Genomic DNA, 54,394 nt, shown 5'->3' with positions numbered 1-54,394 from the left:
CACCGCCTCCTGATCACCTTCCGCTGCCAGAACGGCCCCAGCGGCCAGACCGTCCGCCTGTTGGGCGGCTCCAACCACCCCGGCCTGATGTACATCGAGGACGTGGGCCCGTACCTCCCCGAAACGGGCCAGTACAACACCGGCGGCGGCACGGCGACCCTGCCGAAGAAGACCTACACCAAGACCTACGCGGCCACCTGGTCCGGCTCTTACACCAACCGCGGCGCGTACAACTCCTACTACGGCAACAAGTGCCTGCAGGGCTACTACAGCTCGACCAACGGCACGCAGGCGAGCCTGATCGGCTTCCCCTCCGCCCTCGCCACCGACCTCTCCGGCGCCACCATCCAGAAGGCCGAGGTCTACCTCTACTTCGACCACTGGTACTACAACAGCGGCGGCAAGGCGGTCATCAAGGCCCACAAGCACACCTCCCGCCCCTCGACATTCAGCTCCGACAGCGAGGCGCAGACGATCACCTGGGGCAAGAACGTCGGCAAGTGGGTCGACATCACCGCGGTGTTCGACTCGACGAGCTGGCGCGGGATCGCGCTCGACCCGAACAACTCGGACAAAACCTATTACGGACGCGCGCAAGGGGTTGGGCAAACGTACCCACCGAAGCTGCGCGTCACCTACACCAAATAGCAACCCCATGGTGACCCCTCGTGGTGATGCGGCATGCTCTGGTGGCGAGGGGAGGGCGTATGAGAGGTGGCCGGTGCGACGGCTGGGTCCGCACACTCCGGGACCAGTTGATCTGCTACACGGGCAAGGTCCTGATTGATGGGGAATGGACGACACGAGACAGGTGCGCGGAGCGCGCCGGACTTCGTGGCGCGGACTGGAAGAACGACTTCTCCAGGAAGATCACACTCGTCGTACACGGCGACCTCGCCAGCCAAGCCGTTACTGACCCACGTCGGCAGTACAGCAAGAAGCTCGTCCGGGCCGCATGGGAACGAGACCGCGGATATCACGTGTGCGTCGTCGACGCTGACGGCTTCTCTGACCTGCTCGCAGGACACCCAGCCCGATGCCGGGAGCTACGGTGCGTCGAAGGCAGCAGCGAAAAGGTACTGGTGCTGCCGCAGCCCGGAGATGGCGTTCTCGGCGGGCCGCTTCAGCGTCACGCGGTGGGCCAGCGCGATTCCACCCCCCTCACCCTCGATCTGAGTCGCCTCGATGAAGGCACAAAAGCCCACGAGGCAACGTTGACAGCTCTCATCCGCCACCTTGGCGCACGTGGTATCGAGGTCCGTGGCCATGCGCGCAACGCCCCTCGGTTCGATGCGGGCTGGGCCTGTGACGACGAAGTATTCATCGCAGAGGTCAAGAGTCTCAGCGAGACCAACGAGGACCAGCAGATCCGCCTGGGCATTGGACAGATCCTCGACTATGCCCATCAGCTTCAGCACTTGGACACATCACACAAGGTCCGTCCCGTACTGGTCCTCGAGCGCCAGCCAACAGAATCGCGATGGAAGGGAGTCGCGGACTCCAGCGGCATCTTGCTGACCTGGGGTCCAGTTTTCGAGGATTGCTGAGTCTTCCGCAAAGTGAACACTTCGGAGACTGGTGGAGTCTGCCACCCAAGTCGACGGATCTTGCTTCCCGGTACCAGTGCTCATGAATAGGATGGATGTGCAGGGCGACCCTCCGCCCTCGACTGACATCGCTCAGGCTCCGCAATCCGAGGGACCGCCAGTTGGCTCCTGGTGAGCAGCGCTCACGGAGGCGCGGGGGAGAAAGCGTCCCGACGTGGCCCAGCCACTGTCCGCAGACCAGTTCCTCGCCGTCCTGAAGAAATCCGGCGTCCGCGTCGTCGAGCACGGCAACTGGCGCACCCACAACCGCAACCACAAGGGCGTCTGGGGCCCTGTCCACGGCGTCATGATCCATCACACCGGCCCGTACTCCACCGAGGCCGCCATGGTGGAGCTCTGTCGGACCGGCTACACCTCCCTCCCCGGCCCGCTGTGCCACGGCGTCATCGATCGCTCCGGCACGGTCCATCTCGTTGGCTACGGCCGCGCCAACCACGCCGGCTCCGGTGACGACGGCGTCCTCAAGGCCGTCATCGCCGAGAAGCCCCTGCCGCCGGACAACGAGGCGAACACCGACGGCAACCCGCACTTCTACGGCTTCGAGTGCATCAACACCGGCGGCGGCCAGACCTGGCCGGAGGCCCAGCTCGACGCCATGCACAAGGTCAGCGCGGCCCTGTGCCAGGCCCACGGCTGGAGCGAGCGGTCGGTGATCGGCCACAAAGAATGGCAACCCGGCAAGCCGGACCCGGCCGGCATCTCGATGGACGGCTTCCGCGCTGCAGTCGCCAAGTACCTCGACGGAAAGCCTCCGAGCAGCAAGCCGCCGACGGAGAACAAACCGGAGTACGCCCCGTTCCCCGGCTCCGACTACTTCCGCACCGGCCGCCGCTCCGCCCTGATCACCGCGATGGGCAAGCGGCTCGTCGGCGAGGGCTGCGGCAGATACAGCAAGGGCCCAGGCCCGAGCTGGACCGAGGCCGACCGCCGCTCCTACGCCGCGTGGCAGCGCAAGCTCGGCTACTCCGGCGACGACGCCGACGGTATCCCGGGCCCGGCCAGCTGGGCCAAGCTCCGTGTCCCCAAGCCCTGACCCACGCCTCGAGAGGAACCGCCCCCATGGCCAGCATCACCAGCACCCCGAAGCTGCTCGCCGACATCGCCGAGCGCGCCGTCCTCACGTACGTCGAGGCGTTCCTCGCCCTCCTCCTCGCGTCCGGCACGACCAACGTCGTCAGCCTGTCCGCGCTCCAGTCGGCGGCCATCGCCGCGATCCCGGCCGGCCTCGCCGTCGTCAAGGGCGCCGTCGGCTCCCTGCTCGGTCGCGCCGGTACTGCGTCCTGGCTCCCGGCCAGCAGCGACCCGGCCTCCACCTCCATCAACTGACCTACGGAGCAGGTGCCATGCCCGACGGAGAGATCGCCTTGGAACTCGCCGAACTCCGCCGCGCCCTCGAGGTCGGGCTGGCGCGCATCGACGGCCAACTCGCGCTCCTGGTCCAGCGGTCCGACCAGATCGACAAGGCGATCGAGGAACTCGACGCCCGCGTCACCACCCTCGAACGGACCCGCTGGCCGCTTCCCACCATCAGCACACTCACCGGCCTCGCCGCCCTGGCCGTTGCCGTCTGGTCAGCGACCGGCCGCTGACGGCACCCGAGCACGAGCGGTCCAGAGACAGAGGTCAGCGACTAGGTCTCGGTGCCCGCTGTCACTGCCCGACCTGAGTGGCCAGGAACACCGCCGCCACCGAGGGGCGGACCGCGTACGTTGCGCCCGCGCTACTCTCAGGGGCCTCCCACCAGTAGAACGGGTAACGCCGCCCACTGTTGCCATGTGCCTTGGTCATGCCGGACAGCACACCTGCCACGCGGCGCGCCGGATCGACCTCGTTCGGCCCGTCCAGAGCCTTGTCCACCAGCTCCGTGCAGTGGATCGTCCGACCAGGGTTACGCAGCAAGTACTCGAACAGCCGCCGGGCCTGCGGCGCGAGTTCAGCCAGGAACACCGCGGCGCGCTCCAAGTCCTCCGGGCCCCATTCCGGAGCTCTGTAGTGCCCCTCTTCACCAGAGTGCTCGGCCCAGCGCGGATCAGTCTCAGTCAGATACACCGTCACATCCGCCTTAGCATCGCGTCCTTGAGCGCTTCATTCTGCCCGCTCCAAGCTCACCTGGGACCGCTGTGCCCCATTTCCGGCTGGACGCGACAGCGCCCCGGGCAGAGTGCGAGTCAGATCCCGGGGCGCCGTTCCGCAAAGGAAAGAGACCGCCAGCCTAGGGCGCCGGCCCACGGCGGACAAGCGACACCCCTCAGAGCTTCGCCCAGGCGTGACCGTTGTCCGTCGTCAGCCAGTCCGCGCAGCAACTATGCTTGACGCATCAAGTCAGTTTTATGCAGTCGAACGGTCCCGGGGAGCACTGTGGCGAAGAAGCGGTTCCCCTATCTCCTGGGGCACGCCGAGATCGCGTCCCTCTACGGCGTGGAGCGACAGACCTCGCAGCTGTGGAAGACCCGTGGCGTGCTGGGTGAGCCGGACGTTGTCATCTCCGGGAACCCGTACTGGCTGCTGCCGACCGTGCTCGGTCTCGCCGAGGACGGGACGCGTGACTACCTGCCGGAGCGACTGAAGGAGTACGAAGCCGGCATCGACGGTGGGTACGTGGTCGACGACGCGGCGGAACTGCCGGACATCGTCGGCCTGAAGGAAATTCCCTGGATCTTCGGCAAGAAGTACATGGACGTCTACCAGTGGCGGGTCCGCAGGAGCTTCGCGGCCGAGGACGCCATGATCTCCGGCTCGCCCCTGTGGCTGCTGGACACCGTGCTCGAGGATGCCGAGCAGCGTGGACGGGCCACCGTCCGGGAGGGCATCGACCGGATCCGGGCGGGCGAGCGCGAGCAGATCAAACCCCGCGGCCGGAAGCCCTCCGCGGAGCCGAGGCCGACTCCCCCGCCGATTCCGGAGGCACGCACCTTCACGCCAGGTGAGCACACCGTGGAGGACGTGGCCGCGTTCGCTGCCGAACTCCTGAAATCCGGGTTCTCCATGACCGTGCGGCCCAAGCGGTAGGACGGCCTGCTGCCGTGCCGCCCGGTCACGCCGCCTTGAAGTGACGTGGTCGACAGCGGGCGACCTTGTCGATCACTGGGTTCAGTCGAGGTCCCCGGTCTCCACGAGGTGCGCCACGAAGGCGGCCGTGATGCGCGGGCGGGTGGCGTCCGGGACAAGGGTGTCGGGTAGGTCGGCCTCCGCACCCCACTCCGTGTTGAACATGACGGCCATGCCCGCCGGCACGACGTTGTTCCTGAGCCAGAGGACGAACGTCGCCGCGGACTGGGCGGTGCAGTCCTTGACGGACACGCCTTCGGGGGACAGCAGGGCCATGCCTTCCAGCTGTTCCTCGTCCAGGGTGATCCCGAAGTGCATCGACGACCCGCCAATGGGCCCGTCGGTGCCGTCGTCGACACGGATGAACTCGTCGGGGTTCCGCTCACGCAGCACGGCTTCCAGGCCCTCGTAGGTCAGGCCCCAGCTCTGCCCGTCCGGCGGGGTGAAGATGTACATGGTGCGGAGTGCGGCGATCTCTTCCGGTTCCATCGTGGTGCGGTGCTTCCTCTGCGGCGGGTGGCGGTGTCAGGGGACGTAGCGGGCGGTGCCCTTGACGCCATAGGCGGCCATCATGATGCGCCAGTACTGGACTGACTCCTGGTTGTTGGTGACGGTCTCGACTCCCCGCATCTCCGTGTTCCGCGGATCATTGAGCGCGGCCGCGTACTTCTTGAGCTCGTCGCGGTCCGAGCGGTAGAGGAAGTCCTTCTTTCCTGACGCGTGGTTCTCGCGGAGTTCCTCGAGGGAGCGGTAGCAGCGCTGGTTCGGCTTGTTGACGTACTTCGCCTCGACGGCCATACCGTCGAGGTTCCGGAACCCGTCCACCATCAGCGTGTTGTTCACGCTGTGCCCCTTTGGGATGTGGACCTCGTACTCGGGGTAACCGGCCACGCGCAACTGGTAGGCGACCTCGGCCGGCTTGCCACCCGAGACGTCGCCTTGACGCAGGGAGTTCAGCCAGGTCTGGAACTCCTGCTGCTGTCCGGCGGTGAGCGGTGGAAAGCGCGGGTCGGGTGGCGTGGCGGGCGGAATGGGCTGAACGCGGGGGCCGTTGGCGGGACGGTAGGCGACCGGGACCAAGGTCGGGACACGGATCAGTGGAGCCAGGAACGGGGGTACGCCGGGCAGGAAACCGTCGTTGTCCGGCTGTGGCATGGGGACGCGTGACTTGGAGCTGTCCAGGGCGGCCGGGATCTTGCCCAGAGACGCGATCCGCATGTCTCCCGCGATGAGCTCGTGCAGACCGCCGTCGTGGCCGTCTCCTCCGAACCTGGGCTGCTCCCACGGCCAGAGGAACTCGCTGGTGGGGGATGTCTCCTCGATGGGCAGCCGCTGCTTGGCGGTCTCTATGTGATCGGCGTAGGCGTCACAGGCGTTGGCGATCATCTTGCAGGCCACGGGGAGGTTGGCCATGAGGGTCTCGTCCTCGCCGACCTCACCAGGCGGCGGGTTCTTACCGACGAACTTCTCGAAGAAGCCCTCGACCGCGTCCGCGGTCTCACCGACCTGGTCCAGGTTCGCGGTCTTCCAGGCGGTGTCGGAGTCCCAGTACGCGTCCTCGAGAATCTTAGACGCCGCACGCCAAGCCTTGGCCACGGTGCGGAGTTTCTGCGGCTGCCCGAGGAAGCGCTCGTTGAACAGGTACTGGTCGACGCCGCTGGTCTCACCGACAACCTCGGGGAGGTCCTCCGCGTTGTGGCTGGCCCGCGGGTTGCAGTCGGGGCCGGTCGGCTGCGCACCGATCCCCGGCCCCTGCGGGCTCTGCCCGAGGAGCACTGCCGCGATCTTACTCTCTCGCTTCAGGAATTCTTCCGACGCCTTGAGCAGGGCGCCGGCACCGTTGGCCATGACCTGGTGAGCGAAGCCGGCCTTGTCGAACACCGTCTTGACGGCTTCCTTGTACACCTTGGCGAAGGCCCGGCCCGCCTCACCGTCGCCGGCCATGCCACCGTTCTCGCTCAGTTCCGTGAACAGCAGGCTCAGCATCTCGTAGATCAGGTCACGCAGCCCCACCATCGACCAGGAGGCGTTGACGAAGTTCGCCGTCTGATGCCGAAGATCCAACATTCCCCCGCAGAGCCGTTACGGATGCCTTTGGCACCGTACAAGATTGCGAACGGTGCTGATACGGAGGGTGGTGACGTTGGCGCGCGGACCGCCGCGGGAGGACGGCGGCGCGGCAGCACTCGCGCGTCTCCGGCCAATCGTCTCGCAGGCAGCACACTTCGATGCCGTCACGTTTAAGGTAGTGGACCACATGTGTTGTGACAGACATTGACCTTCCGGGGAAGTGATGCGCGCGCACCACCAGGCGGAGCTACCGCTGGAGTTGACAGAACCAGACCACGCCCACCTTCACGACGAGCCCACCATCGACGAGCGCTTCGAGGACTTCCACGCCACACACCCCTGGGTACTCGAAGCTCTGGAAGACCTCACGGCACGCTGGATAGAGGCCGGCGGCGGACGCATCGGCGTCAAGGCACTCTTCGAGCAGCTCCGCTGGTCGCAACCAGAGATCTCACACGACAGGCCGTTCCGACTGAACAACGACTTCACCTCGCGCTACGCGCGCCTTCTCTGCGCACTCCACCCGGAGTGGGCGGGCGTGTTCCAGCTGCGCAGCCTGCGCACAACCGGCGAGAACTGATAGTTCAGACTTGACGCGCAGGACTCGGTGAAATAGATTTTGATTAACTTCAATTGGTCGCAACATGTGTTGTGACAGTTGGAGTTCAGGTAAGGGGACCACAATGCATGGAGGGGATGTGGCCGACACTCCGGTCACCTGGCTCGCGATCCGCGAGGACCAGAAGGCGTTCGAGGACCAGCAGTTACGCGCGCTGCGCGCTGCGTTCCCGGATCTGGCGGAGGCCAGTCCGGCGCAGCTGGGGATCTTCTTCCACTACTGCAAGGCGTCGGGGCTCGACCCGTTCGGCCGGCAGATCTACATGATCAAACGCAAGTCGCGCGGCGAGATCCGCTGGACGATCCAGACCGGCATCGACGGCTACCGGCTCATCGCGCGCCGGGCCGCCGACCGTGCCGGCCAGTCCATCGCGTACGAGGACTTCGTCTGGTACGACGCCGAGGGCGGCGAGCACACGGTGTGGCTGCGTGACGAACCGCCGGCCGCCTGCCGGGTCGTCGTCTGGCGTGGCGACTCCCGCTTCCCAGCCGTCGCGCACTGGCGGGAGTACGCGCCGAAGGTGTGGGACTACGAGGCCCAGGAGTACAAGCTGGGTGGCCTGTGGCCGCAGATGCCCGCCAGCCAGCTGAGCAAAGTCGCGGAGGCCCTCGCCCTGCGCCGGGCCTGTCCCGCGGACCTGTCCGGCCTGCATGTCGACGAGGAGATGCACGCTGCCGACGCGGCGGAGTCCCGCGAGCGCGTCCAGACGGCCGCCGCACGACTGAAGAACGACACGACAGAGCAGCCCGGCAAGTCCCAGCCGACCGGAAAGGCTCCCTCGCCCGGAGACGTGGTCGAAGCCGAAGTCCTCGAAACCGGAAACGGCGACGAGACGTCGAGCACCGTGTCGGCGCGGGAGAACGAGACACCGCCACCTACCGACCCGCACGCCGAACTGGACGAGGCCCGCCGGGAAGTTCAGCGACTGGCCGACCGGCTGGGCATGGTCTTCGACACCGTCAACGAGCGGTGCTTCGACGACTTCGGCGTCTCCTACCAGGACGCCAGTACCGAACAGCTTCGTGCCCTCCTCGGCACGCTGCAGCCGGACGGTGAAACCGGTGGCGACGCTTCCGCCGACGCCGATCCGTCGGCCGAGGCCCCGCCCACGCGCCGTCGCGCCCCGGCCAAGAAGGCGGCTCCCCGCAAGGCCGCGGCGAAGAAGACGGCGTCACGGAAGAACGCCGCGAAGAAAGCGTCACCCCGCGGCTCCTCCCCGAGCAAGGCCGACGCCACCACAGCTCAGTAGCCCTCTCCTGCCCGTCAGGCAGTGAAGCAGAACCTTCCGACAGAGTGCGAGAACACCATGACCAGCGACAGCGTCGTCGACAAGCTCGGCGTCCCCGTACCCGACCTGTGGAAGGGCGCGCACCGCGACGACCGCGCCAGACCCCGCTCCCGCCAGCGACTTCTCGGCCCGTCGTCGGTCGGCCTGTGCCGACGCCGAGCCGCCTACGAGGTCCATGGCACCTGGCCGACCGACCTCGCCGACAACATGCACGCCGCGATCCTCGGCACGTGGCTGCACGAGGGCATCCTGCGCGTCCTGCGGGAGCAGTACGGCGCCCACACCGAGCTGGAGCTCACCGACGGCGTGATCCTCGGCCACGCGGATGCCTACTGGGCTCCGGGCGACCTCCACCAGCGGGCCGCGCATCGCGGGTCGACGGCGGAGCCGGCCGGTGACGTGGGCGTCGTGGAGGACGTGAAGACCAAGAGCACCCGGGCTCTCGACGTCGTCGTGCGTCAGGGGCCCAGCCAGGCCGAGTGGTTCCAGGTCCACCTGTACGCGCACTTACTCCGCACCGGCGGCCTCAAGGAACACCCCAGCCTCCCGACCGGCGAACCGCTGCCCGTCGACGTCGTACGGCTGCGCTACGTCGGCCGTGAGTACGGGCAGGTCGTCGTCCACCAGCGCCCGTACGACGAGGACGTCACGAAGCAGGCCCTGGCATGGGCCGAGGACGTCCTGGCCAGTTCCGAACCGGAGGCCATGCCGCGTGACCTCGACGGCCCCGGACTGTCCATCATCTGTGATAACTGCCCGTTCAAGACGACCTGTTGGAAGCTTGACCAGCTCTCCGACGACCGCGCCCCGCAGACGATCCTCGCCGAGGACACCGCGGCCATCACCGAGGCCCTGCACGCCTACGCCGACGCCGCCGAGGTGGAGAGCGCCGCGAAGAAACGCAAGGCCAAGGCCCGCAAGATGCTGGACGCCGCCGACGCCGGCGTCTACGGCGCCTTCAAGCTGTCCTGGTCCGGCGGCAACCCGCGGCCGCCCGAGCCCGACCCCGCAGCGATGATGCGCGTCCTCGAGGGCCTCGGCATCGACATCCCCATGCGGCCCGGTGGGCGGACCTCGCGCACGATCGGTGTCACGCGACTGCCCGAGACCTCCTGATCGCTTCGGGTGATCGGCTCGTTCGGTCTACGAGCCGTGGCGGGGGAGGCCCGAAATTTCGCGACCCGTGCGGGTCGGCCCGCACTCACTGTTCAGTCAACACCCTTGGAGGGGACCACCTTGTCCACAGCCATGCCCTTCGAACACCTGGTGAGCGCCTCTGCGCCCGATAGGCGCGACGACGCGCAGTCCCGCATCGACGAGGCGCTGCACGCGCTCGCCACCTACGAGGGCGACGACGTCCTCGGCCTCATGCTCCACCTGACGACCGTCCTCAACGGGGCCGAACCGCACACCGGCATGGCCCAGCCACCTCGCCCTCTGCCCGACGACCGCATCCGGCAGCGGCTCGCCGACAGGCTCACGGCGGCCTGGCCCCGCATGGACTTCGCCGGCCACGCCCGGGACGTCGCCGACACCGTCCTGCAGGTGGTCCTGCCGGTCATCACCCAGCTGCGTGCGGAGGCCGCCGCCTGGCGGGGCAGGGCCGAGCGGGCGATTCCGCAACGCGACAGGGCCCGCGCACTCGCGGTCACCCTGGAGCAGACGACCGCCGAGGCGGCCCGGCTCCTGCGCACCGGTCAGCCCGGCCCCGCTCTCGCCGTGCTGGAAGGCGACGGCCAGCCGCTCGGCCTCGGCGACACCCCGCTCTCCCGTGAAGCGGCCCTGGAGGTGGGGCGCGAGTCCGCACCCGAGGACCCGTACGCCTCTCACCGCGGCCGCGGCCGCGACCTCGACGACGAGCGGTGAGCGGGTCGTGCCCACCACCCACACACCTCAGCCACACGCCACAGCGCCCGCGTTCCACATCAAAGGCATCGACCCCACCCGCGAGCCCACACGCCGCGTCTACGTCAGCACCACCGCCACAGGCGTCCCCGGGGTCGACTTCCTCGCGGTCGAGCGGGTCGTCAACGGAGATCTTCCGCTGCCCAGCCTCAACGAGGCCGAGCAGAGACTCGCCGCACGTCTCATGACCCGCGAGGGCCTGGGCGCGGAGGAGATCGCCGAATGCCTCGCTGTGGAGCCCCGCACCGTCTCGCGCTGGCGGGCTGCCTGGAAGAAGGAAGAGAGGGAGGGCAGTTGAGCATCGAGGCCATGGCGTGGGCCTTCCGGCAGGACATCCCGAAGCCGGGTGCGAAGCTGGTGCTGCTGGCCCTGTGCGACTTCGCCGACGAGTCGTGGTCCTGCTTCCCCGGCCAGGCCACCTTGGCGGAGAAGACGAGCCAGGGAGAGCGCACGGTCCGCCGGCACCTGGAGTGGCTGGAGGAGGAGGGGTTCATCGTCTCGCACGCCCGCTTCTCCGACGGGCGGCGCACCAGCAACCGCTACACGATCCACGCCCCGCGTCCGCAGGCGCCACCACCGTCGGGTTCGTCGGCGTTGGGTTCGTCGGCGTCCGGTTCGCAGGCTCCCGCCCAGAAGGCGACGAAGGACGGGCAGAAGCACGCCGGAAGACGGGCAAAGCAGGCGGCCAGAACGGCCACTGGCCAATCTGACCAGCGGCCAGATGCGGCAGGGGAACCGGCCAATCTGGCCGGGGAACCGTCAGAGAACCACCAGAGAAACCCCCTACCCCCGGCAGACGGTGACGGCAGCCTCGGGTCAGGCGGCTGTGCGGCGCATCCGAATTCCCCTGCCGTCAACTGCCGAGGCTGCGGCACGAGTCCGCGCGCCCGTCGCGCCGCCGCTGCGGCTCAGGAGAAGCGCGAGAAGGACGAGCGTGCACGCAGCCGGGACCGCCGCTGGTTCCAGGAAGACCGGGTGCGGCGCGCCCGCGCCGCGGAGCTCGAAGCCCAGGGCGCCCTGGACGGGCCACGTCGAGCGGCGCGCGAAGCGCTCAGACGGAATCGCTCCCGCGGCGACAGACCACCCACGTAAACAACACTTGACGGCAATTGATCATGATTGATAAAATATTATCAACGCCATCAATCAACACCCACAGACCCCGAAGGGCTTGACCGATGTTCCGACACCTCACCCCCGGCGAACAGCAGGCGCTCACCGCCAGGCTCACCGCTCGCGGCGTCACACCCGAGCAGTTCGAGCAGGCCAAGGAACAGGCGCGCGCGATCGGCGAAGCCCTGGCCCGCACCTACGGCGACACGATCGGCCGCCCGGTGACCCCGCTGCAGTTCGCCACCGACGTCCTCGGCGTCGAGGGCGCCGGCCGGCTCCTCGTCTGCGCCCTGCGCGAGACGACCGGCCGCCCGGACTTGTACCGCGACATCTGACGGAACGAGCGCTTTCACCCAGCTCCGACATGTGTGGTGACAGACAATTGCTGCCCTCCGTTCACCTATTAGGCCCTGACCAGAGTGCGAGGAAACCGATGAACATCCCCCTGTCCAACATCGCCGCGATAGTGGCCGCCGCCCACCTCCAGGGCCCACCCACCGTCCGTACCGACCTGGACGGCAGGCCCGTGCGCGTCCTGACTCTGCGCGGGCCCCGCCCCGGCGAGCTGTACGACTTCACGCTCGACGACGGCCACCGCCGATGGCGCCTGGAGTCCGTCAGCCATGAGAGCGGCATCGACATGCACGGCCGCACGCTCGGCAAGCGCCTGTCGGCCCGGCTGAACGTCCTGCACGGCACCGCGGCCGAGCACTTCGACCAGCGGCCCCCGGCCCTCCCGTAACGCCCACACCGGCCACGGGCCCCGGGAGCACCGGAGCCCGGCATCCACGAAGGAGAGAGCGAAGTGGACCAGTCCACCCGCGAGCAGTTACTGCACGCCGAAGCCGCCAAGTACGGCATCGCCCCCGACGTGATCGACCGCGCGGTCGGCGTCATCGCCGCCGTCCAGCGCCGCGACCGCGCCGACTTCCGCAGGAACTTCGGAGGGGAGCTGACTCCCGACCGGTGGCTCGCCACGCATGGCGTCTCCGGCTTCAAGGAACTGTGCGCGTACGCAGCCCGCCAGGCCGGCATCGTCGGCGGCGGCGAACTGATCATGCGCATCGTCTCCGCCGTCGCACCGCAGCCCGAGCAGTGTTCCGACGACCGCCCCCTGCAGTTCTGGGCCCGCCCCCTCACCGACCCCGCCGAGGCGGCGTTCCCCGCGTACCGCGTCACCTACGAAGGCCCGCGCGCCGACATCAGCCCCGGCTTCGACTGGTCCGGAGCCCTGCTGCGCCACACCCTGCGCGTAGCCATCGGACGCGGCAAGGGGGCGGCGAGCCTCGAGGAGGTCACCGGGGTCGTCGTCTTCACCGATGGCGACCTGCGTGGCGCCTACGTCGCACGACCCGCCCCCGGCCACACCCAGCCCGCCTGCGCACGCTGTGGCCAGTGGGACAGGGAGCACACGCTGCACGAACGCTTCGGCTCCTGCTCGGAGTTCACCGCTTCGGCCGCTCACATCGCTGCGGTTCCCGTGCCGTAGCGGCAGTTCCCGCCCGGGGTCGCGCGCCGGTGCGAGCGGCCTGCCCCCGGGCGGGCCCCTGAGTTCCCCCTCTCATGCAAAGGAGTCAGTCCAGTCATGTCCCGAACACCCTGGCGCGTGGGCGGCGCACAGCGGCAAGGCCGCCGCGAGGTTCAAGCGGACGCCTTCGCCGTCGGAGGCGACCAGGCCACCGGCCGTATCGCCGTCGCCGTCACCGACGGAATCGGCGACACCACGACCGCGGCCGGCGCGGCCGATCTGGCCGCGGAGGAGGCGGTGGGTGCGGCGCTCGTCGCCACCCCCGAGACCGGCTGTATCAGGGCACGCAGCCAGCTCGCCGCCAGCGGCATCGCCGCGGACGCGTCGATCGTCACCGCGCTGTTCGACCCCGCCCACAGCCATGTCCAGTTCGCCTGGGCGGGCCTGTGCCGCGCCTACGCCCTCACCACCGACGGGCAGCTGCGGCGCGCCACATACGACCACTCGCTCGGCGAGCGCATCCGCCGTCACACCACGCAGTCCGACGCGCTGCCGCTCTACGACCGCAAGGTGACACGCACCGTCGCACGCCACGAGTTCGTGACCACGTCCCTGCCCGCGCACAGCACCACCGCGGTTCTGCTGTGCACCGACGGCGTCAGCCAGGCCGTCGACGGGCGGACCATCACCGCCGCGCTCCTCCGCGACGACCCGAACGAGGCCGCCGAACTTCTCGTCGGCACGGCCGGCATCAACGGCCCGGACAACGCGACCGCCATCGTCCTGCGCCGCGCGCACTGACCATCCTGCCCAGCCATCAGGAGCCAACCGCCATGAAAGAACGGCAACTTCGCCCCACCCAGATCCCACTCAACGACCTCGCGGCCACCTACGTCCAGGCTGGCGAGACCCTCTTCCTCGCCCTTCACGACGACATCGCCGCCCGCGTCCGTCTGGCCCACCCCGACGCCGAGCACCTGGAGGTCAGCTTCGACGCCGACGGCGACGTCCGGCTGCACGGCATCTGGAGCGCCCAGGACTTCGCGATCGGCAGCTGCCGACTCCTCTACGACCCCCACGACGACCCGGAGCAGAGCTGGCGCGACGGACCGCTGGACATCGACGAACTCGTCAGCGACCTCTGCCGCGTTCTGAACGGCGCCTTCCTCTACCGCTGGGGCCTCGTCGAGCCGCACCCCGTCCACGAGCACCGCGACCGCCGCTGGATCACCCTCCCGCCTGCTGACCGGGCCGCCGCCGTCGCCGCGATCGTCCGCCGCCATGTCCCCGACGCCGAGTCGCTGATCTGCCGCTTCGAAGCGACCCACCGAGGCGTCGCCGTCGGCTTCGAGCAGATCACGCTCAGCGGCGGCGAGAGGGTCAACATCCCGTGCCCCCGTTGTTCTCCGGAGTCCGAGACAACCCGTGGCCGCACGACGTCTCCCACGAACTGGCCCACCTCCTCGCGCAGCTCTACGCCCTGCCCCACCTGCGCAGCCGCCACCTGACCCCGTGCATGGACGTCGCCTCCGAGCACGAAGGGCAGCTGTGGCAGCTGGTCTTCCCGTACCGCGAGCCCGCCCCCGCCGACGCCACCCACCACTGACCGCAGTCCCTCTGGAAGGACGCAGCTCTCATGACCGACACCGCAGCGAACCGGGTCGCCACGGCCCTGCGCCACCGCAGACTCGCCGTCGACGCCTTGAACGAGGCCCAGGCCCAGTACGAGATCGCGGTCCTCGACCACGTCACCGCGCGCATCGCCGAGGCGTACCCGGAGACGACCCACCTCACATTCGATCACTCCACGCACGACCGAACCGTCGAGCTCCACGGCCTGTGGACCACGCACCACGACGGGACTGAGGAACTGGTACTCGACGCCCGCGGGGACGTCTGCACCACCAAGCTGGACCTGGAGGAGCTCGCCGACGACCTGAGCGATGCGCTCGCCGGACTCCACTCGGCCGCCTGGAGCGCCGTACGCCCGGACCCGAGATCGGACCGGCGCTGGACGCTCGACCTCCCGCCGGCCGACCGGATCGTGCGGGTCGCCGAGCTCGTCCGCGCACACCATCACCACGCCCAACTGATCACGGTCGACTTCGCCGGTGACACGTGCCGCGTACTCGACGTCATCTGTGCGGACACCTCCGAGGCCGACAGCGGCGTCATCAAACCGATCCGCGCCGCCGACGAGCGCCCCCTGTGGCCGAAGGACACCGAGCGGCGAATCACGGCGCTCGCCCGACAGATCCACGTCCTTCCGCACCTGCGCGCACGACACCTGGCACGCGTCGGCGGCCCGGCCGAGCACACGGCGTTCCTCCTGCTCCCGCAGACCCACACCCACGGAAAGTGAGATGACATGCCCATGCCCTCCGGGCGCTCGTTGGCGCCGTCCGTTCCCGCCACCCACGCACAGACCATCGCGGCGAACGTGCTGAAGACCTGGCCGACCACCATCGGACTGACCGTCGAGTACGTCTCCCACCACGACCAGGGCCCACACGGCGCCGTCACCTTCGCCATCGTGCGCGCCCGTGAGCCCTGGCCGGGCCCCGTCCTGATCCGCTGCGACGGCTACGGCCACATCACCCGAGGCTGCGACCACCCTCGCCTCGACGGACAGCCCTGCTGGCACCCTTCGGCCTCCCACCTCTCGCTGCGCGGCCAAGGCCGATGCCCGGAGCACCTGCCGCCTCTCACGGAGCACGAGTGGGTCAAGCACCCCGAGCAACCCCTCTACGGCCGCGTCACCCGCGTCGACCCGGACGGAACCGTGCTCATCGACTTCGCGAGCGGCGAGCTCGCCCTCCACGACACGCAGGTGCCCCGCGTTCCCCCGCACATCGCCGAGGAACTCGACCGCGGCCCGATCAACGGCCCCATGCATGTGATCGACGAGTAGCCAGAACTCCGCCCGGTGCCGTGTGCGAGACGCCACCGAGCGGCCAACCACCCACACCCACAACGGAAAGAGATCCCTGAGCATGAGCAACCACGCCGTGGTCACCCTCAGCTTCACCAGACCGGTGTACGCGCACGAACTGCGCCCCGGCGACGTGTTCGCCTTCCCCGACGCGCCGCACACGCCCCTCACCGTGGCCGACGTCAAGAAGACCGTCATCTCCCCCGAGCTCACCCTGCTCACCCTGGCCCTCCACGGCCGCCGCACCGAACCGGTCCATCTCCCGGCCAGCACCCCCGTCCGCCCCCTGCGCATGGTCCGCACCGTCTCCCTGCCCTGCCTGCTGTGCCGCAAGTCCCAGGACGTCGAGCTCGACCTCCCGCATGACGGCGAGCCCCTCTCCCTCGTCTGCGGCGACCACGCCCCCGAGACGGACCAGACCGCGGAGGGCAAGTGATGGCCCTCCACTACCTCAGCGCCGTCCAGCTCCTCCGCCGCGTCGACGAGGACAAGGCCCGCGCCCTGTACGCGGACGTCATCGAAGCCCTCGAACAGCACTGCACGGACGTGGGCGTGGACTGGTGCGGCAACGAGCTGAACATCACCGTCCAGCTCACGAACGACGGCGAGCAGTACATCGTGGTCACGGGCCGCCAGTCGCTCCCCTGGCACGACGACCGCGCCGAGATCGGCGGCTGGAAGGCCGTTCACATCGACAACACCCACGGCACGGCCAAGGTCGTCTACGACACCACCACAGCCGAGGGAGCCCCGCCCGGCGACATGTCCCTCGACCCCCTCGCCGAAGAGGTCGGCGCGTACGTCAACGGCTGGCGCGCCGAACACGGCGGATAACCCAGCCCCCCCCCACCGCACCAGGGGGCCGAGCCCACGACATCGGCCGGCCCCCTACCCCACCCATGCCTGAATCACGAGAAAGAGCATCCCTGTGCTGACCTTCACCGTCGGCAACGGACCGGCCCTCGAGGTCACCGAGTTCGCCGACTTCGACACCGGCCAAGCCGTCTACCGCGTCGCCGGCATCGGCGCCTTCACCCTCGGCTGGGACCCCGACCACCACCCCGAAGCCGACCAGGACCCCATGAACGAGGTCCTCCAGGTCGCCTACGGCACCGGCCCGCTCGGCTTCCACATGGACGAGGTCCCCGTCCTCTTCGGCGTAACCCTCGCCGGCACCGAGTCCTTCACTCGCACCGCCATCGACGTCGGCAACCTGCGCCTCCGCCCATACCGCCTCATCATCAGCGCCCCCGTGCGCGTCCCCAAGGGCACCGCCCGCCGGGCCTCCGCCATCGTCTCCGTCCTGGCCCGGCACTGGCTAGCCCAGCCCTGGACACCGGAGCTGCGCCGCGCCCACGAACACCACTGCGCACCCCACTCCCTGAACCGCTACGGCGGCCTCATCGCCCAGCACGAGGAACGGATGCGCCGACTCAGCGAGGGCCGCGCCTACTACATCCATCGCGCCAAGCGGGCCACGGCGATCCTCCAGGCGGGCCCCGTGCCCGCCCCCGCGGGCGCTCCGCCGCACCCGTTCGGGTCGCCGGGCGCCACGACCGATCCGGTGGGGAAGTGAGCACCGTGCAGTTCGATCTGTTCGGCGAGGTGGAGCAGAAGCTCGAAGAGCGCGCCAAGCGGCGCGAGCAGGAAGCCTCCAAGCCCCCCAAGCCACGCTCCGCCCTCGCCTCGCGCCGTAAGCGCAACGCCTTCCCTGGCGACCCCAACCGGCTCGCCAGGGAGGTCGCGGAGAACGTCATCGCCGCCTGGTTCAGCCATTACGGCGGCAACCGCATGGACATCCCCCTGGGCACCATCGCCGCGTTGTCCTTCTTCCGGGAGCCGCTCGTCAGCGACTGGCTCATCACCCTCGAACCAGCCCAGCTCCCGCCGCTCCTGCGCGAGATCTGGGGGGTCCAGTGGATGGCCCGCCCCGACCTCATCGAGGTCGCGCGGCCCCTGCACGACTGGGTGGAGGAGGACCCCGACGAACACCAGCTGCGCGCCGTCCAGGCCGTCATCCATACCGCGATCCACAACGGGCTGTTCGACCTCACCGCCGACGACGACCCCTACGAGCGGTCGGAGGCCGACGTCCTCAGCCCTCTGCTCACGGGCCTGCGCCACAAGAGCGACAAGAAGTGGCGCGGCGAGTACCACACCCCGCCCTGCGTCACCGACCTGATGGCCGAGATCCTCGTCCACGACGACCACGGCCCCACCATCCGCGAACCGGCCCTCGGCAGCGGCGGCATGTTCCGCTCCGTCGCCCAGACGCTGCGCTTCCGCGGCCTCAACCCGCACGACTACGCCTGGCTCGGCAACGACATCGACCCGCTCGCCACCGCCTGCGCCGCCGTCAACGCGATCATCTGGGACCTCGGCCCCAGGACCGTCATCTGGTGCGCCAACACCCTCGCCACCGACGACGCCGGCCTCTCCAAAGCACTGGCCGAGCGCGAGGCGGTCATCAAGCACCGCAACGCGGTAGTGGAGCAGGCCCTGTTCGAGCACAGGGCCCGCCGGATGCTCCACGCCTTCAACCAGCTCCTCGACGGAGCGGCGGCGTGAACGTCGCCCCAGCCCACACCCGCTAACCAGGAAGGACACCTTGTGAGCCCGACGAAGCCCACAACAACCGACGATGCCGCGGAGAAGCAGCGTGTCTTCCCCGCGGACTTCGAAGAGTTCGTCACCACGACCGCGGCGGGGCTCGGCAACGGGTGGACCGTGGACACCGACAGCAAGCCACACCCCGGCCTGTCCGCGTACCTCATCCACCCCGACGGCCGCCGCATCGGCATCCGGCACATCTGGCGCGGCGCGGCCGTCCAGACCTGGGCGCTCGACGTCCCACCCCGCGAGTTCGACAACGACGCCGACGCCGAGACCTACGCCGACAGCCTCAAGCACCTCACCCCAGGCATCCGCTACAACGTCGGCGTCTGCTTCACGAACAACCCGCCCGCCGCGACCACCGCGCGGAACATCCGCACCCGGCTCCTGCCGGCCTTCGACGGCAAACGCCCACGGCTGCGCGCCTTCCCGAAGAAGCCGTCCCGCCGTACCGCAGCGGCGGAGAAGCCTTCGGCAGCCGCCGACGCGACGAAGAGCAGCGAGCCCACACAGGCCACGGACCCATCCAAGCCGGCGAAGGCCACCGCGAAGTCCACGGCCCCGGCGAGGAGCCCACGCCGTACAGCCAAGAAGGCGCAGCCCACCGCGAAGAAGACCGAGCCGAAGAAGCAACCGGCGGCGCCCCGCTCAAAGCGCACCACGGCGACGGCTACCAAGACGGCCGGGACGGACGAGACCAAGGCAAAGAAGAAGTCGCAGTCGGCCGAGACCAACACCAGTAACTGATCAACGCCCCCTTGGCGCGGGACGATCCGAGCATCGCCCCGCGCCCCATCACATCGACCGATCCGAGCATTGCCATGACACAACTCGATCTCTTCGGGGAGAAGCAGGCCGCCATGGACCGCAGGTCCGCCCGCAAGGCCGAACGCGACGCCCGGACCGCCCGCCACGCCGCCTACCGCGAGTCCCTGAAGATCGACTGCTGCACCGGCGAGCCGATCCCGCCCGACGAGCACGGCATCCCGCAGTACCGCTGCGGACGCTGCGGCACCCTCGCCTTCGCAGGTACCTTCCACTTCACCCACGACTGTGGCTGGGCCGGCTGCTACGCCGACACCGAACCCACTCGCGGCACCGGCCAGACAATCCGCCAGGCCGGCCTCTCTGCCCACCGCCACGACAACCAGCACCATCCCCGCTGCGCCCGGCCCGGCTGCGGTCACGCCCGCGGCGTCCGCCAGAGCGTCCCACCCACGGCTCCCGAGGACTCGCGCTGCTATGAGCACTGCGGCTGCCCCGGCTACGTCACCCCGGCCGCTCCCGACGCCCAGGCCCTCGGCCATCAGACTCCACCGACGAGACCGTGATCCGAGCTGGCTGGTAGCAGTCGCCCCGCAGCGCTACCGGGCGGCGCGCTGGAGCTGCTTCCCCCGGGTGAAGAGCATCCGCTCCACCACGTCTGGCGCAGTCCCCCACCGTTCGGCCCACGAGTGGGCCAGCTCGAGATAGCTCGCGTACTTCTTGGAATCCCAGCGCTCGTCTGCTTCCCACTCCTGATCCGACAGCTCATTGAGGGCCAACGCGACGTTGCTGTCGATGATCAGGGGCCAAAGCTCGCCGGCAGGACGATCAGCGGTGGCGAAGTACAGGAGCTTGCTGAAGAACGCCGGGCCGAAGTACTTCACCCGGGCATCCCGGTCGTTCAGCACCAGGTAGGCGGCGACAGGGTCTCCGCGATCAACCTCAGCTTTGGCCGCACAGATCCGCTCGTCCAGCCAGTCGAGATCGTTCTCGTGGAAGATCCGCACGCGGCGGGCGACCTCCCGAGCCTTGGTACCGCTGCCCCACACGAGGGCGGCGATGAGCAGATCTCGTCTGCCCTCCGGCGTGTCGGCCTGCTCGGCCACCTGGAACACCGTCCGCCGGTCCACGGTCGGCCAGCGCCCCACACGGGGGAGGCCAGCCAAGCGTTTGGGCCACCACTCACCGCTTGGCAGCCTGGTGATCCACTGATCGGGATTAAACGGAATGGCCTGCCCCAGGACGAACGAGTCACGATCCGGGAGCGGGTCACGGAAGAACTCATCAAGCTCGGCCACCTTGACTCCTCATCTGCTGCCATCACGCTGCGCGAATACTGCACCAGGGGTCCCACAGCGAGCGCCGCACCGGCGCTGTGCGTCCCCGGAAAATGACCGGATCAGTACCACAGACACTTTCCGACCTATCGGATAAAACGGATGCAGGATGTACGGACCTACTCGGCAGGCCGAGGACCAGCACTCCCGTAATACCGCGCCCGCGCTTCCTTGACCGCCTCGAGAGCTGCACCCTGCCCCGCACCGTCGACGTTCAACGGCGGACCCAACTGGGAGATCAACTCCCCCTCCACCGAGAGCGGATCGGAGTGCTCGACCCAGGTAAGCGCGAGGTGCTCGTGCATCCACCTGGTGAGCCGCTCCTCGTCCTCCGGCACGAGAACCACCCGGTCGGTCCACGTCGTCCGGTAGCCCTCGGTGGTCATCAGCAACCCCGCCAGTGTCCGCCGCAGGGTGGAACTCCCGGAGCGCCTCAGGTGGTTGGAGGTGATCCGGGTCCGGAGCCGGGTGGCCTTGCCGAGATACAGCAGCCGGCATCCGGGATCCGCGGAGTTCTCCGGCCCGGCGAACAACGGCAGAACGCTCGGAGGCGCCCACCAGGCATACAGCCCCGAGGTCTTCGGTAGCGCAGCCGCCGCCTCCGACAACGTACGCGGTGACGTGAACAGGGCTGCGGTGGTCCGTTGAACGGCCGTCTCCTCCGACATGGCCGCAGAATAGGGGCCCTGCTGAACACGTACCTCGAAGTCCCCGGGATTCGTTTCGCAGAGACGATGCACGCGCTCCCCGCGAAGGCCGAGCGGTGCTCACCACAACGCGCCTCGCGCCTCTACCTGGGGCTCGAACCAGCGTCCCCCCACTGTCGGCCCCGCCCACCTCCCGTGAGCCCGAGGTGAGTCCAGAGTGGGACCGGACGGCACTGTGTGGGACGAAAGTGGGACCGTAGTGCCTAGTACACCCTGGGAGGGACCGGGACTGTCTGGGACGCACCGGGATCCGATCCCCGCAGGTCAGAGACCATGCGACGCCCTCCATGCCTCCACAGCCACTGTCTCCACTGGTCAGGCCCACAAGCCGACGACCGCCCCATTACTGATCTTGTCTTGCTCCTAAAGCGGGTGTCGCAGGTTCGAATCCTGCCGGGGGCACCAGCTCAGAGGCCCGGGGCCCCCCCCCAATAGCGGGGGGGGGGGGGGCGGGAGAAACCCCCGCGACCAAACCACGCGGGGGGGCCCCCCCCCCCGCCCCCCCCCCCCCCCCCTTGGGGGGGCCCCCCCGGGCCTCTGACATCCACGGCTGACATCAACGAGGGCGGTCACTGTCGATCGGGGCGCCTCCTGAGCAGCCGGTCCATGTGGCTCATGGCTTCGCGCTGGGTGTCCTGCACGACGTGCGTGTACACGTCCATGGTGATGCTGATCTGGGAGTGGCCCAGGATTTCCATCACGACGCGGGGCGCGACTCCGGCCGCCGTGAGGAGGGTGGCTGTGCCGTGGCGGGCGTCGTGCAGTCGGATCACGCGGAGGCCGGCGGACTGGGCGACGCGGGTGAAGGAGCGGTAGATGTTGCGCGGCTCGACCGGGCGGCCGGTGCGGGTGGTGAAGACGTAGTCGGAGTCCTGCCGCTTCTCCCCCGCTTTGGCACGGGCAGCCGCCTGCCGCATCCGGTGCCAGCGCAGGGGTGCGATGCAGAGGGCGGGGATGGGGACGGCTGGACGACGGCGGCTCTTGGGGTCGTCGTAGAGGACGCCACGGCGGCGCTGCGTCTGCTGACGGACGTAGAGGACTCGGCCGTCGAGGTCGAGGTCCGACCAGCGGAGGCCGACGATCTCTCCCCGGCGGAGGCCCATGGCGAGGGCGAGGACAGGCGAGGACAAAGGCCGCGTAGAGCGGTCCTTGCGGGAGGCTGCGAGGAAGTCGAGCGTCTCGTCGAGGGTCCGGCTTCAGCTCGCGGGAGTCGGTGCGGGGCGGCTCGACGAGCTTGGCGACGTTGCGCGTGATCAGTTCTTCGCGGCAGGCGGAGGTCAGCGCCGAGCGCAGAACTCGGTGCGATTCCTTGGCGGTTGCGGCCGTGGTCTCCTTTTCCAGGCGGACGAGGAACCGGCGGACGTCAGCGACACCGAGGGATTCGAGTCGCTTGGCACCGAGGAGGGGCACCAGGTAGAGACGGACGTGCGCCTCGTACTTGTCGAACGTGCTGAGCTTTCGCCGGGGCTTGATGACGTTGTCCAGCCAGTACGGCAGCCACTCCGCGAGCTTGGCCGACTTGGTGGGCACGGCACGCCCTGGTCGACCTTGTCGAGCAGCTCACGGTCGAAGAGAGCGATCAGGACGACGATCCAGGTACGGACGCCGAGGTACTTGACCGCCGCCCAGGCGAAGAAGCTCAGGACGACGACAAGGGGGAGGTTGAGCGTCACGGGGTGCGGTGTCCTTTCCGCGGATGGGGCAGCGGTGGATGCGGGCGGCCAGTTCGGCGGCGGCGCGGCTGTCGTAGTCGGCGGGGAAGCCGCAGCGCGGGGCGGTGCAGGCAGCAGTGTGCTTCTCGCGGCCGCGGCCGTCGTATGAAGTGCCGACCTGGACGGGGCCGATGCGGGTGACGCTGTGGAAGCGGCGATTGGCTGGCACAGCCGGTTTCCTTTCCTTTGTTCGCTTGCCTGGGCCGCGCGGACGTGCGTAGATGAGCGGCATGTCACAAGGGGCGCGGCGGCTGGCCGCCTTCGGTTCGGCCGCGTTGGTACTTGGGGTCGCGTGTGCTGGGGGAAGGTGGTGGTTGGGCGAGTCCTGGGCCACCGTGATCACCACGTGCTGCCTCGAGGTACTGATCGTTTCGGCCGTTGTCGGAACGCGGCGAATGTTGCGGAAGCGGTAAAGCCTCCCGACAGGGCCCGCCTTCGAAGCTGGGCGGCGATGGCTTCGGCCAGGGGAGCCGGAACGCCGAGGCGGGCACGAAGGGTTGGCGTGTCGATCGATGTACCGGTGCGGGTGTGGTGCTCGGCAGCGACCTTGCGGGCATGGTCGACCAGCGCAGTTGGGACCGCGACGGCCGGACGTTCGGGCGCCTTCTCGACAGCGGGTTGGGCGGACGGCTCGGAGGTGGATTCCGGCGCTTCCTCCTGGCCCTTGACCACGTGCACGTCGTTGTCTAGTGCCGTCGTAGGGGCGGAGTGGGCGAGGAGGGTTCCGCCGAGGAAAGCCACAGCGGGCCAGCCCGCGACGAGGATGCGCAGCCAGGCCGGGACGTCGCCGAGGTCGAGAAGGCCGGCGGTGGCGACATTCGCGCCGAGCGACGCGGCGAGCGCGATGACGAACCAGCACCAGGCCGCCGCCTTTGCGGTACCGGAGCGCAGCCGACGCCAGGCGGCGACGAGCAGCAGGTCCACGGACACCGGGTAGGCCCAGGCTTTCCAGCCGTCCTGCGTGGACACCCCAGGCGTGCCGCAGCCGTTCGGCCGAGGCCGCGACGTCGGCGGGCTCCTGCCCCGGAGCGAGGCGAAGACGGAGCCGTAAGCCGGTCGCGGTGGGCCGGATGATGCCCCGCCGGGGCGGTACGGGCCGCACCTCCCGCCGGGTGGTGGCCTTGACCGCGAGGACCCGCAGCCGGGAGGGAGCCACGGTCAGGCCGCAGGCTTCCATGACCGATGCGTACGAGCTGAGCAGCCGGACCGTGGATATCGGACCGCCGACCGCAGACCAGTACAGGGCCGGGTGATTGGCCCGGGCGTAGGCGGCCCTGCCGCCGAGCGCGGCGACAGGACCACCCACCTCCAGAAGTGTCGCGAGGTCGGTCATCAGGCGGTGGCCCCCATGGCGGCCGGGAAGGCGGCCGGGGTGACAGCGGCGGCACGGTTCCGGCATGACCGCCGACTGACGAGCGAAGCTCGTGCCACAACCGTGCCAGATACAGGGGTCAGCCACGGTCAATACAGGTGGCTGGCGGACGCACCTGCGCCCGGTAACTCCACTAACGGAGGCGCTGGTCACCGGTCAGATGCCCCAGCCTCTCCGGCATGCTGGCCTGCGGGTTGTGCCCGATCTCCCACCCAGTAGGTGGCGCCGCTGCGGAGGGTGGCCAGAGCTATCACGGACGCCTCGTCATCCACTGACCGATCCGGCTAGAGCTACGGACCAGAAGGTTGCGGCCGTGGTGTACCCCCACGGCCGCACCACAAGCGCACCAGATCCGGCGGGGAACAGCGGGGAACCACGGTGAAGGCAACCGGGCCCGACGAAGCTGCATCACAGCCGTTCGTCCAGGTCAGCGCCCAACCGCCCGCAAATGATCGCAGCTTCCCAGGCTGAGAGCGTACGAAGCCTTTGCTCGTTGCCCATCCTGGGGACCTACGACCGCGGAAACTCACGTCACCCGACCACCGGGGGCGGCGGCGTGCCTGGACTGTCGCGCTCGGCGCGGCGCCGGAGCCGGTCTTCTTCCTGGGCCTCTGCGATGGCCTCCCACTCGTCCCGCTTGGCCTGCATAGACTCCCGCGCTTCCCGGAAAGCGTGGTTCGGTTCGGGCAGCGCCTCTTCCCGCTGCCACGCTCCTACACACTCCACAGCATGGGCAATCACCCCGCGCAGCACCCCAGCACGTGAGCGGCCGTGGAAGGCGTACACCAGCCCACCGTCCCACTCCTCCAGTAGGTTCATGGTCTCGTTGAGGCGGTGGCGTAGCTTCTTCTCCCGAATGACCCCGATGGCCAACCGGGCCGGCGCAATGGAGTCTTGGAGCTTCTCATCCCAGGCCTGCCGCGACGCCGTGACAACGGCAGTCCCCCCGGCGTCCATCCCCGGCTCCCATTCACCTGGGACCTCCCTGACATGCTTCTGGAGATCGCCAAAGGCCTCGGCCAATGTGGTCACGGCTTGGTCCTGCTTGGCCTGGAGGCGGGCCAGGCGGGCATCGGCCAGTGCCTTAGCCTGTGCCCGGTGTGTACCGAGATATGACAATCCCGCACCCACGAGGGCACCAACGAGTCCGGAGACGGGTGAGATCCAGTCCATAGCCGCCAGTCTGCTGGACGGTCTGTCGCTCTGGCCGTTTTCCCACAAAGGAGGAGCGGCAACAGGTGAGTGTCTAACTGCGTGACTACGCCCACGAACACCGGCGAACGAGCGCGAGCTGCGGACCATCAGGGCAGGTGAGAGACGAACCAGCCCAAGGCAAGGACGCCACCCAAGTTGCTTCGGGACGAAGCGGTCATCGCTCAAGGTCTCACCTCCGCGCTTCGGCCGACGCAGCTTGCTGTCGTCGACGTGACCGATAGCGTGGCTGAGGCCGGTAAGGGTGCAGCGAGGCAATACGCGTGCGTGATCGGTCGGCGCGCCCGCCGTCGTGGCTGACTGTCGTCGGCTGAGGTTCAGACGGGCCCCAGATCCGCCTGGAGTGATGATCGTGCGCAGCTTGAGAGGGCGCGTGCCGAACCTGTCAAGTCCGCGCCTGGCGGCTGACAACAGCGCCTGACACCAACAGCCCCGGACGGCAGCGGTCAACACCGAACCCCGGCGAACCCTCAACCGAGCACCACGGCCTGTTGACCAAGGTCGTCCATCCCCTGTGACCGACCTGGCGTGGCCCCGACCGTACGCGTGGCACGATCACCCGCCCGTCTGGATCACATCACCGGGTGAAGTCGGCCGCCTTGGTGTCCAGCGTCGTGTCGCCGTCCTCGGCGGTGGTCAGGACAGCCACGTGCCACAGACCCCGCGGGGACCCGTCGGCATCGGCGCGGGTGACGGTGACCTCATAGGTGCACCGCTCGGTGTCCCCACCCGAGGGCTTGCAGACGGCCGACTCGGCGGCGGCCATGTCCTTGGCAGTCAGCCCTTTCTTCGCGAAGGACGAGTTCGCCGGCCAGGCCAGCACCTTCACGCTCTTGACATCGGAGGACGCCGTGACGTCAGTGGTGAAGGTCAACGAACCGTCGCGGTCACCGTCGGGAGCGGTGTAGCGGGCCGTGCTGTGCGCCAGCGCCGGAGGCTGGTCCCCGGCGTAGGCGAGGGCGAAGGCACCGGCACCTCCGAGGACGACGACACCGGCAGCCACGGACAAAACGATACGACGCGACATGAGGAATTCCCCTGACAGGCTCAGCTGGATCACACCGGCGCTCTCGTCGGCGCCGTGCACCCATCCTGGCCGCGCAGCGGGCGCCGGTTATGAGCACGCGTACTCAACTCCAGCCTGAGTAAACGCCCTTCGGTCAGTGCGTTCACACGCTCGTCCACCGCACCGGGCTGCTCCTGGTGCGTACTCCGGAGGGCGCGAGCCACTCGGCAGGAGAGAGGCCGGCGTTCGTGGCACACCCCGCAGCCGCCCTGGGTACGGGCCGTACTCACCTAACGGCAGGAACGGTTCGATCAACCTCCACTGCTCGTCGGCAAGTTGCTCGCGCCTCACGATCGTCTTCCTACCGGATCCGCATTCCCGCCTGTCCGGATCAACACGGTCGACCACGACATCACACAGGACCTAGTACGACAACTGGCCCCGCCAGGTGGTGCCCTCGAAGGGCCGCGTCATGACCGGTACGGCCACCATCGGTCAGCGTCATCGAGTCGCCGGATCGGAAAGCTTCTGACATCCACGACTGACATCAACGACGGCGGACGAAGGTGTACATCAGCGCCTCTGCCCGACCGTCGAAGCAGGCGCCGACCCCATCTGGAGCAGACCCGGACCGAACTCCTAAAGCGGGTGTCGCAGGTTCGAATCCTGCCGGGGGCACAGCAAGAAAGGCCAGCTCAGGAGAGGTTTTCTCCCCGGCTGGCCCTTCACCGTTTTCGGGGACGTGCCACACGCGTGCCACTACACGGTGGAGCCCTGGTCCGGATGGGGGACGCCCTTCGGTACGAAGAGGCTCAGCCGAAACGTGGTCGATCGTGTCTGGCGCCCACAGAGCCTGTCCACCCGCACGGCCGTCCAGTCGATCTGGGTGCCCGAGGCCCGGAGGCGGCGGATATGAGCGTTCCAGTCCGACTCATCCTGGGTTTCGAAAAGCACCTCCCAGCGGCCCGCTTCAGGCGCGAAGCGAGCAGCAGCCCGCTGCACCTCGTCCTGCTGGTGACGCCTTCTCTTGCGTTGCCCTGGCATCTGCCCAGCATCGCCAGCTTCGACCATGGCAGCAAGGCCATTGCCCGTCCCCAAGACCGGAGGCCCCTCCCCCACCCTCTCGGAGGCCGGGCGCGGCGAACTGTTCCAGGTGCCGCCTGACGTCGCCGAGCAGCTCGGCGGGGAACGAGATGGCACGGACGCCAGCAGCGGACTTCGGGGCTTTGTCGAACAGGCGACCGTCCTGCAACTCGGCCTGAGACCGGCGGACGCTGACGGTCAGGCCCTCCAGGTCGACGTCTCGGCGACGGAGGGTGGCGAGTTCGCCGAACCGCAGAGTGGTGAACGCCGCCAGGAGGATGAGCAGCCGATAGCGCGAGGCAGTCATCGTGATGCTGATCTGGCTGTGACCCAGGATCTCCATGATGACCCGCGGCGTGACGCCTGCCGCCGTCAGCAGCGTGCGCACCCGTGCCGTGCGTCGTGCAGCCGGACCACCCGCAGTCCCGCATCGGCCGCGACCCGCGTGAAGGACCGGTAGACATTCCGCGGCTCGACCGGCCGGCCGTTCCGCCTGTACGCGAGTGCTGGCCGGTGGGGTGTGGCGGTGGGGAACTCCCATCCCGCCTGCCATCGCCCCAGGCAGAGCCGAGCAGACGGGGTGGGAGTCGGGGTGAGTGGTCGGCGGAGGCCGGCAGGTCGGTGACCTGTAGCAGCTCCGGTTCCTGCCCCTCCACTGAACTCGATCTGCACACCTCGGGCTACATTCACCAGGTGAGCACCGAGGAGCTAGTGAGCTGCGCGTTCTGTATGGGAACCACCGACGTCGGCCTCTCCGGTGATGGCGTCACGTTGGAGATCACTCGGGCCGGGGAACAGAGCGTGCAGTCCCTCTGGGCCCACTGGAGCTGCCTGGACGAACGACTTCACAAACAAATCACCCGAGGCCCATGGCTCGACGACTAGAAGCGTGCCCCTCCCGTGCCCGATCGAGCAGGGAACCTGGGGGAGCACCGGACGATCACGGTGCGCGGACACGGAAGCGGCCCCCGACTAAGTTGCCTGGTCAGGGGCCGTTCACCTGCGGTGGGTGTGGGATTTGAACCCACGGAGACATGGCTGCCTCGACGGTTTTCAAGATCGTCGGCGGATTGAATCGGTCATTGAGACTCCACCGACCTCAGCTGTCAGTGGCAGTCGAAGCGCCAATCCCACGGGAGGCCGGGGCACTGGCGGCAGTGGAAGAAGTAGACGCCACCGCAGTCGCCCAACTGTATGTCGCCGGTGATGGTCAGAAGGTGCTCCATGCGGTGTCCGCACTCGCAGTTCGGCCAGTCGGCAGGCTGCGTCCAGGCGGGCCAGCCGCCGACCTTCGTCCCGATGACGTTGGAATCGGGTGGCCACGTGGAGCCGCCCGTCGGCAACCGGAGACGAGGTTCCCAGGTCTCCCACATGTCCTTGGGCAGATCCAGCCACCTCGGAAAGTCCTCCGCGGTCATCGGAGACAACGTGGACGGTTCCGGCATGTTGTCCTCGTCGTACTCCCCCTCACTCACCCCGGGGATCTCGGACAAAAGCCCTCCAGCCACGACCTCCGCCTCGTTGCGCCAGTACAGCCGCGGCATCACCGGCCCGGGATCCTGCTCATGTATCAGCGCGCACCACACCAGCTGTAGCAGATCCTTCCCCTGCGGGAACTCCAACCCCGGCACATCCCGAGCGAACAGCTGGAGGATCGGCACCATCGGCACCGCGCCCGGGACAATCTCGGTGCGGTTGCGCCAGTCGGACCCGAACGTCCAGTGGTCTTCCTCCGCGCAGTACGGCCACGGCTCGTCCGCGGGCCACAGCAACTCGCCTCCCAGCGAGCTCTCCCGCACGCCAGGGTCGCCGGGCTCCGGGTTGAGGAGGGTGGTTTCCCGGGCAAGGCATGCATACTCCGGTATCAGGGTGTGCAAGTCCTTCGCGAGCAGCTCGGGTGTGTCTCCGGGCATCGTGGCTCCTCAAGGCGTACAAACATCGACGGAACGCTGCGGGCACGTTAGTACGTGCCACCGACAACCCCACCTGCAGAGCTCGTCGCTCTGTGCTCCGCCGGTTGCGGTACAGCAGCGAAGTACCGCAACCGCATTTCAGAAGGCTTCTGACATCCACGGCTGACATCAACGACGCTGGACGGGGGGGAACACCAACGTCTCTGCCCGGCCGTCGCACCAGTCGACGGACGCAGCCGGAGCGGGCTCGGATCGAACTTCTGAAGCGGGTGTCGCAGGTTCGAATCCTGCCGGGGGCACAGACTTAAGGGCCGGCTCAGGAGGGGCGCCCAAGCAGCTCCCGGCCGCAGTCGCTACGCCGACCTCAGTCGTTCGCGGACAGCTCTCGACGCATCATGTCTCGGTAGTCGTAGTGGCGCACCTGAAACTCCATGGCCTCGTCCATGGTCATGCCTTCCTTGGCCACATAGACCTCAGCAGCGACCGTCTGCGCCTCATGCGCCTGCTCCCTCAGGAACGCCACCAAATCACTCGCCGTGGCCTCCGGATGCAGCTCGAACCACGTCGCGGCCAACTGGTAGCAATACGTATGCATCATGGCCTGGTTGTGCGCCAGGAAATCCTGGGTGGCGTTACGGCGAGTCATGGGCCAAGGATGTCGGGTCAGAAGCAACCGCGGGGCTCTTTCGGCACCAAGCGCCCTCCGGGCTGTCTCGGGGCCGTCCAAAGGGCGCTCAACAGCGACCGACGCTGACAACCGTCGACGGCTAAGTCGCAGGTCACAGTGTTGATCGATGACACGGCCGCAGGTCAGAGACCCGGCCCGCCACCCGGCCCGTCACCTCTTCGGCTTCTGACCGTCTTGCAGTCCCTCAAACACAGCCAAAGAGCCGTCCCGCTCGAACCGCAGCACCCGGGGCCGGGGAGCTTCCTCGGCTGGTTCCGGCTCAGGGTGAAGCTCTCCGTAGCGCTGATGGTAAAGATCAACCGCTTCGCGGAGCGAGCATCCCTGTGCCTCACGAATCGTCTTCACTGCGAGGATGGTGCGCCCCTCCAGAATGTCGCGATCCACACTCTCCGGCAGTTCTGCCACAGGTCCTCCCCGGTTCGGCATCGCAGTAGAGCAACCGCGGCTCCTCCGGTCAACTGAGTTGAGCAGCCGACCACTGAAGCCCTCGGCCGTGCCCGCTGCGTGTCCGTCTGACGGGTGCGCCGCGGGGTCTCACGGGGAACACACAGCGGGCCGGAAACCCCGGAGGCTCTGGACGGGGCCGTACGTGGCCGGCAGGGGGCAGCGCACTGGTCTTCCAAACGCCGAGATCCAGGGATGCGGGATACGGCGACAGCTGCTCGTGTCAGCGGATGTCGTGGTCGGGATGGGTCTGGTCGTACGCATGCCGCGCTTCGGCGATGACGGCACGATGTGCGAGGGACCAGTCGGCGAGTGCCTTGACCAAGTGGGTCAGGCCGGCCCCGGTCTCGGTCAGGCGGTAGTCGACCTGGGCCGGGACGGTCGGGTACACGGTGCGTAGCACGAGGCCGTCACGTTCGAGCCTGCGCACGGTGAGGGTGAGCATGCGCTGGGAGATGCCGTCGATGGCGCGCTGAAGTTCACGGAAGCGGCGCGGCCCACCGGCGAGTTCGACGATCACGAGCACCGACCACTTGTCCCCGATGCGATCCAGGACATCGCGGATGCCGCAGTCGGGGTGGTCTTCACGTCCGCACGGGTCGAGTTCGGCGGGAGTAGTGGTTACCGCGGTGTGCGTGAGTGACATCAAACTGCCTTCTTGTGGCCGGAGAGTGTGCGGTCGAGGATCAAGCGTAGTTACTGATGAGAACCACTGCGGAAGACTGCGATTGATCATGATTTTGGTGACCGGAGCGAACGGGGCCCTTGGCTCGGCCACTCTTGCGGCGTTGCAAGCCCGTGGTGCCGTTGCGATGGGCGGCAGCCGCACGCCGGGCGAGGGGATGCGGCGTCTCGACTTCGACGACCACGTGAGCCTTGACCTCGCCGGCGTGTCGACTCTGGTGCTCATCTCGGCTGGCTATGCCGAGGACGACCAGGTCGTCGCCCGGCATACGGCGGTCCTGGACGCCGCCGTCCGTGACGGTATCGGCCACGTCGTCTACACGAGCCTGACCACTGCCGGCGATCATCTCGGTTTCGCTCTGGCTCACCGTGCGACCGAGCGCCTGGTGCGGGCGAGCGGGTTGCCGTGGACGATCCTGCGCAACGGCCTGTATGCCGAACTCTTCGGCGGTCTGCTGATGTGGGCCAGTAACGGTGTGGAGTCCGCGTTCGGGGATGGCGCCTTGGCCGCGGTCTCGCGAGAAGACCTGGCCGAGGTCGCGGCGGTGGTGGCGTCGGATCCCGCACCTCATGGCGGGCGCGTCTATGACCTCGTCGGCACGCCGATCACGGCGGGGCAGGTGGCCGACCGACTCGGCGTCGTGTATCGCGCCATCAGTCTGGGTGAGTACCGGCGCAGGCTCCTTGAGGAGATGCCGGGGCTGCTGCCGTTCCAGCCGCCGATGCTCGCCTCGATCGCCACGGGCATCCGGCACGGCTTCCTGGACGGTACCGCACCCCACCTCACCGACCTCCTTGGCCGCGCAGCCCACGATCCACTGGCTACGGCCGTTGCGGCCGCGTCCGCTGCCAGGCCGGATGCGAGCGTTTAGCGGCTGCAACAGCGACACCTGCTCAGCGACGAAGTGAGTCCTCCCGGCGATCGCGACGGGAGGACTCACTTCGTGTCACCAGGCTGCTCATCCCGCGGAACCGATCGACATCCGGCACCTCCTGACCGCCGCTGCGTGTCCCTGATGAGAAGGACCGTTTCATGCATCACCGCAACGCGCCCCCTTCCGTCGAGGGCGGCCGCCGCCTCGTGGAACGCTGTGAGAACCGGTCGATCGCGCATGCCGCCGCTGAGATGGGCATCTCCCGGGCGTGTGCGTCGAACGTGGGCTTGTTCTGCCACCGCTGTCAGCGTGCCGAGTAGGTGCGGCGCATGGCCACTTCGCCCGACCACGTCAGCAGCAGAGAGGACCTGGCGTCCTTCGTCCGTTCCCTGCATCACCGCCATGCCGACGAGGGCCACTCGTGGGAGAACCCAGAGCTCTCCAGGTTTCTGGAGGCCCTGGCCGCATGGATCGACGACGCGGACGGGTGGTACAGCAACGCCGACGGCGAGCTGCCCACCAATGGTGACTGGCGCTTCCTCGCACGAGCCTTGGACGCCGCAACCATGTACGAGTAGGCCGAGCCTCGCACGTGCTACGTGACCTTGGCCCGGACCCCGGTACCCGGAACCGACCCCGCTGCCTACCGCCGTCCCCAACCGAACCAGGCAGTGTCGCCTGACATCCACGGCTGACATCGACGACGATGCGCTCAGGCGTACTTGAGCGGGCATGAACGGCGCCTCAGCTGGAGGAGCAGGGCCCCACGGTGGCCCTGCGATCGAAAGCCCAAAAGCCGCTGCGCCGACCGCGATCGCAGGCACGGCATGCATGATGGCGCACCTGCGGAACGCGGTGTGGTGGGTCAGGACGGGGCGCCGGCGTCCTGCGTGGAGGGCGCGAACGCCTCGGGGCCCTGTTCCGCCGCCGCCGGGTCCATCCACATGACCTGCCAGCCGTGGCCGTCGAGGTCGAAGAAGCTGCGTGAGTACATGAAGCCGTAGTCCTCGGCGCCGTCCGCCTCGGAGCCGCCCGCCGCGAGCGCAGCGGCGCTGACCGTATCGACCTCGTCGCGGGATGACACGCTGAAGCAGTACAGCGCCAGCGTGTGCGTGGTGGGATCGGCCATCGGCAGTTTCGAGAACTCCGCGAACTTCTCACGGGTGAGCAGCATGACGAAGGCGTGCTCGCCGACCAGCATGCAGGCGGCGGTCTCGTCGGTGAACATCGGGTTGAAGCTGAATCCGAGCTTGGCGAAGAACGCCTTGCTGCGCTCGAGGTCTGCCACGGGGATGTTCACGAACAGCGTGCGGCCGGGGTGTGCGGGATGGGTCATGGTGGGTCTCCAGTCGGTGGCTCGATGGCGTACGTCCTGGTAGACCGGCCCAGTCGGCGGAACTCATCGGTGGATCTCGGTTGAGACGTCGTCTCATGTGGCGAGTCTGCGGTGGCGGATGAGGCTGCAGACGACGGCCGTGAAGGCCAGGAAGCGTTCGGCCTTGCGTTCGTAGCCGCGGTGTAGGCGGCGGGGCCGTGATCACTGCTTCTCGAGGCCCGCTTGTTCACCGAGTCGATCGCGCGGCGCGACCAGGCCAACTCGCCACGCGAACCCAGTTCGTCGAGGACGAGATGGTGCGGCTCGCCCAGAACCGGGCGGCGGACCACTCGGTGAAGGGGTGGGTGCGCGGTCGGCCCCGACGGGCCGAAGACGGGCGGCAGCTGCCGCCAGGTACAGCCCGTCGTGGCCATGAAGATGATCGCCGCGAGGTTTTCGCGGTCCCCGTCCGGCGCCGGCCCCACCCTGCGGCCGCATGGGAGCAGGCGGCACCACAGGTGAAACAGCTCCCCCCAAAGCCTCCGGCACCTACCTCTCGATCACGTCCGCTCCCGTGCTCGGAAAATGCCTGCTCACGACAACGGCACGGCAGCTACTGTCCTTTGGCATGCGACTGACCGTTCTCGGCGGCTGTGGAGCGTGGCCCACCGCAATCCAGGCATGCAGCGGCTACCTCGTCGAATACGCGGGCTTCCGCCTGCTCATCGACCCCGGGTACGCCACGCTGCCACGCCTGCTCGACCACATCACCGTCGACGCCGTTGACGCCGTGCTGATCAGCCACGGGCACCCCGACCACTGCGCTGACCTCAACCCTCTCCTGCGTGCCCGGGGCCTGAGTGACACGCCACCGCCGGCACTGCCTGTCTACGCGCCCCGCGGCGCCGCCGACGCCGTTCTCGCGCTCGACAAACCGACCATGCTCGCCGGGGCGTACCGCCTTCGCGAGTTCCAGCCGGGGGACCGGTTCGACATCGGCCCGTTCAGAACCGACACCTGGCTCCTTCCGCACTTCGTGCCCAACGCCGGCATCCGACTGACCACACCGGAAGCCGTGCTCGCCTACACCGGCGACACGGGTCCAAGCCCCGACATCCCGCGCCTCGCTCAAAGTGCTGACCTGCTGTTGTCAGAAGCCACGTACATCCACGAGGTACCGACCGCCGACGCACCGTATCTGCTGACCGCACGCATGGCCGGTCAGTACGCCGACGAGGCAGGCGTTGCCCACCTCATGCTCACCCACCTGTGGCCAGGGACAGATGCGAGAGCCGCACAGGAAACAGCCGCGGAAGGCTTCCGGCACCCCATATACGTCGCCCTTCCCGGGCTCGTCACCAACCTCGCCCCTGAAGGTGGTCATACGGTGCACAGCACCCAATGAAGCGGTTTCACGGCGACTGTGGAGCTCGCACTGGACGGCATCTACGGCGAGAACCTCCAGGTGACCAGCAAGAGCGCGAATGGCTGGGTCAGCAACGCGGGTTGGTGGAGCAGCGACTACGAGACCACTCCCACCGTCGCTTCTGACGTCTACCCCGAGAACGGCTCGGGCGGCGGCGCCGGTGTCCCGGGCACCTTCACGTTCACGCCGAAGGTGAAGGATGTCGTGAGCTACACGTACACCTTCAACAACGGTGACCCGGAGGTCACGGTCCCCGCGGACGCCGACCACACCGCGAGCATCGACTGGACCCCGGCCTCGGACGGCTGGTACGACCTCACGGTCTACGCGACGACCCGCTCCGGCATCCAACTGGCACCCTACGATTACTTCTTCACCGTGGACTGAAACCCTGAACCGACCGCGAATCGGCATGCCCAGGGCCCAATCGAAGCCGCCGGTGGGCCTGGCTTGCGGAGAGCCTGTACGTACGTCTGGCGGTGCGAGGAAGCCACACCGCACCGGCACGTCCGGCCGGGTGCCAGAGCACACGCCGAACCCGGTGTATCGCGCACCACGCTCGCCCCGGTAGCCGTTGCTGTACAGCAACGGGGTACAGCAACCCCAGCAACCGTCAGTGGCGGGCAGTGGCCATCGGGCCCTTTCGGCAGTCCGTATGACCTCTGATGACCGATCGCTCCAGAGCTACGGATCAGAAGGCTTCTGACCTCCGCAGCTGACGTCAACGACGCCGGAAGGGGGCGTGCGCCAGCGCCTCTGTCCGGTCGGCGCACCCGTCGGCGACGGCCTCCGCGGCGGACTCGGCGGGCAGTTCCACAGTGATGCGGATGCCGCCGGCGGCGCGCGGGGTGAGGGTGAGCGTTCCGTCGTGTGCGTGGGCGATGGTCTTGACGATGGCCAGGCCGAGGCCGACGCCTGCGTGGTCGGTGTGCACGCGTTCCGTGCCGCGCTGGAATGGTTCGGTGAGTGTCGAGGCCAGCTCCGGGGTGAGCTTTTCGCCGGTGTTTTCGACAGTGAGCACCGCAGACTTGGCGCGGACGCTGGTTCTGACCCATACGGTGCCCTGTTCAGGCAGGTTGTGGACGATCGCGTTGTGCACGAGGTTCGTGGTCAGCTGCAGCAGGAGAGCTTGCGATCCGATCGTGGGGGTGATCTCGCCGCAGGTCTCGATGGTGACGCCATGCTTTTCCGCGAGGGAAAGGAGTGTTTCGGTGGCTTCTTCCGCCATGAGGGACAGGTCGACGCGTTCTCGGGTGAAGGACCGCTGCTCAGCGCGGCTGACCAGGAGCAGTGCCTCGGTGAGGTCGATCGCTCGGGTGTTGACGGCATGGAGGCGGTCGATGAGTTCGCCGGTGTCGCGGTTCGGATCGGTGCGGGCCACGTCGAGAAGTGCCTTCGAGACCGCCAGCGGCGTGCGCAACTCGTGAGAGGCGTTGGCTGCGAATCTCTGCTGCTCGGCGACGTGTGCTTCGAGCCGTACGAGCATCGTGTCGAAGGCGTCGGCGAGTTCGCGGAACTCGTCCTTGCGGCCCGGTAGCCGGACTCGGTGGGAGAGCGATCCGTTCGCGGCGGTGCGTGTGGCGTCCGTGATGCGGGCCAGGGGGGCGAGCATGCGGCCGGCGAGGATCCATCCCCCCAGGAGACCGAAAACCAGCAGGAACGCCAGGACCGCGGCTGCCCTCGGAGCGAAAACGTCCAGGAGAGCGGACCGGACGGGGAAAACACCGTTCGTGGCGTTGTCGTCGTGGCTTATGAGCGTCGCGCGGTCGGGGACATAGCGCAGGAGAAACAGCCACACCGCCGCGAGCAGTAGGGCACCGGCAAGCATGAGGAATCCGGCATAGCTGAGGGTGAGTTTGAGGCGAACGCTCATCCCGGGCGCTCTATCCACGGTCTCCTCCCTCGGGTCCGGTCTCCGGTTGCGTGTCGATGCGATAGCCGACGCCTGGCACGGTGGTGATGATCCAGGGTTCGCCCAGACGCTTGCGCAGTGCCGAGACGGTGATGCGCACGGCGTTGGTGAACGGGTCGGCGTTCTCGTCCCACGCGCGTTCCAGGAGTTCTTCGGCGCTGACGACACCGCCCTCGGCCGCGACGAGGACTTCGAGCACGGCGAACTGCTTCCTGGTCAGCGCGACGTAGCGGCCGTGCCGGTAGACCTCTCTGCGGAACGGGTCGAGCCGCAGTCCCGCGATCTCGCGCACGGGAGGCCTGTTGTGGGCGCGTCTGCGGTCGAGCGCTCTGAGCCTGAGCGCGAGTTCTTGGAGCTCGAAGGGTTTCGTGAGGTAGTCGTCGGCGCCGAGGCCGAACCCGGAGGCTTTGTCGTCGAGACGGTCGGCCGCGGTGAGCATGAGGATCGGCATGCCGCTGCCGGAGGCGACGATGTGCCTGGCGATCTCGTCACCGGACGGCCCGGGGACGTCGCGGTCGAGGACGGCGATGTCGTAGGCGTTGATGCTCAGCAGTTCCAGAGCGGTGTCGCCGTCACCTGCGAGGTCGGCCGCGATCGCTTCCAGGCGCAGGCCGTCGCGGATGGCTTCTGCCAGATAGGGTTCGTCCTCGACAATCAGCACACGCATGCTCCGAGGCTACGAGTCGGCGCCTGTCGTCGGCGTATCGAAAACCGCGTACGTGCCGGCAACACCGCGCTGCCTTGACTGGCAGCATGACGCGAACCCCAGCATCGGCACGGACAACGAGCCGCGGGATGCGCCGGCTTCTTGCCGTCGACCTGACAGTCGTCACAGCCGCGATCACGCTCAAGGCCCGCCGCCAGGCTGCGACGGATGCCGCGGGCGACCGTGCCGAGTTCTCCGTCGACAGCGGCCGGCGTGCGCCTGCGTACCAAGACCGGCTTCTTCGCGAGGCGGTTTCCCCGTACGGGTCAGAGGACGAGGCCGCCCCATGGGTGGCCGTCGCGGCGACGTCTCCTCGTGTGTCGGGGGACGCGGTCGGCATCGGGCGCTCCGATGCGACGGCGTGGCTGTCCGAACAGGGTGCCGGGGACGGGCTGTGCCAGATCAACCGGAACGTCCCCCGGCCTGACGAACCGCGTCCCGAAGCAGTCGACGACGGTTGTCCGCGCGTGTGTGCCGACCCCACCCAGGACCCGAGGACGCAGCAGTGACCGGCAGTGAGCGAGGACAGACGATGACGCAGCTGGACACGGCGGAGACAGGACGGGGCAGCGCCGGACTCCGGGACACCGGCTCGGGAACCTGGCGCGCTCGCATCCGCCGGACGATCCGCGTCGGCTCCCGGCCGGGGCCCTGGAAGCGCGGCCCGGTGCTCGCGGCGCTGGCGCTGCTGCTCGGCCTGCTCATGCTGCTGCACAGGAAGATCACCGACTACGGGGGCCTCGGCAGCCTGGTGGAGACCTTCCTGCCGTGGTTCGGCCTGTTCGTCCCGGTGCTGCTGGCCGGAGCGCTCCGGCGCCGCTCCGCCTCCGCGGTGGTCGCGCTGCTGCTGCCGGTCACAGTGTGGCTGAGCCTCTTCGGCGGGCTGCTCAGGGACAAGTCCCGCCCGGGCGGTGACCTCGTCGTGGCCAGCCACAACGTCGGCGCCGACAACCCCGACCCGACCGGCACCGCCCGCGATCTGGCCGCCTCCGGTGCGGACGTGCTGGCCCTGGAGGAGATCACCCCGCAGGCGAAGCCGCTGTACGAGCAGGGTCTGGCGAAGACGTATCCGTACCACACGGTGCAGGGCACGGTCGGGCTGTGGAGCAAGGTGCCGCTGTCGGACAGCGGGCCGGTCGACATCAAGCAGGATGCCGGGCCGCTGGGGGACACCAAGCCGGACGCCGTCAAGATGACCTACAACCGGGCGCTGCGCACCACAGTGGCCACGGAACAGGGCTCGCTGGCGGTGTACGTGGCCCACCTGGGGTCCGTCCGCGTGCTCCCCGGGACCGGCTTTTGGACAGACAGCCGGGACCGCAACGCGAAGGCGCTCGCCGAGGCCGTCGCCGCCGAGCCGAACGAGCGCGTGGTGCTGCTCGGCGACCTGAACGGCACCATGGACGACCGCGCGTTCGACGACCTCACCTCTCAGCTGCACTCGGCCCAGGACGAGGCCGGGGACGGCTTCGGCTTCAGCTATCCGGCGAAGTTCCCCGTGGCACGGATCGACCAGATCCTGCTCCGCGGCGTGGAGCCGACGAGTTCGTGGGTGCTGCCGGCCACCGGCAGCGACCACCTGCCGGTGGCGGCCCGAATCAGCTGGTGAACACCGCGTGGAACCGCCGAGTCCGTCCCCGGATCCGCCGGAACGGCGGCCCACAGCCCGCGCGGGTGTCGCCGCCGTGGACCCGAGGCTCTCGCCGTGCTTCGGTCTCTCAGCGCCATCAGCGCAACTGTCGGCGCGTTCGGAGAGTCGTACCCGCCGTGACCGAAGCACGTACGCAGCACATCGTGAGGTTGTCGCCCGCCGTCTCCGCGGCAGCAGGCATCGGGGGTCTGGCACTCGCCGCCGTGGCGAGCTGGAGCAGCCTCCTGCTGGTCGTGCAGGGGCGGGTGGTCCCCGGCTGGGGGGTGAGCGCGACTCTCCTTGTCATGGCGCTCGTTCTCCGGTGGGCCCTCGATCGGGTGGGCCGCCGCGCGGATGCTTCGAGGCTTCCGCGGAAGCGAGCCACGTGGCGGCTGGGGGCCGGTCTGCTGATCGGCATGGCGGTGCTCGGCACCGGATGGGGAGCGGTGGACGACCTGGTCTCGGGCGCGGAGTACCACGTGCTGCGCCCCTCGGGGCCGGGGGGCTGCACGGCCGTGGTGCGGGAGACGTCCTTTCTCGTGATCGGCAATGGTGAGGCGTACGCGGTGGGGCACACCGGCCTGGCCCTGGGGGAGTCGGGATCCTGGACGGTCGACGACGGTTACCGTCCCGTCGGCGCAGGCATGTACGAGTTGGACTGGGGGCGGGACGGCGGTCTTCTGCGGATCAGCGGTACGAGCACCGATCCGATCACCGGCGGGGGTATAGCCGACATCGACTGCGGGTGGTGAGGCCGGCAAAGCGTGCGCGCCGTCGAACGCTGCGCGCCTCCCCCCGTCGCGCCCTACGGACAGCGCCTTGGCCTGCGCCCGGTGCGTGGCCAGATACGACAGCCCGGCACCCACCAGGGCGGAACCCCAGAGTCCTTTCCGCTCCGGCTGTCCATCACCGTTCTCCGACAACCGGACAGCGAGTTTCACAGCCGCCGCAGCAGGCGCGCGACGCGGGCCGCGGGCCGCGCACCGTCGGACGACCCGGTGTGCCGCGCCCGCCGGCTCGGCCGGCCGGCCGGCCGAGCGACAGGTCAGCGGGGGACCCACACACGTCGAACCGACTCGGCCCGTCGCTGTTCCGTTGTCAGCCCGTGCTCGTCCATGCGTCCGGGCGGGGCGTCAGCACCGCGGTGACCACCGCGTGGGACGAGGTCATGACATCGGCCACGAACCGCAGGCGCCCGACGCCGAGTCGGCGCAGGGCCGGGCCGTGGTCGGCGGCGACGACGAGGGACACCACGAGCAGAAGAAGTCGCCACAGGGCCATCACCGGGCGGCGCACGGCGCGGGGCAGCTCCGACAGGGAGGCGTGCAGCCGCTCGCAGTGGAACGGGACGTGGCGCTGCTCGTCGGACAGGATCCGCCCCGCCACCTCCGAAGTGAGCGAGTCGTCGGTGCCGTCGCGCAGGGCCCGGTAGTAACGCAGCGCCACCACTTCCGCGATCATCAGCACCAGCAGTTCCATGCGCAGGCCCATCAACCGCCGCAGCCGTACGAAGACACTGTCGCTCCAGTGGCCGGGCAACGTCGGTATGCCCCCCGCGGCCAGCAGCCGGGCCAGCAGACGGGCGTGGTTCTGTTCCTCGGCGACGAAGAGGCGGACCGCCTGCGCGTAGTCGGCGTCGCCGGCCTGGTCCGCCTTGCCGACGAGGTTGGCGCCGTCACCGTCCTCGCCGACCTGGAAGCGCTGGATGCCGGCCCACACCGCCGGATGCAGGGTCGCGCCCCGCCCCCAGTCCGGATCACCCTGGGCGCGCCTGCGCTCACGCTCGTCCTCGAACCGCCTTGTCCACTTGGCGAAGCCGTCCGTACGCACCCGGTCTCCCCTCTCCGCGACACGGCCATCGTGCCCCGGAGTGGGACGACGCGGGCGGACACCGAACCGTTCCACGGCAACGCCGCCCACCGGGTCAGGACGCAGGAGCACCTGCCGTACGCCGCCATCGCAGATAGCCCAGTGCGCTCGCCGTGACGACAAGCGGCCAGAGCAGGTACCAGCCCGTCATGACGAGGAGCAGGGTGACCGCGACGAGTGCGAGGAGTGCGCAGCGGTGGGGGAGGCCGCCACGTGGCAGGAGGCGTAGGGCGGCGGCGGTGCCCAGGGCGTACACGGTCACGAACGAGCCGGTGGTGAGCAGCACCAGCGGCTGTGGGCCGACGTCGGCGGCCGTGGTGGCGGCGAGGGCGAGGCCCGACAGCCCTGTCACGACGGCCAGGCTGCGTCGTGGCACCTCGCCGGCGTCGCTGCCCCGGGCGAGCCAGGCGGGCAGGGCACCGTCCCGGCCGAGCGCGGCGCCCAGTCTCGCCGCGCCGGCGAAGTAGGCGTTCATCGTGCCGAGGGTGAGCAGCAGTGCGGCGGCCGCGGCCAGCACCTGGACCGTTCCGCCGATGCCGAGGGCGAGCAGTTCGGCCAGTGGGGCGTCGGCGGTGCCCGCGGCCGGGCCGAGTACGAGCACGCCGGCGACGGCGACGGCGAGGTAGAGCAGGCCGACGACGGCGACCGCCAGGGCGGCGGCTCGGGGCAGGTCCCGCGCGGGGTGGCGGAAGTCGGCGGCCAGGTGGGTGATGGCTTCCCAGCCCGCGAAGCTCCACACCAGCAGTGCCGCGGCCGAGCCGATCGCGGTCCAGCCGTGCGGAGCGAACGGATGCAGGTTCCTCAGGTGGGCGTGGGGCAGCGCGGCGATCACAGCGGCCAGCAACAGCGTGACAAGGAGTACGGCGAGCACGAGTTGCAGTCGGCCGGAGACCGTCAGGCCGAACCAGTTGGCCACCGCGACGAGGATCAGCAGCGCCGCCGCCGTGAGGGCCACGGTGCGTCGGCCGCCGCCGAACGCGGTCGCGGCATACGCGCCGGCGAACATCCCCGCCGCCGGACTTCCCGCCGGTACGGCGAAGTAGAAGCACCAGCCGACCACCGCCGCCGCCCGTGCGCCGAAGGCGTGCCGGACGTAGGTGGAGACACCGCCACCGTCCGGGTACCGGGCGCCCAGCGCCGAGAACGTGACCGCCAGCGGCACCGACAACAGGACCAGCCCCAGCCAGGCCAGCAGCGACGCCGGCCCGGCGGCCCGGGCGGCCAGCGCGGGGAGGGCGATCACACCGGTGCCGAGGACCGCGCCCACATAGAGCGCGGCCCCCTGCCAGACCGTCAGCCGCCCCACCGACTGAGCCGAGACATCGTGTACGGCCGGCGCCTCGGTCACGCGGGCACCTGTCCGGTACGGCGGCGGAAGGCCGAGGCCGACGAGATCGCCGAGGCCGACGAGATCTCCGGCCCGGGGAAGCGGCACCGTAGCGGCGTGCCTTCGCGGGTGTCGTCGCCGTACCGCTCGCCGGCGGAGGAGGTCCTCATACGGGTGTGTCCTTTTCCGTGTCTCGTGCGAGATGCCGTGGCCCGTGCGATCCGCCGTGGCCCGTGGCTCGTGCGCTTGCGCTGGGCGTTGGCCCGGCCGGAAAGTTAGCCCGGCTTCCCTGACAACCTTTGTCAGTGGCTTGCGGCAGACTTCCGTCATGCGTGCGAGTCGGCTGCTGTCCGCCCTGTTGCTGCTGCAGACCCGCGGCCGGATGACCGCCCAGCAGTTGGCCGACGAGCTGGAGGTGTCCGTCCGTACCGTGTACCGGGACATGGAGTCGCTCGCCGCGGCCGGCGTCCCCCTCTACGGCGATCCCGGCCACGACGGCGGTTACCGGCTGGTCGACGGATACCGGACCCGGCTGACGGGGCTGACCCACGACGAGGCGGAGGCGCTCTTCCTGGCCGGACTGCCCGGCCCGGCCGCGGATCTCGGTCTGGGCTCCGTGCTGGCCACCGCACAGCTGAAGCTGACGGCCGCGCTCCCCGAGGAGCTGCGCGACCGGACCACCGCGATACGGCAGCGATTCCACCTGGACACCTCCGCCTGGTACGCCGAAACGGATCCCACCCCGCACCTGGCGGCCGTGACCGACGCGGTGTGGCGGCAGCGCCGCATCCGGATCCGCTACCGGCGGTGGAAGGCTCCCCAGGAGGTGACGCGGACGCTGGAGCCCTACGGGTTGGTGCTCAAGTCCGGCCGCTGGTACCTGGTGGCGGGCCGGCCGGACCCCGTCCGCACCTACCGCGTCTCTCAGATCCTCCGGATCCGGGTGCTGGAGGACCGCTTCGACCGGCCCCACGATTTCGACCTGGCCTCACACTGGCGGTCCTCTCTGGAAGAGTTCGACGCCCGCCGCCACCAGGGCGAAGCAGTGGTACGGCTGTCGCCGCGGATCCTGGAACAACTGCCGGACCTCGTCGAACCGGCGGTCGCGCGCGCCGCCCGGAACAGCGCCGGGCCACCCGGCTCTGACGGCCGGGTCGAGGTCGTCATCCCGATCGAGTCCGTCGGCCACGCCGCCGGCATGCTGCTGCGGCTCGGTGCGGAGGCCGAGGTGATGGCGCCCACCGAACTGCGGGCGCTGATGGCGGAGACGGTCGCCGCGCTGGCCGACACTTACCAGCGCCCCACCGCCGTATGACGGACGTGTCGGCGGAGTCGTATGGGGACTGCCGTATCGGCCCAGCCGCACGGGACCAGCCGTATCGGCCCAGCCGCATGAGCCCAGCTGTAACGGACCAGCCGTGTCGGCGGCCGAGTTCGCTGTCGGCGGGCTTGGGGGACCGTCCGTCTCCCCCGCAGGTCACCGTTTAGGGTCGTCCGGTGACGAGTAGCAGCGTGACGCGTTCCCCTGTCCTCGACGGCACCCGTCCGGCGACGGCATCCGGCGGCCGGCGGGACCGTCTGCGCCTGTTCGGATACGCCGGGAGCCCCGGGACCGACGTCCGCGAACGCCTGGTTCCGTCCTTCCCGGAGCCGGGTACCCGCGTGTGGGTGCTCATGGGCCTCGGCCCGGTCACGGCGTACCGCGTCGCGAAGGCGATGGGCTGGCTGGGGCCGGTGCTCGTTGCCGTCCTGGCGGGCGCGATCCGCTTCTGGCACCTCGGCCGGCCGCGAGCCGTCATCTTCGACGAGACCTACTACGCCAAGGACGCCTGGTCCCTGCTGCGGCTCGGCTACGAGGGCACCTGGCCGGACCCCAAGATCGCCAACCCGCAGATCCTGGCGGACCCTCAGGTGATCCCGCTCTCCGACACCGGCTCCTTCGTCGCGCACCCGCCGACGGGCAAGTGGGTGATCGCCCTCGGCGAGTGGATGTTCGGGCTGGACCCGTTCGGCTGGCGCTTCATGACGGCGGCCCTGGGCACGCTGTCGGTGCTGATGCTGTGCCGGACAGGACGCCGCCTGTTCCGGTCGACGGCGCTGGGGTGCCTGGCCGGGGCGCTGATGGCGGTGGACGGTCTGCACGTGGTGATGAGCCGCTCGGCTCTGCTGGACCTCGTCGTCATGTTCTTCGTCCTGGCGGCGTTCGGATGTCTGCTGATCGACCGGGACAGTGCGCGGGCCCGGCTCGCGGCGGCGTTACCGGTCGGCGAGGACGGCCGTGCCCGCCCGGACGGGCACACCGGGGACCGTGCCGGGACGGGAGTGCGTCCGTGGCGGCTCGCCGCCGGCGTCTTCCTGGGACTGGCGGCTTCGACCAAATGGAGCGGCCTGTACGTCCTCGTCTTCTTCATGGTCCTCACCGTGCTGTGGGACGTCGGCTCCCGCCGTGTGGCCGGGGCGCGCCGTCCGTACCGGGCGGTGCTGCGCAAGGACCTCGGCTGGTCGGTGCTGTCCCTCGCCCCTGTTGCCGTGGTGACCTATCTGGCGTCGTGGACCGGCTGGTTCCTGTCCGACGACGGCTACGGACGCCACTGGGCGGACGGCCGCGGCGGCACCTGGTCGTGGATTCCGGCTCCGCTCCGCAGCCTGTGGCACTACGAGTACGGGGTCTACCAGTTCAACGTGGGACTGCACACTCCCCACAAGTACGAGTCGAATCCGTGGAGTTGGCTGGTCCTCGGCCGCCCCGTGCTGTTCCACTACCAGTCGCCGAAACCCGGGCAGGACGGCTGCCGCACGGCGGCCGACTGCTCCCAGACGGTCCTCGCCCTGGGCACGCCGCTGCTGTGGTGGTCGGCGTGCTGCGCACTGGTGTATCTGCTCTACCGCTGGGCGCTGCGCCGCGACTGGCGCGCCGGCGCCGTCCTGTGCGGGGTGGGCGCCGGTTATCTGCCCTGGTTCCTGTACCAGGACCGCACGATCTTCTCCTTCTACGCGGTCGTCTTCGTGCCGTACCTGTGCCTGGCCGTGGCGATGACGCTGGGCGCGCTGCTGGGGCCGCCGGGGGCGCCCGAGAAACGCCGTGTCGGGGGTGCGGTGGCGGTGGGTGCGCTCGTCCTGCTCATCGCCTGGAACTTCATCTACTTCTTCCCGCTCTACACCGGGCAGACGATCCCGTACGCCGACTGGCGCGCCAGGATGTGGCTCGACACCTGGATCTGAGGCCGACCGACAGACCGTCATGTGCACAGCACCCCTGGCGGCACGGGCCGGTCAGGTCTCCCGCAGACGCACCTGCCGGGTCGGCAGGCCCGCGACCGGCTCCTGGGCGAGGGGGCTTGTGCTCTCCGTCTCGAGGGCGCGTTCGACGACGGCGTACCCGATGCCCGTGGCTTCCGTGCGGGTGGTCAGGGAAACGCGTACCCGTACCGCGTCGGAGTGGTCGGGGCGGCCGACGGTGATGTCGGCCGTCTCCGTCGCGTCCGTGCGGATCTCCAGGAAGTCGACGGGGGTGGGCGCGTAGGCGTACCAGGCGTCGCTGGCGGTGCCGAGCTGGTCCAGGAGCCAGGCGTACCGCAGCAGGGGTGACGCGTCGGGGCCGGGGGCCCAGTACAGGGCGTCGTGGTCGTGGGGAGGGGGTGCCGTGGGTCCGGCCACGCCGAGTGCGTCCAGGAGGGCGGGGACGCCGGCCTCCGGGTCGGGGCGCAGGACGGTGCCGGTCCCGTCCGGCCAGTCCACCTGCACGGACGGGCTCGTCTCCGCGAGCGAGATCCGGCGTACGACGAAGCCGAGGGACGCGCTCCCCCGCTGGATCGCCGCGAGGTCGGTGACCAGGGGCGCCCACCATTCGGCCGCGGGCCACCGCCGCGCCGGTCGGGTCGGCCGAGTGCTCATGGCGGATCTCCCTGAGGTCGCCGGTGGGCCGGCCTGCGGAAAGCCGGCCGGCCCATCGGGTGACTGTACGCGCGCGTGGCCCGTCCGGTCAGATGTTGATGGCGTTGCGGACCCAGTCGGGGCAGCGGCCGGGCACGCCCTCACAGAAGGCGGTCACGGCCCCGAAGGCCTTGCCGTCTCCCAGTTTGCGGTAGTCGATGCCCGCGAGCACCGTCTTGACCTCGGTGACCCGGCAGGTGCGGAAGATCCACCAGCCGCTGCACTCCACGTGCAGGACCTCGGTGCGGTAGTTGTACGTGGACGGACCGATCTGCTCCTTGCCCGTCGGGCCGGGCCGCGGGTACATGGTGGTCGCCTTGACGGCGTCGAGGCTGAGGTTGTGCTTCTGGTCGATCTTGGTCAGGCCGAAGCCGCCTCCGCCGCCGTTCCACCAGCCCTTGCGCATGGCCGCGTCCCAGCCGTCCCTGTCCTTCCATTCGGCCACGACGTCGAAGCGGTCGGCCGGAGGGGCGTCGGCCGCGGCGGGCGTCTCCTCGGCCGCCGCCTCGTCGCCCGCGGCGAGTTTCTCCGTGGTCTGCCGCGGGATGCCGTAGCCGGTGAGGTCCTTCAGCTGGAAGGGACGGTCGCGTGGGATGCCGGTTCCGGTGTCGACGACGGAGAACTCCACGGGCCCCCTGTCGTCCGGTCCGGCGGGGGCGGCCTGCGCCGACGCCGGCATCACCAGCGCCGTACCCATTGCGGTCGCCAAGGCGGTCACGGCCATCCCGGCACGTTTCCGTACGGTGTTCATGATCCTCCCCGTTGCCTGTCGGCGGTCCCCCCGAGGTGTGCGCCGCAGGGGTCCCGTCCTGTCGGTGAGGAACCATAGGGGCCGGTCTTCGCAGGAGTAAACGGGCCACCGGCGGCAACAGGTCGATTGCCAAGGGCGGTTGGGACACACCTGTGCCGGACTGTCCGGTCCGTCACCGCAGTTCGGCGCCCTGACACCCCCGCGCCCCAACCTCCCAACCGTGCCTCGGAGTTCCGCTCGTTCCTCGCGTTCAGGTGACCGCGCGGTGGAAGCGACGTACAGCTTTCCGCACAAAGAGGCCCATAACCTCCACTCAGCGGCCGCGGGGGCGCCGTCCGTCGAGCGCGGCCGCCCCGGCGCACACCGCGCCGGCGGTCAGGGCGAAGGAGAGCACGGCCGGGTTGACGTAGCCGGGAACGGCCGGCGTGGCGTACCCGCCGCCGTTCTCCGTCTCGCAGACGAAGCGGAGCGGCACGTAGTCCACGGTGTAGCCGACGACGCTCGCCGCCCGCTCCTCCTGGCCCGGGAACAGGCAGGGCGGCGCCGGTGACGCCTCGGGGCTGTTCTCCCTCGCCTCCATGACCGCGTAGAGGACGTTGAGCAGCCCCCATGTGTACAGAACGGCCGCGAAGGCGGCCAGGAGGGCGGCGACGCTGCGGAGCCACACCGTGCGGCCGGCCCGGCGCAGCCCGACGCGGCCGAGGCTGCCCAGGGCATGGCCGGTGAAGGCGAAGGCCGCGATCAGCCCGGCCGGGAGAATCAGCAGGATCAGGTACGTCATCCGCCGAGTACACCAGGCCTGTTCGCCCCACGGGGCCACAGCGGACGTACGGCCGACTCGCGACTGCGGCCCGCTCCCCCGCCGCTACGCTGCCCGCATGGGGAAAGCCGCAGGGGAGCAGCTGGGGGTCGTGACCGCGTTGGTGCGGGCGGCGTTCTTGGTGAACGGCGTGTACGCGGAGTCGAGCCGGGCCTACGGCATCACCCCTCAGCAGGGGCAGTTACTGTGCGCGTTGAGGCCGCAGCCGTACGGGATGAGTGAGCTCGGGGAGGTGCTGGGGCTCGCCAAGTCGTCCCTGACGGGGCTGGTGGACCGGACGGTGCAGCGGGGGCTGGTGCGGCGCGAGGCCGATCCGCGGGACGGGCGGGCGGTGCGGGTCGCGCTCACCGACGAGGGGGCCCGGCTGGCCCACGAGTTCCACGAGGCGACCTGCCGGCGGATCGACGCACTGCCGGCGGGACTCAGCGGGAGCGAGCGCGACCGGCTGGCCGCCCTCCTCTCCCGCGTCGTCCTCGACAACAAGGTGCCCGACATCTTCACGGCCCCCGAGATCACCCCGCAGAGCCCGGCCGACCCCGAGGCCACCCCGCAGAGCCCGGCGGACCCCGAGATCACCCCGCAGAACTCAGCCGACCCCGAGGCCACCCCCTAGAACCCGGCCAACGCCGAGATCACCCCCTACAGCCCGGTCAGGCGCTCCCCGGTTCAGGCCCCGCGCGCCGCCCGCATGCGATCCTGCTCGCTCCTCAGGCACCCGCGAGGGGAATTCGCCCCGCCTCGTCCGGGCCGGTCGCCGCCACCGGGGACGTCCCATCCCTCCCGTGCGCCCACGCGAGCGTCAGCGTCACCGCGATCGACGTCAGTGCCATCGCCGTCATCGCCGTGGCGGGAGAGGTGAGTTGGGCCACCGTGCCCGCGAGGGCCGCGCTCACGCCCTGCAGGGTGAGCATCCCGGCGGAGTGCAGCCCCAGGGCGTGGCCGCTGAGTCGGGGCGGTGTGAGGGCCATCAGACGCTCCTGCTGGATCAGGCCGGCACCGAAGCCGACGGAGGCCACGGCGGCGCAGAGCGCGGCGAGCGGCGGGGCCGGGCGCAGGGCGAAGAGGACGTACGGGACGGCCAGGAGCAGCAGGAGCGGGGTGGCCGCGCGGGTGCGTACGGCGGGCGGGAGCAGCCGGCCGACCATGAGGTCACCGGCCAGCATGCCCAGCGCCGCGCACGCGAACAGGGCGCCTGCGGCGGCGGGGTCGTACGGCACGAAGAGGGCCTCGCAGCCGACGATCAGCCCGTTGGGGAGCCACAGGCCCAGGTAGATCAGGCGGCGGGGGCGGGAGGACCACAGCAGGGCGTTGGTGCGCCAGGTCGCCGCGACCGAGGGGCGGCCGGTGGCGCGGGGCGGGCGCGCGGTCAGGCACAGGCGGGCGAGGGCGCCGGCCGTGACGTGGAGGAGGGCGGCCAGGAGGAGGACGCGGTGCGGGGAGAGGGCGGTGACGAGGGCGCCTCCGGCGGCGTAGCCGGTGATCTGCATCAGACCGCTCATCATGTTGAAGACCGAACGGCCGGGGAGGTAGCCGTCCTTGGGCAGGATCTCGTTCAGCAGGCCCCAGCGGACGCCGCCGCCGAGCGCCGCGACCAGGCCCTGGGCGAGGACGACCATGAGGACGGCGGCGACCGGGAGGCCGGGGACGGCGAGGACGGCCGTGGCGGCGGCGAAGGCGAAGGAGAGGCCGGCGAGGGCCGTTCGCGGGGGGAGCCGGTCGGCGCCCGAGAGGAGGAAGGTCGCGCCGAGCACCTGGGCGAGGGACGGGCCGAACATGCTGACCGCCGACAGGAGCGGGGAGTCCGTCGCGCGGTAGACCAGGGTGCCGAGGGCGAGGCCCGCGGTGGTCTGGGCGGCGGTGTGGGCGGCGGAGGAGAGCAGGAGAGGGGTGAACTGCCGGGTGCGGAAGAGCTGTCGGTAGCCGGTCATGCGGGGAGTCTCGGGCGGCTCCGGAGGCGGTCGTTAATGTTTCGCGGGAGCGCGAAACGTCACGAGGGGGGTGACCGGTGTGGGCTGGTGGCAGGTGAACGCCGACACGCTGGCGGGGAGCCGGTTCGTGATCTCGCCGTTCGCCGAGGCCTTCGCGAGTCTGAAACTGCTCCACGCGGGGGTGGGCGCGCATCCCGGGGAGGAGGCGTGGCTGCGGGCGCATCTGCCCGGGTACCGGGAGCGGGTCGCCGGCGACCCGGTGACCGCGCTGCTCGTGCGGGCCGGGCTCGGCCGGAACTGGATCGCGGACTTCCTCACGCCCACGCCCCGGGACGGGGAGAGCTTCGCGGACGGCGTCGCCCGGGTCCGGGCGGCTCCTGCCGCCGACGCCCGCGCGCACCTGCGGATCTCCCTCGCCGGGGAGTTGCCCGCCGCCCTGGACCGCGACGACCTGCCCGAGCGGGCGGCGGCGCTGCTGGAGTACGTGTGGGAGGCCGCCGTACGGCCGTACTGGGAGCGGCGGCGGCGGGTCCTGGAGGCGGATGTCGTCGCGCGGACCGCGCAGGTGAGCCGGGGCGGCTGGGCGGCGGTCCTGAACTCGTTGCGGCCGGGGACCCGGTGGCTGGGCGAGAGTCGGTTTCAGGTCAATCCGCACGAGTATCCGCCTCGGGAGCTCTCCGGGGCGGAGTTGCTGTTCGTGCCGGTGACGCCGAGGACGGGCTGGCTGTCGTGGGAGGGGCGGGAGCGGTACGCCGTCGTCTTCCCCTGTACGGGGGCCCTCGCCGGGGAGCATCGGGACCGGGCCGTACCGGCCGCCCTGAACGCCCTGCTGGGCCCCGCCCGGGCGGCGGTCCTGGTGCTGCTCGGCGCGGGCCCGCTCAGTACGACGCAGCTGGTGGCGCTGACCGGGCAGGGCCTCGGGTCGGTGGGGCGCCACCTGCGGGTGCTGCTGGACGCGGGACTGGTGGAGCGGCGGCGGGCCGGGCGGTCGGTGCTGTACTCACGGACGGGGGCGGGTGAGGTGCTGGTGCGGGCCCCGCAGGACCCGGAAACGGAGGAAGCCCCCGCAAGCCGTGGCGTCATCGGGCGGAGCTAGCATCCGGGCATGACTACAGATGCCGGTTCCTCCCCCCTCCATGTCGAGATCGGTGCCCTCAAGGGCGGTTCCGCGGACCTCTCGCAGTACGTGGGCCAGACCGTCCTGATCGTGAACGTGGCCTCCAAGTGCGGTCTGACCCCGCAGTACACGGGCCTGGAGCGGCTCCAGGAGCGCTACGGCTCGCAGGGGTTCACCGTGCTCGGGGTGCCCTGCAACCAGTTCCTCGGCCAGGAGCCGGGAACCGCCGAGGAGATCGCCGAGTTCTGCTCGGCGACGTACGGCGTGACCTTCCCGCTGACCGAGAAGGTCGAGGTGAACGGGGAGGGGCGGCACCCGCTGTACGAGCGGCTCGTCGGCTTCGCGGACGCCGAGGGCCACGCCGGCGACATCCGGTGGAACTTCGAGAAGTTCCTCGTCGGGCGGGACGGGAGCGTCGTCGCGCGGTTCTCGCCGCAGACCGAGCCGGAGTCCGCGGAGGTCGTCGCCGCCATCGAGGCCCGGCTGGGCTGACCGTCGCTTGACCTTGCCCCTGGGGCAGGGCGGAGCGTCCTCGTCGCCGGGCGGAGAAGGCCGCCCGGTGACGGAGGATGACGGCGTGCACGTACGGGACGACGAACTGCTCACCATCGGCGCGTTCGCGGCGCGGGCCCGCCTGTCGGCCAAGGCGCTGCGGCTGTACGACCGGCTGGGGCTGCTGGCCCCGGCGCACGTCGACGAGGCCAGCGGTTACCGCTACTACCGCGCCGGGCAGGTGGAACGGGCACGGCTCGTGGCCATGCTGCGCCAGCTCGACATGCCGCTCGCGCTGGTCGCCGAGGTGGTCGGCGCGGCGGACGGCGCCGAGGCCGCCGGCCGGCTCGCCGCCTACTGGGCGGACGTGGAGGCGCGGCTCGCGGCCCAGCGCACACTCGCCGAGTTCCTCCGTGGACGACTGTCGGGGAGGAGCTCCGAGTTGTACGGAACGTTCGAGGTCGAGACGGTGGACGTACCCGCGCAGGTGGTGATCACCGAGAAGCGGCACACGCTGGCGGACGAACTGCCCGCCTGGATCGGCGCGTCCCTGGGCCGGCTGGAGGAGGGCGCGGCGGCCTGCGGAGGCGTCACCGGGGCGCCGTTCGTCGTGTACTACTCCGAGGTGTCCATGGAGAGCGACGGCCCCGCCGAGTCGTGCGTGCCGGTCGCCGACGAGGCGGCCGCGCGGGCGTGGGTGGAGGGCCGGGGGCGCGGCCGGGACGTCTCGGTCCGGGTGGAACCGGCCAGGCGGCTCGCTTACACGCGGATCGCCAAGGCACAGGTCGCCCATCCCCAGATCCTGGCCGCGTTCGAGGCGGTGGAGGCGTGGATGAAGCGGGAGGGCCTGGAGTACGACGGCCCGTGCCGGGAGATCTACTTCGCCGACTGGGAGGCTGCGGGCCCGCAGGACCCGGTGTGCGACGTGGCCTTCCCGGTGCGGGCGGCCTCGTAGCGCCGCGGGCCGCGCGGTGCGGTGACCTCGTGGCGCCGCGAGACCCTGTGGCGCCGGGGAACAAGCCGAGCCCCCTCGGCAAGGACGGCGAGCTCGTCGAGAGGGCCCTTCGCTGGTGCTTGTGAAGTTGTCAGCCCAGGCATGGGGCGGGGATCGAGGAAGATCCCCGCCCTACGCCTTGACCGAGGCGACGAAGAGGTTCCACGCGTCGGCGGGGAAGTCCAGCACGGGCCCGTCCTCGACCTTGGAGTCCCGTACGGCCATGGCCGCCACGACCGGCGACTTGACCTCGACGCACGCGCCGTTGCCGGTGGAGTAGGAGGACTTGGTCCACGTGTCCGTGCTGCCCAGACGGATTGCCATGTTTGCTCCGTATTGCCTGTGTGATGAGTGGTGTCGCCGTACACAGGGCACGACTGCGAGCCCACGGCACGGTTTCCGCCAACGGTGTTGCTCGATGGCGTGATCGACGCTACTCGCCAACATCGGCTTACGAAGCGACTATTCACTCGACCGGATGGCATATTCCAGGTGACTCTTCCATCTGGGCCGGGTGACGGTGTAAGGTATAGCGCTTTCTCCGCCGGACAGCCCGTCAGAGCGCCTAACGGGCGTATTCCTTGGCGATGTCCGCGATGAACTGACGGGACTGGTCCACGTTCAGGGCCTGCGCCCGCAGGTGCTCGTACATCACGCTGTACTTCTGGACGTCGTTCGGCTTCTCCAGGTAGAGGTCACTGGTGACGCCCTCGATGTAGACGACGCTGGAGTCGGACGCGTCGGGGAACTCGAGGATCGCGTACTGGCCGTTCAGGCCCGGGTGCGCGCCCATCTCGAAGGGGATCACCTGCACGGTGACGTGGGGCAGTTGGGACTGCTCGACGAGGTGCTCCAGCTGGTCGCGCATCAGGGACTTGTTGCCGACGACGCGGCGCAGGGCGGCCTCGTCCATCACCGTCCACAGGCGCAGGGGATTCTCCTCGGCGCTGATTCGTTCCTGCCGGCGCATGCGCACCTGCACACGCTTCTCGATCTCGGTGGCCGCGGTCTCCGGCAACGCGCCCGAGATCAGCGTCTCGGCGTACTGGCGGGTCTGCAACAGGCCGGGCACGACCTGCGGGTCGTACACGCGCAGGCTCGCCGCGTCCGTCTCCAGGCCGATGTAGACGCTGTAGGGGACGTCCCCGAAGGCGTGCCACCAGCCCTGCTGCCGGGAGTCCTTGGCCATCTGCATCAGCGACTCGACGATCCGCTGGTCCTCGACCTCGTAGACCCCGCACAGATCGCGGACGTCGCGCTGGCTGATGCTGCGCCGGCCGTTCTCCAGGCGGCTGATCTTCGACTGGGACACGAGCAGGCGGTCGGCGACCTGTTCGGCCGTCATGCCCTTGTCCTCGCGGAGCTTGCGCAACTCCTGGCCCAGCCGGCGCCGCCGGACGGTGGGATTGACATTGGACGCCACGGGACGTGCACCTCCGGCTGCATGCCTGTAATTGACACTTTGCGTATCTGCTGTTGAGCAGACTGCCACCAAGGTGCTTACTACCGCTGGAAAACGGTGGATATGCGGCCGGTACACGCCACTTAGGCGTTTCCGCACCCGCTTTTGCCCCTGCCCTGGTAATACACCGAAACCCCGGTCCGCTCTCCGGGCCAGGGCCGGTACCGCTCCGGCCGGCTCCCGACATGCGTCCGCGCGGGGCGGTGACACCGGGTGTACCCGGGGGCGGTAGGGCGCACCACCCCCCGCGG

General features: G+C 69.5%; 61 protein-coding genes, 1 tRNA gene and 8 pseudogenes (1 of these 70 cut by a window edge). 40 read left to right on the top strand and 30 right to left on the bottom strand.

Annotation, left to right across the window (positions count from 1 at the left end; genetic code table 11):
* The 5 genes from ACPT94_RS06900 to ACPT94_RS06880 all read left to right on the top strand — a co-directional run.
* A protein-coding gene (locus tag ACPT94_RS06900) for a hypothetical protein (RefSeq protein WP_425245378.1) crosses the window boundary here: on the top strand, positions 1–648 show its 3' end. 1,728 nt of this gene lie to the left of the window's left edge; the window shows 648 of its 2,376 coding nt (coding positions 1,729–2,376); the start codon falls outside the window, past its left edge; it ends in the stop codon at positions 646–648.
* Positions 649–755: 107 nt separating this feature from the next.
* Complete coding sequence (locus tag ACPT94_RS06895; RefSeq protein WP_425245377.1) at positions 756–1,547, top strand: hypothetical protein; 792 nt, start codon at positions 756–758, stop codon at positions 1,545–1,547.
* Between the two features lie 214 nt (positions 1,548–1,761).
* A complete protein-coding gene (locus tag ACPT94_RS06890) occupies positions 1,762–2,640 on the top strand; it encodes a peptidoglycan-binding protein (RefSeq protein ID WP_425245376.1) in 879 nt (292 codons plus the stop codon).
* Positions 2,641–2,666: 26 nt separating this feature from the next.
* Positions 2,667–2,933 carry a hypothetical protein gene (locus ACPT94_RS06885; RefSeq protein ID WP_425245375.1) on the top strand — a complete coding sequence of 89 codons (267 nt, stop codon included), beginning with the start codon at positions 2,667–2,669 and terminating at the stop codon, positions 2,931–2,933.
* Between the two features lie 17 nt (positions 2,934–2,950).
* The gene (locus ACPT94_RS06880) at positions 2,951–3,196 is read left to right on the top strand and encodes a hypothetical protein (protein WP_425245374.1); all 246 of its coding nucleotides are present in this window, start codon (positions 2,951–2,953) and stop codon (positions 3,194–3,196) included.
* A 61-nt stretch (positions 3,197–3,257) separates the two neighbouring features.
* Here ACPT94_RS06880 and ACPT94_RS06875 read toward each other — a convergent pair whose 3' ends face one another.
* Complete coding sequence (locus tag ACPT94_RS06875) at positions 3,258–3,656, bottom strand: DUF6416 domain-containing protein (RefSeq protein ID WP_425245373.1); 399 nt, start codon at positions 3,654–3,656, stop codon at positions 3,258–3,260.
* Between the two features lie 309 nt (positions 3,657–3,965).
* On the opposite strand from ACPT94_RS06875, the gene ACPT94_RS06870 reads away from it, so the two are divergent.
* Positions 3,966–4,616, top strand: coding sequence for a hypothetical protein (locus tag ACPT94_RS06870; protein WP_425245372.1), 651 nt, complete (start codon positions 3,966–3,968; stop codon positions 4,614–4,616).
* Positions 4,617–4,697: 81 nt separating this feature from the next.
* On the opposite strand, the gene ACPT94_RS06865 is transcribed toward ACPT94_RS06870, so the two are convergent.
* Positions 4,698–5,144: a hypothetical protein gene (locus tag ACPT94_RS06865; RefSeq protein ID WP_425245371.1), complete on the bottom strand. Its 447-nt coding sequence runs from the start codon at positions 5,142–5,144 to the stop codon at positions 4,698–4,700.
* Between the two features lie 36 nt (positions 5,145–5,180).
* Positions 5,181–6,722, bottom strand: a complete 1,542-nt coding sequence (locus ACPT94_RS06860) for a restriction endonuclease fold toxin-2 domain-containing protein (protein ID WP_425245370.1) — start codon at positions 6,720–6,722, stop codon at positions 5,181–5,183.
* A 226-nt stretch (positions 6,723–6,948) separates the two neighbouring features.
* Between ACPT94_RS06860 and ACPT94_RS06855 the strand changes: the two genes are divergently transcribed.
* From ACPT94_RS06855 to ACPT94_RS06765, 19 genes are all read left to right on the top strand, one after another.
* The gene (locus ACPT94_RS06855) at positions 6,949–7,305 is read left to right on the top strand and encodes a hypothetical protein (RefSeq protein WP_425245369.1); all 357 of its coding nucleotides are present in this window, start codon (positions 6,949–6,951) and stop codon (positions 7,303–7,305) included.
* A 118-nt stretch (positions 7,306–7,423) separates the two neighbouring features.
* Positions 7,424–8,593 (top strand): recombinase RecT, encoded by a 1,170-nt coding sequence (locus tag ACPT94_RS06850; RefSeq protein WP_425245368.1) that lies wholly within the window; start codon positions 7,424–7,426, stop codon positions 8,591–8,593.
* 57 nt (positions 8,594–8,650) lie between these two features.
* Positions 8,651–9,748, top strand: coding sequence for a PD-(D/E)XK nuclease family protein (locus ACPT94_RS06845; protein WP_425245367.1), 1,098 nt, complete (start codon positions 8,651–8,653; stop codon positions 9,746–9,748).
* Between the two features lie 132 nt (positions 9,749–9,880).
* Positions 9,881–10,498: a hypothetical protein gene (locus tag ACPT94_RS06840; protein WP_425245366.1), complete on the top strand. Its 618-nt coding sequence runs from the start codon at positions 9,881–9,883 to the stop codon at positions 10,496–10,498.
* Between the two features lie 7 nt (positions 10,499–10,505).
* Entirely contained in the window at positions 10,506–10,835 is a 330-nt protein-coding gene (locus ACPT94_RS06835; protein ID WP_425245365.1) for a helix-turn-helix domain-containing protein, read from the top strand.
* Positions 10,832–11,629, top strand: coding sequence for a helix-turn-helix domain-containing protein (locus ACPT94_RS06830; RefSeq protein ID WP_425245364.1), 798 nt, complete (start codon positions 10,832–10,834; stop codon positions 11,627–11,629). The genes ACPT94_RS06835 and ACPT94_RS06830 overlap by 4 nt, the downstream gene beginning before the upstream one ends.
* An 86-nt stretch (positions 11,630–11,715) precedes the next feature.
* Entirely contained in the window at positions 11,716–11,985 is a 270-nt protein-coding gene (locus tag ACPT94_RS06825) for a hypothetical protein (protein ID WP_425245363.1), read from the top strand.
* A gap of 98 nt (positions 11,986–12,083) precedes the next feature.
* Positions 12,084–12,392: a hypothetical protein gene (locus ACPT94_RS06820; RefSeq protein WP_425245362.1), complete on the top strand. Its 309-nt coding sequence runs from the start codon at positions 12,084–12,086 to the stop codon at positions 12,390–12,392.
* A 63-nt stretch (positions 12,393–12,455) separates the two neighbouring features.
* Complete coding sequence (locus ACPT94_RS06815) at positions 12,456–13,139, top strand: hypothetical protein (protein ID WP_425245361.1); 684 nt, start codon at positions 12,456–12,458, stop codon at positions 13,137–13,139.
* Between the two features lie 96 nt (positions 13,140–13,235).
* Positions 13,236–13,919, top strand: a complete 684-nt coding sequence (locus ACPT94_RS06810; RefSeq protein WP_425245360.1) for a PP2C family protein-serine/threonine phosphatase — start codon at positions 13,236–13,238, stop codon at positions 13,917–13,919.
* Between the two features lie 32 nt (positions 13,920–13,951).
* Positions 13,952–14,626 carry a hypothetical protein gene (locus tag ACPT94_RS06805; RefSeq protein ID WP_425245359.1) on the top strand — a complete coding sequence of 225 codons (675 nt, stop codon included), beginning with the start codon at positions 13,952–13,954 and terminating at the stop codon, positions 14,624–14,626.
* 128 nt (positions 14,627–14,754) lie between these two features.
* A complete protein-coding gene (locus ACPT94_RS06800) occupies positions 14,755–15,480 on the top strand; it encodes a hypothetical protein (RefSeq protein WP_425245358.1) in 726 nt (241 codons plus the stop codon).
* A gap of 6 nt (positions 15,481–15,486) precedes the next feature.
* Entirely contained in the window at positions 15,487–16,029 is a 543-nt protein-coding gene (locus ACPT94_RS06795; protein WP_425245357.1) for a hypothetical protein, read from the top strand.
* An 82-nt stretch (positions 16,030–16,111) separates the two neighbouring features.
* On the top strand, positions 16,112–16,486 hold the full coding sequence (locus tag ACPT94_RS06790; protein WP_425245356.1) for a hypothetical protein: 375 nt from the start codon (positions 16,112–16,114) through the stop codon (positions 16,484–16,486).
* The gene (locus ACPT94_RS06785; RefSeq protein WP_425245355.1) at positions 16,486–16,884 is read left to right on the top strand and encodes a hypothetical protein; all 399 of its coding nucleotides are present in this window, start codon (positions 16,486–16,488) and stop codon (positions 16,882–16,884) included. Before ACPT94_RS06790 ends, ACPT94_RS06785 begins: the two co-directional genes overlap by 1 nt.
* A 94-nt stretch (positions 16,885–16,978) precedes the next feature.
* Complete coding sequence (locus tag ACPT94_RS06780; protein WP_425245354.1) at positions 16,979–17,626, top strand: hypothetical protein; 648 nt, start codon at positions 16,979–16,981, stop codon at positions 17,624–17,626.
* Positions 17,623–18,618, top strand: a complete 996-nt coding sequence (locus ACPT94_RS06775; RefSeq protein ID WP_425245353.1) for an N-6 DNA methylase — start codon at positions 17,623–17,625, stop codon at positions 18,616–18,618. Before ACPT94_RS06780 ends, ACPT94_RS06775 begins: the two co-directional genes overlap by 4 nt.
* A gap of 42 nt (positions 18,619–18,660) precedes the next feature.
* A complete protein-coding gene (locus tag ACPT94_RS06770; RefSeq protein WP_425245352.1) occupies positions 18,661–19,410 on the top strand; it encodes a hypothetical protein in 750 nt (249 codons plus the stop codon).
* Between the two features lie 74 nt (positions 19,411–19,484).
* Entirely contained in the window at positions 19,485–19,994 is a 510-nt protein-coding gene (locus ACPT94_RS06765; protein ID WP_425245351.1) for a hypothetical protein, read from the top strand.
* Positions 19,995–20,027: 33 nt separating this feature from the next.
* Here the strand turns inward: ACPT94_RS06765 and ACPT94_RS06760 are convergent, their stop codons facing one another.
* From ACPT94_RS06760 to ACPT94_RS06715, 11 genes and pseudogenes are all read right to left on the bottom strand, one after another.
* Positions 20,028–20,726: an 8-oxoguanine DNA glycosylase OGG fold protein gene (locus tag ACPT94_RS06760; RefSeq protein WP_425245350.1), complete on the bottom strand. Its 699-nt coding sequence runs from the start codon at positions 20,724–20,726 to the stop codon at positions 20,028–20,030.
* A gap of 158 nt (positions 20,727–20,884) precedes the next feature.
* Positions 20,885–21,433 (bottom strand): GIY-YIG nuclease family protein, encoded by a 549-nt coding sequence (locus tag ACPT94_RS06755; RefSeq protein WP_425245349.1) that lies wholly within the window; start codon positions 21,431–21,433, stop codon positions 20,885–20,887.
* A 608-nt stretch (positions 21,434–22,041) separates the two neighbouring features.
* A pseudogene (locus tag ACPT94_RS06750) lies at positions 22,042–23,037 on the bottom strand (tyrosine-type recombinase/integrase); the annotation flags it as partial.
* A 127-nt stretch (positions 23,038–23,164) separates the two neighbouring features.
* A pseudogene (locus ACPT94_RS06745) lies at positions 23,165–23,353 on the bottom strand (mobile element transfer protein); the annotation flags it as partial.
* Positions 23,354–23,622: 269 nt separating this feature from the next.
* Positions 23,623–24,144: pseudogene (locus tag ACPT94_RS06740) on the bottom strand (DUF2637 domain-containing protein); the annotation flags it as partial.
* Positions 24,110–24,517: pseudogene (locus tag ACPT94_RS06735) on the bottom strand (FtsK/SpoIIIE domain-containing protein); the annotation flags it as partial. The pseudogenes ACPT94_RS06735 and ACPT94_RS06740, both read right to left, overlap by 35 nt.
* 570 nt (positions 24,518–25,087) lie before the next feature.
* Entirely contained in the window at positions 25,088–25,729 is a 642-nt protein-coding gene (locus ACPT94_RS06730; RefSeq protein WP_425245348.1) for a hypothetical protein, read from the bottom strand.
* Positions 25,730–26,345: 616 nt separating this feature from the next.
* On the bottom strand, positions 26,346–26,795 hold the full coding sequence (locus ACPT94_RS06725; protein ID WP_360352242.1) for a DUF5707 domain-containing protein: 450 nt from the start codon (positions 26,793–26,795) through the stop codon (positions 26,346–26,348).
* 1,096 nt (positions 26,796–27,891) lie between these two features.
* Positions 27,892–28,158 (bottom strand): annotated as a pseudogene (locus ACPT94_RS42115) (site-specific integrase); the annotation flags it as partial.
* Between the two features lie 3 nt (positions 28,159–28,161).
* Positions 28,162–28,349 (bottom strand): annotated as a pseudogene (locus ACPT94_RS06720) (tyrosine-type recombinase/integrase); the annotation flags it as partial.
* 614 nt (positions 28,350–28,963) lie between these two features.
* Positions 28,964–29,770 (bottom strand): DUF1963 domain-containing protein, encoded by an 807-nt coding sequence (locus tag ACPT94_RS06715; protein ID WP_425245347.1) that lies wholly within the window; start codon positions 29,768–29,770, stop codon positions 28,964–28,966.
* Positions 29,771–30,005: 235 nt separating this feature from the next.
* On the opposite strand from ACPT94_RS06715, the gene ACPT94_RS06710 reads away from it, so the two are divergent.
* Positions 30,006–30,066, top strand: a tRNA-Gln gene (locus ACPT94_RS06710).
* Positions 30,067–30,134: 68 nt separating this feature from the next.
* Here ACPT94_RS06710 and ACPT94_RS06705 read toward each other — a convergent pair.
* The 3 genes from ACPT94_RS06705 to ACPT94_RS06695 form a co-directional block, all read right to left on the bottom strand.
* Complete coding sequence (locus ACPT94_RS06705; RefSeq protein WP_360334693.1) at positions 30,135–30,416, bottom strand: hypothetical protein; 282 nt, start codon at positions 30,414–30,416, stop codon at positions 30,135–30,137.
* 192 nt (positions 30,417–30,608) lie between these two features.
* On the bottom strand, positions 30,609–30,863 hold the full coding sequence (locus ACPT94_RS06700; RefSeq protein ID WP_425245346.1) for a hypothetical protein: 255 nt from the start codon (positions 30,861–30,863) through the stop codon (positions 30,609–30,611).
* A gap of 262 nt (positions 30,864–31,125) precedes the next feature.
* On the bottom strand, positions 31,126–31,548 hold the full coding sequence (locus tag ACPT94_RS06695; RefSeq protein ID WP_352392252.1) for a winged helix-turn-helix transcriptional regulator: 423 nt from the start codon (positions 31,546–31,548) through the stop codon (positions 31,126–31,128).
* Between the two features lie 88 nt (positions 31,549–31,636).
* Here ACPT94_RS06695 and ACPT94_RS06690 point away from each other — a divergent pair, with 88 nt between their 5' ends.
* The 3 genes and pseudogenes from ACPT94_RS06690 to ACPT94_RS06680 all read left to right on the top strand — a co-directional run bounded on the left by ACPT94_RS06690 (position 31,637) and on the right by ACPT94_RS06680 (position 33,039).
* Positions 31,637–32,458 carry an NAD(P)H-binding protein gene (locus tag ACPT94_RS06690; RefSeq protein WP_425245345.1) on the top strand — a complete coding sequence of 274 codons (822 nt, stop codon included), beginning with the start codon at positions 31,637–31,639 and terminating at the stop codon, positions 32,456–32,458.
* 161 nt (positions 32,459–32,619) lie between these two features.
* Positions 32,620–32,739: pseudogene (locus ACPT94_RS06685) on the top strand (IS481 family transposase); the annotation flags it as partial.
* A gap of 51 nt (positions 32,740–32,790) precedes the next feature.
* Positions 32,791–33,039: a DUF7660 family protein gene (locus ACPT94_RS06680; protein ID WP_425245344.1), complete on the top strand. Its 249-nt coding sequence runs from the start codon at positions 32,791–32,793 to the stop codon at positions 33,037–33,039.
* A gap of 287 nt (positions 33,040–33,326) precedes the next feature.
* On the opposite strand, the gene ACPT94_RS06675 is transcribed toward ACPT94_RS06680, so the two are convergent.
* Positions 33,327–33,797, bottom strand: a complete 471-nt coding sequence (locus ACPT94_RS06675; protein WP_425245343.1) for a VOC family protein — start codon at positions 33,795–33,797, stop codon at positions 33,327–33,329.
* 191 nt (positions 33,798–33,988) lie between these two features.
* Positions 33,989–34,325, bottom strand: a pseudogene (locus tag ACPT94_RS06670) (transposase); the annotation flags it as partial.
* Between ACPT94_RS06670 and ACPT94_RS06665 the strand changes: the two are divergent.
* The gene (locus tag ACPT94_RS06665; protein WP_425245342.1) at positions 34,273–35,181 is read left to right on the top strand and encodes an MBL fold metallo-hydrolase; all 909 of its coding nucleotides are present in this window, start codon (positions 34,273–34,275) and stop codon (positions 35,179–35,181) included. The pseudogene ACPT94_RS06670 and the gene ACPT94_RS06665 overlap by 53 nt on opposite strands.
* A gap of 18 nt (positions 35,182–35,199) precedes the next feature.
* A complete protein-coding gene (locus tag ACPT94_RS06660; protein WP_425245341.1) occupies positions 35,200–35,589 on the top strand; it encodes a hypothetical protein in 390 nt (129 codons plus the stop codon).
* Between the two features lie 334 nt (positions 35,590–35,923).
* On the opposite strand, the gene ACPT94_RS06655 is transcribed toward ACPT94_RS06660, so the two are convergent.
* Both ACPT94_RS06655 and ACPT94_RS06650 read right to left on the bottom strand, forming a co-directional pair.
* On the bottom strand, positions 35,924–37,075 hold the full coding sequence (locus ACPT94_RS06655; protein WP_425245340.1) for a sensor histidine kinase: 1,152 nt from the start codon (positions 37,073–37,075) through the stop codon (positions 35,924–35,926).
* A gap of 10 nt (positions 37,076–37,085) precedes the next feature.
* Positions 37,086–37,781, bottom strand: coding sequence for a response regulator transcription factor (locus ACPT94_RS06650; RefSeq protein ID WP_425245339.1), 696 nt, complete (start codon positions 37,779–37,781; stop codon positions 37,086–37,088).
* Between the two features lie 128 nt (positions 37,782–37,909).
* Here ACPT94_RS06650 and ACPT94_RS06645 point away from each other — a divergent pair, with 128 nt between their 5' ends.
* The 3 genes from ACPT94_RS06645 (at position 37,910) to ACPT94_RS06635 (ending at position 40,202) form a co-directional block, all read left to right on the top strand.
* Positions 37,910–38,329, top strand: coding sequence for a M15 family metallopeptidase domain-containing protein (locus tag ACPT94_RS06645; protein WP_425245338.1), 420 nt, complete (start codon positions 37,910–37,912; stop codon positions 38,327–38,329).
* 23 nt (positions 38,330–38,352) lie between these two features.
* A complete protein-coding gene (locus ACPT94_RS06640) occupies positions 38,353–39,429 on the top strand; it encodes an endonuclease/exonuclease/phosphatase family protein (protein ID WP_425245337.1) in 1,077 nt (358 codons plus the stop codon).
* A gap of 185 nt (positions 39,430–39,614) precedes the next feature.
* Positions 39,615–40,202: a hypothetical protein gene (locus ACPT94_RS06635; RefSeq protein ID WP_425245336.1), complete on the top strand. Its 588-nt coding sequence runs from the start codon at positions 39,615–39,617 to the stop codon at positions 40,200–40,202.
* 346 nt (positions 40,203–40,548) lie between these two features.
* Here the strand turns inward: ACPT94_RS06635 and ACPT94_RS06630 are convergent, their stop codons facing one another.
* The 3 genes from ACPT94_RS06630 to ACPT94_RS06620 all read right to left on the bottom strand — a co-directional run bounded on the left by ACPT94_RS06630 (position 40,549) and on the right by ACPT94_RS06620 (position 42,816).
* Complete coding sequence (locus tag ACPT94_RS06630) at positions 40,549–41,280, bottom strand: ferritin-like domain-containing protein (protein WP_425245335.1); 732 nt, start codon at positions 41,278–41,280, stop codon at positions 40,549–40,551.
* A gap of 94 nt (positions 41,281–41,374) precedes the next feature.
* On the bottom strand, positions 41,375–42,667 hold the full coding sequence (locus ACPT94_RS06625; protein WP_425245334.1) for an APC family permease: 1,293 nt from the start codon (positions 42,665–42,667) through the stop codon (positions 41,375–41,377).
* Entirely contained in the window at positions 42,664–42,816 is a 153-nt protein-coding gene (locus ACPT94_RS06620) for a hypothetical protein (protein ID WP_360334660.1), read from the bottom strand. Before ACPT94_RS06620 ends, ACPT94_RS06625 begins: the two co-directional genes overlap by 4 nt.
* 158 nt (positions 42,817–42,974) lie before the next feature.
* On the opposite strand from ACPT94_RS06620, the gene ACPT94_RS06615 reads away from it, so the two are divergent.
* Both ACPT94_RS06615 and ACPT94_RS06610 read left to right on the top strand, forming a co-directional pair.
* A complete protein-coding gene (locus tag ACPT94_RS06615) occupies positions 42,975–43,961 on the top strand; it encodes a helix-turn-helix transcriptional regulator (RefSeq protein ID WP_360334657.1) in 987 nt (328 codons plus the stop codon).
* A gap of 182 nt (positions 43,962–44,143) precedes the next feature.
* Positions 44,144–45,868, top strand: a complete 1,725-nt coding sequence (locus ACPT94_RS06610) for a dolichyl-phosphate-mannose--protein mannosyltransferase (protein ID WP_425245333.1) — start codon at positions 44,144–44,146, stop codon at positions 45,866–45,868.
* Positions 45,869–45,919: 51 nt separating this feature from the next.
* On the opposite strand, the gene ACPT94_RS06605 is transcribed toward ACPT94_RS06610, so the two are convergent.
* The 3 genes from ACPT94_RS06605 to ACPT94_RS06595 form a co-directional block, all read right to left on the bottom strand.
* Positions 45,920–46,540 carry a hypothetical protein gene (locus ACPT94_RS06605; RefSeq protein ID WP_425245332.1) on the bottom strand — a complete coding sequence of 207 codons (621 nt, stop codon included), beginning with the start codon at positions 46,538–46,540 and terminating at the stop codon, positions 45,920–45,922.
* Between the two features lie 88 nt (positions 46,541–46,628).
* Positions 46,629–47,330 carry a hypothetical protein gene (locus ACPT94_RS06600; protein WP_425245331.1) on the bottom strand — a complete coding sequence of 234 codons (702 nt, stop codon included), beginning with the start codon at positions 47,328–47,330 and terminating at the stop codon, positions 46,629–46,631.
* 313 nt (positions 47,331–47,643) lie between these two features.
* Positions 47,644–48,111 (bottom strand): hypothetical protein, encoded by a 468-nt coding sequence (locus tag ACPT94_RS06595; protein WP_360334645.1) that lies wholly within the window; start codon positions 48,109–48,111, stop codon positions 47,644–47,646.
* A gap of 121 nt (positions 48,112–48,232) precedes the next feature.
* On the opposite strand from ACPT94_RS06595, the gene ACPT94_RS06590 reads away from it, so the two are divergent.
* Positions 48,233–48,763, top strand: coding sequence for a MarR family winged helix-turn-helix transcriptional regulator (locus ACPT94_RS06590; RefSeq protein ID WP_360334736.1), 531 nt, complete (start codon positions 48,233–48,235; stop codon positions 48,761–48,763).
* Between the two features lie 94 nt (positions 48,764–48,857).
* Here ACPT94_RS06590 and ACPT94_RS06585 read toward each other — a convergent pair whose 3' ends face one another.
* A complete protein-coding gene (locus ACPT94_RS06585; RefSeq protein WP_425245330.1) occupies positions 48,858–50,078 on the bottom strand; it encodes an MFS transporter in 1,221 nt (406 codons plus the stop codon).
* A gap of 79 nt (positions 50,079–50,157) precedes the next feature.
* Between ACPT94_RS06585 and ACPT94_RS06580 the strand changes: the two genes are divergently transcribed.
* The 3 genes from ACPT94_RS06580 to ACPT94_RS06570 all read left to right on the top strand — a co-directional run bounded on the left by ACPT94_RS06580 (position 50,158) and on the right by ACPT94_RS06570 (position 52,642).
* Positions 50,158–51,174 carry an ArsR/SmtB family transcription factor gene (locus ACPT94_RS06580; protein ID WP_360334640.1) on the top strand — a complete coding sequence of 339 codons (1,017 nt, stop codon included), beginning with the start codon at positions 50,158–50,160 and terminating at the stop codon, positions 51,172–51,174.
* 9 nt (positions 51,175–51,183) lie between these two features.
* Positions 51,184–51,687 (top strand): glutathione peroxidase, encoded by a 504-nt coding sequence (locus tag ACPT94_RS06575; RefSeq protein WP_360334638.1) that lies wholly within the window; start codon positions 51,184–51,186, stop codon positions 51,685–51,687.
* Positions 51,688–51,754: 67 nt separating this feature from the next.
* On the top strand, positions 51,755–52,642 hold the full coding sequence (locus ACPT94_RS06570; RefSeq protein WP_425245329.1) for a MerR family transcriptional regulator: 888 nt from the start codon (positions 51,755–51,757) through the stop codon (positions 52,640–52,642).
* A 171-nt stretch (positions 52,643–52,813) separates the two neighbouring features.
* Here ACPT94_RS06570 and ACPT94_RS06565 read toward each other — a convergent pair whose 3' ends face one another.
* Together ACPT94_RS06565 and ACPT94_RS06560 are read right to left on the bottom strand one after the other, a co-directional pair.
* A complete protein-coding gene (locus ACPT94_RS06565) occupies positions 52,814–53,005 on the bottom strand; it encodes a DUF397 domain-containing protein (RefSeq protein WP_360334632.1) in 192 nt (63 codons plus the stop codon).
* Positions 53,006–53,246: 241 nt separating this feature from the next.
* The gene (locus ACPT94_RS06560) at positions 53,247–54,104 is read right to left on the bottom strand and encodes a helix-turn-helix domain-containing protein (protein ID WP_360334630.1); all 858 of its coding nucleotides are present in this window, start codon (positions 54,102–54,104) and stop codon (positions 53,247–53,249) included.
* Positions 54,105–54,394 lie beyond the last annotated feature (290 nt).

Origin of the sequence: Streptomyces aurantiaciflavus (assembly GCF_049808595.1) — a bacterium.
Classification (GTDB): Bacteria; Actinomycetota; Actinomycetes; order Streptomycetales; family Streptomycetaceae; genus Streptomyces.
The sequence above is the reverse complement of the archived record's forward strand: the minus strand, read 5'-3'. Positions and strand labels throughout refer to the sequence as shown.

Coding starts and splice junctions, on each gene's coding strand:
- ACPT94_RS06665 (WP_425245342.1), top strand. CDS start 34,273: ATGGGAGCAGGCGGCACCACAGGTGAAACAGCTCCCCCCAAAGCCTCC.
- ACPT94_RS06690 (WP_425245345.1), top strand. CDS start 31,637: ATGATTTTGGTGACCGGAGCGAACGGGGCCCTTGGCTCGGCCACTCTT.
- ACPT94_RS06680 (WP_425245344.1), top strand. CDS start 32,791: ATGGCCACTTCGCCCGACCACGTCAGCAGCAGAGAGGACCTGGCGTCC.
- ACPT94_RS06595 (WP_360334645.1), bottom strand. CDS start 48,111: ATGACGTACCTGATCCTGCTGATTCTCCCGGCCGGGCTGATCGCGGCC.
- ACPT94_RS06845 (WP_425245367.1), top strand. CDS start 8,651: ATGACCAGCGACAGCGTCGTCGACAAGCTCGGCGTCCCCGTACCCGAC.
- ACPT94_RS06725 (WP_360352242.1), bottom strand. CDS start 26,795: ATGTCGCGTCGTATCGTTTTGTCCGTGGCTGCCGGTGTCGTCGTCCTC.
- ACPT94_RS06730 (WP_425245348.1), bottom strand. CDS start 25,729: ATGGACTGGATCTCACCCGTCTCCGGACTCGTTGGTGCCCTCGTGGGT.
- ACPT94_RS06885 (WP_425245375.1), top strand. CDS start 2,667: ATGGCCAGCATCACCAGCACCCCGAAGCTGCTCGCCGACATCGCCGAG.
- ACPT94_RS06695 (WP_352392252.1), bottom strand. CDS start 31,548: ATGTCACTCACGCACACCGCGGTAACCACTACTCCCGCCGAACTCGAC.
- ACPT94_RS06785 (WP_425245355.1), top strand. CDS start 16,486: ATGGCCCTCCACTACCTCAGCGCCGTCCAGCTCCTCCGCCGCGTCGAC.
- ACPT94_RS06645 (WP_425245338.1), top strand. CDS start 37,910: ATGCGCCGGCTTCTTGCCGTCGACCTGACAGTCGTCACAGCCGCGATC.
- ACPT94_RS06880 (WP_425245374.1), top strand. CDS start 2,951: ATGCCCGACGGAGAGATCGCCTTGGAACTCGCCGAACTCCGCCGCGCC.
- ACPT94_RS06600 (WP_425245331.1), bottom strand. CDS start 47,330: ATGAACACCGTACGGAAACGTGCCGGGATGGCCGTGACCGCCTTGGCG.
- ACPT94_RS06650 (WP_425245339.1), bottom strand. CDS start 37,781: ATGCGTGTGCTGATTGTCGAGGACGAACCCTATCTGGCAGAAGCCATC.
- ACPT94_RS06575 (WP_360334638.1), top strand. CDS start 51,184: ATGACTACAGATGCCGGTTCCTCCCCCCTCCATGTCGAGATCGGTGCC.
- ACPT94_RS06865 (WP_425245371.1), bottom strand. CDS start 5,144: ATGGAACCGGAAGAGATCGCCGCACTCCGCACCATGTACATCTTCACC.
- ACPT94_RS06655 (WP_425245340.1), bottom strand. CDS start 37,075: ATGAGCGTTCGCCTCAAACTCACCCTCAGCTATGCCGGATTCCTCATG.
- ACPT94_RS06810 (WP_425245360.1), top strand. CDS start 13,236: ATGTCCCGAACACCCTGGCGCGTGGGCGGCGCACAGCGGCAAGGCCGC.
- ACPT94_RS06605 (WP_425245332.1), bottom strand. CDS start 46,540: ATGAGCACTCGGCCGACCCGACCGGCGCGGCGGTGGCCCGCGGCCGAA.
- ACPT94_RS06820 (WP_425245362.1), top strand. CDS start 12,084: ATGAACATCCCCCTGTCCAACATCGCCGCGATAGTGGCCGCCGCCCAC.
- ACPT94_RS06805 (WP_425245359.1), top strand. CDS start 13,952: ATGAAAGAACGGCAACTTCGCCCCACCCAGATCCCACTCAACGACCTC.
- ACPT94_RS06825 (WP_425245363.1), top strand. CDS start 11,716: ATGTTCCGACACCTCACCCCCGGCGAACAGCAGGCGCTCACCGCCAGG.
- ACPT94_RS06705 (WP_360334693.1), bottom strand. CDS start 30,416: ATGACTCGCCGTAACGCCACCCAGGATTTCCTGGCGCACAACCAGGCC.
- ACPT94_RS06860 (WP_425245370.1), bottom strand. CDS start 6,722: ATGTTGGATCTTCGGCATCAGACGGCGAACTTCGTCAACGCCTCCTGG.
- ACPT94_RS06795 (WP_425245357.1), top strand. CDS start 15,487: ATGCCCATGCCCTCCGGGCGCTCGTTGGCGCCGTCCGTTCCCGCCACC.
- ACPT94_RS06585 (WP_425245330.1), bottom strand. CDS start 50,078: ATGACCGGCTACCGACAGCTCTTCCGCACCCGGCAGTTCACCCCTCTC.
- ACPT94_RS06800 (WP_425245358.1), top strand. CDS start 14,755: ATGACCGACACCGCAGCGAACCGGGTCGCCACGGCCCTGCGCCACCGC.
- ACPT94_RS06615 (WP_360334657.1), top strand. CDS start 42,975: ATGCGTGCGAGTCGGCTGCTGTCCGCCCTGTTGCTGCTGCAGACCCGC.
- ACPT94_RS06765 (WP_425245351.1), top strand. CDS start 19,485: ATGACACAACTCGATCTCTTCGGGGAGAAGCAGGCCGCCATGGACCGC.
- ACPT94_RS06790 (WP_425245356.1), top strand. CDS start 16,112: ATGAGCAACCACGCCGTGGTCACCCTCAGCTTCACCAGACCGGTGTAC.
- ACPT94_RS06715 (WP_425245347.1), bottom strand. CDS start 29,770: ATGCCCGGAGACACACCCGAGCTGCTCGCGAAGGACTTGCACACCCTG.
- ACPT94_RS06620 (WP_360334660.1), bottom strand. CDS start 42,816: ATGAGGACCTCCTCCGCCGGCGAGCGGTACGGCGACGACACCCGCGAA.
- ACPT94_RS06755 (WP_425245349.1), bottom strand. CDS start 21,433: ATGTCGGAGGAGACGGCCGTTCAACGGACCACCGCAGCCCTGTTCACG.
- ACPT94_RS06840 (WP_425245366.1), top strand. CDS start 9,881: ATGCCCTTCGAACACCTGGTGAGCGCCTCTGCGCCCGATAGGCGCGAC.
- ACPT94_RS06675 (WP_425245343.1), bottom strand. CDS start 33,797: ATGACCCATCCCGCACACCCCGGCCGCACGCTGTTCGTGAACATCCCC.
- ACPT94_RS06640 (WP_425245337.1), top strand. CDS start 38,353: ATGACGCAGCTGGACACGGCGGAGACAGGACGGGGCAGCGCCGGACTC.
- ACPT94_RS06855 (WP_425245369.1), top strand. CDS start 6,949: ATGCGCGCGCACCACCAGGCGGAGCTACCGCTGGAGTTGACAGAACCA.
- ACPT94_RS06565 (WP_360334632.1), bottom strand. CDS start 53,005: ATGGCAATCCGTCTGGGCAGCACGGACACGTGGACCAAGTCCTCCTAC.